Genomic DNA, 57,671 nt, shown 5'->3' with positions numbered 1-57,671 from the left:
TGGCCCCAAGGATTGCCCTTGTTCTCCAGGTTCTTGAACAAACCGGCCAGCTCGGAGGGGAACTCCGACTCGATCAACACCTGGTAGCGGCGCATATCGATGATGTGATCGACGTGCTCGATATCGACCGGGCACTGCTCGACGCACGCACCGCAGGTGGTGCAGCTCCACAGCACCTCGGGGTCGATGATGCCGTTGACATCCTCGCCGCCGACCAGCGGACGCTCCGCCTCGGCCTTGGCCGTCTCGGAGATCTTGGCCAGCTTCGCCTCGTTGGGCTTGCCGTCGCCGTCGACCAGGCCGACCTCGTCGCCGCCCATATCCTTGCGGCCACCGGCCAGCAGGTACGGGGCCTTGGCGACACCGTGGTCGCGCAGCGACATGATCAGCAGCTTGGGCGACAACGGCTTACCGGTATTCCAGGCCGGGCACTGCGACTGGCAGCGACCGCATTCGGTGCAGGTGGTGAAGTCCAGCCAGCCCTTCCAGGAGAAGTCCTCGACCCGGCCCGCGCCGAAGGTGTCGACATCCGGGTCGGCGGTCTCCATATCGATCGGCTTGCCCTTGGACATCATCGGCTTCGCGGCACCCAGTGCGACGCCGCCGTCGTCTTCACGCTTGAAGTAGATATTGAAGAAGGCCGCGAACCGGTGCCAGGCCACACCCCAGTTGATATTGCGACCGACCAGCAGCAGGAAGGTGCTGCCCGAAACCATCTTGATGAACGCGAAGACGGCGACCATCGCCACGCTGGACGGCAGCAGCTTGGCCACCTGCATGGTGAAGAAGTCGGTCCACGCCTCGGAGTGGCCGTAGGTGGCGATCTTGCCCGCCTTCACCATGACCATGCCGATGCCCTCGATGAACACGATCGCCTCGATGACGTACGCCGGGGCGAACCGGGAACCACTGAATCGCGACAGCCGCGCGGGCACCCGCGGGTGGTTGAGCTGGCGAATGGCGATCAGCACCAGGATGCCGATGACGGTGCCGATGCCGAGCAGTTCGTCCCACAGGTGGTAGATGCCCCAGCTGCCGATGATCGGCCAGTGGAATTCGGGATCGAAGGTCTGTCCGTACGCCTCGAAGTACAGGATGAAACCGCCGAGGAAGCCGATCATCACCAGCCAGTGCGCCCAGCCGACCGTGCGGAATTTGTTCATCCGGGTGTGGGCGAGGAATTCGACGATCATCGTCTTCAAGCGCGGGAAGAATGGTCGCCAACGATCCGGCGCGGGCTGGCCGATCATGATCGCGCGGGTCATTTTGCCGACGCCACCGACGAATGATGCCCAACCCAACAGGCTGAACGCCACACCAATCGTGCCCAGCGTCAATGTCAGGGCATTCATGTCGCGACCTTTCTTTAGAGGCAACACGAGCGTGGGCGGCGATCTCGCCACCCGGTTGGCTCGTATCCTAACTGCAGGTAAGTTACCCACCGGTAACTTACCTGTCTATCGTACGATCGGCGGTTGGCTCTTGCCCCCTCTTCCTGGGGCTTGACCGAATTTTCGCCTGTGATGGATTTCACGAAGATTGCGCGATCCGGGTGTGGTTCGGGGCGACAACCACCGTAAACAATGCGCGGCGCCCGCTCGGCGGTAAGGACAGCCTTATGTCACGCCGAGATCACAGTGGGAATAGTCGATCTCGCATCTTCATGTCGGTTCGATTACGCTCACCACGTTCTGTTTGATGTGCCTGTCTTTCACACTGCTCGGGGAGAATCCGGGGTCCGACCACCTCGGGTTGATGAGCGCTCTCGCGTGTACGGAAGCGGCGCGCGGACAACCCTGATGATGGATTGGAAACTGAATGAATCTCCGCAGCACCACCGCGGCTGCCACGATGGTCATCGGCGCGATGACCATCGGATTCGGAGTTGCTCACGCCGAGCCCGCCCCCGCGGCGGCTCAACCGATCAGCTACTCCGTCAAGCTCGTGGACAAGACGGTCGTCGCCACGCTCAAGGGGGGGACCTTCGAGCTGACGAAGTCCGACGAGGAATTGAAGGACCCGGACCTCTACACGGTCAAGGACGAGCTCGGTAACACCGTCCTGTCGGTGCCGCTCGACGTCAATGTCGACCAGACCCCGGTCGACGTCAAGCCGGTTGTGAAGGACGACGGCAAGGTCCTCGAATTGACCCCGGACCAGAGCGTCAAGGTCGAGCAAAAGGCGAATACGGTCAACGCCATCGCCAAGCCGATCGCCTCCCCGGATGAAGACCAGCGGGCGATGAACGAGTTCTCCACTCAGTTCGGCATCGCCACGGCGGTCGGCGGCTTCGTCGGCACCGCCATCGGTGTCGTCGCGGGTGGTGTCATCGGCTGCATCCTCGGCCTGCCACTGCTCGGTGTCGGCTGCATTCCGGCCGCGATCGCGGGCGCGGGTATCGGTGGCATCCTCGGCACCCTCGCCGTCGGTGGTCCGATCCTGACCCTCGCGGGCATCGACCTGGTCAACACCCTGCAGGCGGCGCCCGGCACCACCAAGTTCGCCGAGAAGTCGGTGCCGGCCCAGCAACCTGCGTCGGCCCAGCAGCCTGCGCCGGCTCAGCAGCCGAACTGATCTCGATCGAACCAACTCGACCGGCCCGCTCCCACCAGGAGCGGGCCGTTTGCGTTTCAGGCCTGACGCTCGCGCAATTCCAAACTGCCGCTGAAGGTTTCCTCGCCCTTGTGCCGTCCGAAGCGTCCGAAGGAACGCTCGGCCATCTCGAACGAACCGTCCTCGCGCACCAGCAGGACCGTGCTCGCCCTGGTCCCGTGCAGTGCGTTGGCGATGAATCCGGCCGAGAGCGTGCGCTCGCGCCGCAGCGGAACTCCGGTGTGCGGCAATAGATCATCGGGTGCCTCGGTGCGATCGGCCAGCACCTCGAAGTAGCGCGCGATATTGCCGGGATCCGATTCGACCACCGTGCGCAGGTTGGTGAGACCGCTGCGGACTTTGGGCCAAATAGGTTGGGGCGCTTCGAATGCCGCGGCCGGGCCCGGCGCGGCCGAGGTGATGAACATGCCGTTGGATACGCCGTGGAAGCCCGGTGTCAGCTCCTGGGGCGGTAGTGCGCTGCGGTTGGAGTGCCACCACAGCGATTCGAGATCCGAGACCAGCATGTTGTAGCCGTTGTAGTCGTCGGGGGCGGCGGCTACGTCGAGCACATACTTCTCCGGGGCCAGCAGTTCACGCTGGTCGCCGGTGCCGCGCAGGAAATCCATCAGCAGCGCGCCGCGCGAACGGGCATCGCCGCGTTCGTCTTTCGGATTGCGCACATTGGTGACGGTGGCGAATCGATTGCGGCCCTTGTCTTCCCGCGTCAACCCGAGCCAGGTACCCGGCGGATCGCCGGCAACCTTGCGCAGCGCACCGAGATCGCGCCCGGCCAGCAGTCCGGGCACCTCGGACCACCATCGCATCGACTCGGTCGGGCGGGAGTAGAACTCGTCGCGGTTGGCCGCGACGATCAACCGATACTCCGGGTGGGCCCGCCAACCGATCAACACCAAACACATGCATTCCAGGATGCCGGAATGTCGCCGGGCCCCACAGGGCATTGCTGACCTTTTCGAGCGACCTGCAAGCGGTCGCCAGCGGTGTACTGGGCAACGCAAGTCGGTGGATCCGGCCCAAGGACGGCAAAAAGGCCGACAGCGTCGCCGCTGTCGGCCTTTCGCGGGTTCTGCTAGTTGTTGACCCTCAGGCCCGGGTTGTCCGAAAGAACCACGCTGACCGGCTGAGCGAACAGCTGCGGGGCATTGCCGGTGAGTGCACCGATCAGATTCGGGATTTCGCAGATCGGGAAGTCCGCCACCGACGACGCGCTGGAGATGCCAAGTGCCATCCGGCCGGAAACGATCGCGCCGCCACTGTCACCGGGCAGGGCGCAGATGTTGGCGGAGAAGGCCTGGGTGAGCTCGCGGTCGCCGACCTCCACGGTCTGGTCGACGGCGTTCACGATGCCGCAGCTGAAGCCGGTGCGCGCACCGGACTTGCAGACCGGAGCACCGACCACCGGCACGGCAACGCCCTCGACCGTGACCGGCTGACCGGGCTGGCGCACGAAGTTGTTGCTGAACCGGTCCTTGGCCTGATCGTTGATCCGGATGATCGAGTAGTCCTGGGAGCCGAGCACCGACTTCTGGAACGTACCCACCTGCGCACCCGGCCGATCGCCCGCCAGCTCGTAGACGCCGGCCGCATTCCCCGAGCCCGCCGACGAAATGTCCGGATTGCAGTGGCCCGCGGTGATGTTTACGACGTTGCCTGCCCGGTCCGTGCCGTTGAAGCCGAGCGAGCAGCGCAGCGACGTCTTCCCGGCGATCGAGGCGAAGCCGTCGCCACCGGCCAGCGGACCGGTCTGCATCGCACCCGCGACCGGGGTGGTCTGCAGCTGCTCACCGGCGACCGGCGGGGCCGTCACGATGACCCGCGACGGGTCGACGAAGTTCGGCATCGGCAGGCCGGCCTGCTCGACCCGCACCGCGATGCTGTTGTTGACGGGATCGACCACCACACCGCGCACCAGCGCGGAGACCGCCTCGGGCTGCCCCTCCAGCCAGCGCTCGAACGCGCTCTTCTCGCCGCGCAGCGCCGCCTCGCTCTTGGCGACATTGCGGACCTCGAATCCGGCCGACGTGGCCGCCTGGCGGGCCTCATCGGCACCCGGGCCCTGTGCCAGCGCCACTACCGCCTTACCACCGTCAGCGAGCCACGAACCCGCGAAGACCTGCGGGAACTGGCGCTGCGCTGTGGTGGCGAAGGCCGCGAGCTGCTGGGCCAGATCGGCCCGGTGCAGGTACTCCTCGGGGGAGATCTTCAAGTCGCGCGCGACCGCGGCGATCAGGTCGGCGGGCAGGGCCGGCTCGTCGGGTTGTGCGTTCGCCACTGCTGCCGTTGGACCGAACAGCAGAATCGCCGCCGAGGCGGCGATAACTGTTTTTCGGACCCGGGTCTGTCGCGCAGCTGATCGGAACTGACCTATACGTGGCAGGAGCATGCCCATACCTTAAGGTGTCCGGCCGGTTATGCCTACTTATGTCGGGATGTTCTTCCGCCCACTAATCGACCTGTGGTCGGTTTGTTGGAAATGCGGTGTCCGACAAGCACTCTCACCCGGCGTTCGGACGGGTCCGCAGCGCGATGCCGGTGCCGACGCCGCCGCCGGCGGACGCGTCGATATCGGCCAGGATCGAGCGGATCGGGATACCGAGCGTCGCGGTGCCGCCGTACTGCGCGAGTGCGATATTGGCCTCGTTGCAGTCGGGCGCGTCAGCGGCATTGGAACCGCTGGTGATGCCCAGGGCGAGCGTGCCGGAGACGATCGCGCCGCCGCTGTCACCGCCGAGCGTGCAGGCCGAGCTGGCGAAGCCGCGCACGGTCTTGCTCACGCCCTCGGCGGTGTACAGCTGGGTTTCGACCCGATCGGCCACCACGAACCCACAGGTGAAGGTGGAGGACTGGCCCGACTTGCAGATCGGGGCGCCGGTGACCGGCTCGGCGGTGCCGGTGATGGTCAGCGTGGTGCCATTGGAGCCGCGCACCGAAGGCTGGTCCATGCCCGCATTGACCGAGCGCTCGTTGAGCTTGATGACGGAGTAGTCGAGCGCGGTCGGGCCGCCGAGGCGGGCTTTGACGAAGTTGCCGAGTTCGATGCTGTTCGGGATGTCCCTGACATTGGGCAGGTAGACCGCGGCGTGCTGGTCGTCCTTTTCCAGGTTCGGGTCGCAGTGGCCCGCACTGATATTCAGCGCGTTACCCGCCGTGTCCACACTGTTGAAGCCGAACGAGCAGACATCGACGCCGCGCAGCGAGGTGTCCTTCAGCGAGGTCGGCGCGGTGATGTAGGTGTCGCCGCCCATCGGACGGCGTTCGATCGGGCCGCCGCTATTGGGCGAGAGGATGACCTTGACGTTGGCGATCAGGGTCGGCAGGTTCAGCGCGTGGCCGACCGGCGTATTGGCGACCGACAGCACCAGCTGGCTGTTGAGGAAGTCGACCGCGACGGAGTTGATCGACTGGGAGATCTCCTTGGGCAGCGTGTTGATCCACTGATTCAGCTGCATCAGCGAGTTCTCCAGGCCGTTCGCCGAGATCGGGGCCAGATGGGTCTGGTAGCCGTCGGCCGCGGCGATCTTGGCGGCGTCGACCGAGGTGACCGCGACGACCGGCTTACCGTCGGTACCGAGCCAGGCGCCCGCGAAGGTGTCGGGGCGCTCGCTGCGGAACGATTCCGCGTATTCGCTGAGCTCCTGGGCCTTGGCGGAGCGTTCCAGGTACTCCGCGGGCGTCATCTTCAGATCGCGGGAAATGGCCTCGATGAGTTCGGGCGGCAGGTTCTCCGCGGAAAGCTGCCCGGGTGCTGTCGGTTCGGCCGAAGCGGCGGTGGTGACGAGCAGGGGTGCGATGAAAACGGTCGCGGCGAATCCGATCGAGGCTGCCTTGACCGCGGCGCTGCGCGCCACCAACTTGCGCATGAAGTCCCTTCGTCGGCACGAGATGTGCCAGCTACTACACCGGTCAGCGGATCACTTTAAGGCACAAACCCGGGTAGGTCGCTACGAAATCAACCAGGAGGTGCCAACTCGAACGGAATCGGCTGCTGCCACGGCAGCTGCGTCCACGTCGGAGGCGTCCACATCGGGAAGCCGGGACGGGTGGTGGTGGCCCGGCTCGGCCGGGTGGTGGTCGGGGGTGTCGTCGTGGTCGGTGCGGGCGTGGTGGTCGGTGTCGTGGTCGGCGGCTCGGTGGTCTCCGGTTCGCTGCTGGTGATGACGACGGGCGGTTCGGTGGTCGGCGGCGGCGTGGTTTCCGGCACGGTCGGTAGGTCCACCGGCGGCTGCGGGGTCGGGCTCGTCGAGACCTGATCGGATTTGGCGTCGCGCACCGGCGGCACCGGGGTCGAGCCAGGATCACGGAACAGCACGGCGACACCGATGCCGCCGAGTATCAGGCCGATGCCGACCGCGACCGCGATCAGCAGTGGTGTGCCGCGGTCTTTCTTGGGGGTCGCGGCCGGGGGCGGCTCCGGGGTGGTCGCCTCGACCGCGGTGGCCGCGGCCAGCGGTGCGGCCACCGGCATCGCCGCCGAATAGGCCTGCGGCTGCACCTCGGGCGCCGGCACCGCCGGGATGACATCGGTGACCACGGTCGAGTTCTCGGCATTGCTCGGATCCGGCGGGGTCGCGCCCGCCGGGGTCGCCAGCACCGCGGCCAGCGCGGCGCGCGCGGCGTCGTAGGCGTAGGCCATTTCCGGTGCGACGGCGTCGCTGCCGGGGAGGTCGCCCTCGCTGACCAGCAGTACCGACTTCAGGCCCAGGTAGTCCAGTGCGTCGCGAAGCGAGAGCACGTACTCCGACGGCCAGCCCGCCGGATAGGTCGCATAGAACTCTGCGGCACCGTTGAGATGTTCGGCGGTCTGATTGATCAGGCAGAACAGTGCGGTCGCGACCAGATCCTCGGCCCGGTAGGCCTCGCCGGCGTCGACGGAGATACCGGCCGGATCGCCGACCGCAGATGCGAAACCGGTGATCGAATGCGTATGACCGGCCGGAGCCGGTCCGCCGAGGACGGTGTCGCCGTCATCCGACATATGCAGGATCGACTCGCGGACGATGAACGTCGGTTCGCCGTTATCGGTGACGATGGCCGCTGTGCAGTTGTCCTCGGCGATGCGCAGGCCCACCCCAGTGGCCATCCTCAATACCTCGCTTCGGCGTCACGGATCGGGCCGCACCCCGATCACACCAGCAGCGAGCCGTGTCCCATGGCGCGGAGCATCGACAATAACTCCGAACGGGAACGGGCACCGATCCGGCGTCGGATCCGGGCGACATGATGCTCCACCGTCTTGGCGGAAATGTACAGGCGAGCGCCGATCTCCCGGTACGTCAAACCGAGTAGGACGAGTTCGGCGACCTCGCGTTCGCGTTCGCTGAGAATCGCCGCGTCGGCGACCGGTTGCGGGGCGGCGGCCTGACCGTCGCCCGAGGTCGCGGCCGTTGCGGTCGGACGAGCCGCGGACTCCTGCGGACGGGCGTCGGCCCGGACGGTTCTGGCCAGTTTCAGCAGGGTGGTCGCGATCGCGGAATCGGCGGCGGCGAGTGCGGCCTCGCTCGCGAGCCGGGCGGCATCCCAGGTCAGCCCGATTTCGCTGAGTCCGGCGACCGCCGCCTGCACCGGAGCCGCGGCGACCTGGCCGCGCAGCACCAGCACCCAGGTGCGGCCCGCGTCGGCGAGGATCGCGGCATGCCGGTCACCGGCCTCGGCCGCGGCCTTGAGCAGCCGGGCGTGCGGGAGCAGTTCTTCCGGACTCTCATGTGCGATCGCGGCCTGCACGCCGTACCAGTGGAAGGCATTGGCCCAGGCGGGCGGCTGGTCGAGGCGACGCAGCAGCGCGAGACTGGCGTCGACCAGCGGTGCGATCCGGCGCTCGTCGCGCAGCCGGATGCCCGCGAGCCACAGTTCGCCGATCGGCAGCAGGGTGAGCAGGTCGGCGTCGACGTCGTCGAAGAGCGGATATGCGGCCTGCCAGGCGCGGGTGAGTGCGGCGTGGTCGCCGCCGCGGCGGGCCAGACCGACTGCGACACCATGAGCGAGCAGGCGGTCGCGGATATCGAGCGAATCCATTTGCAACGCGGCGACGGTGGTCGCGGCGGCCTGTTCGTCGCCGCCGAGCATCGCCGCCCAGGCGGTCAGCACCTGCAACTGGTGGCAGCGCAGGCCGCTGGTGGTGGCCCGGCGCAGCGCCTCACCGGCTCGGCGCGGTTCGCCGGTGCTCAGGCACAGCAGCGTTGCGATGGAGACCGCGGTGCACGGCAGGAACCGATCGGTGCCCGCATCGGCCTGCGCGGCCTGGATGAGCGCGGATACGGCTGTGGCGGTACCGGTTTCGTGTTCGACGATGGTGCGCGCGAGTGCGGTGGCGATCAGGCGTGCGTGCGCGTTTGCCTCGGTCGGCGGCCACTGCGTCGCCGATTCGGACAGTTCCGCCGCGGCGGTCACCTCACCGGCGAGATACTGCACGGTCGCGCCGACCGCCCAATCCGCGCCGACCCGATGTGCGCCGAGCCAGGAATACAGCTGGGCGGCGCGCCCGACCAGACCGCGGCGGGTCAGTACCGCCGCGCAGATCCGCACGGCCGCGGCCAGTTCCGCGCCGGTGACACCGGGACGGGCCAGTACCGGTTCGGCAAGTCGCATGGCGGTATCGCCGTCGCCGGTACATGCGGCGGCTTCCGCCCAGCGCAACGCGATGACGTCCGGATCCGCGCCGGTCGCCGCCGCGGCGGCGTAGTAGCGCACGGCCTCGCGGCCCGCCTTTTCGGCTGCGGCGCAGAGGAATTCGGCGAGACGCTGGTCGCGGACACCGGATTCGGCGAGCAGCAGCGCGGTGTGATCGCGCAGCAGGCCCGCATCCAATCGCGCGTTGAGCAAACGACGCTGCACGGCAACGAAGCGGCGGTCGCCGAGCAGGGTGCGCAGCGGTGTGACGGCGGGTTCGAGCAGCAGATCGGCATCGGTGACCAGCGCGCTGGCCCTGGCCCGGTCGATCAGTTCTTGGGCCGTGGCGGTGTCCACGCCGAGGACCTCGGTGAGTTCGGAGGAGTCCAGGCCGGTGCCGGTGGTGGAGACGACCAGGGTTTCCAGCAGATCCGGCTCGAGGTTGTCCAGAAGGGCGCGGGCCCACGCGGCGACGGCGTCGTCGACGGCGCGGATTCCGGCATCGAGGCGGGCCGAGCAGGCAGCGGTCAGCGCGGCCACCACGCCACCGCGGCTGCCCGCGGTCTGACGATGGATGTGCTGGGCGACCGGGCGCGGCACCGCCATACCCAATTCGCGGGCGAACGGTGCGATATCGGAGACGCCGAGTGCGCGCAGATCGGCCACCCGACCGCGACGGGCCACGGTGTCCGCGAGTGTGCGCAGCTGCGGATCGTGCGGGCGCGGTTGGGTCGCGACAATGACCGTGTAGCGGCCGGATTCGATGGTCGCGCAGAGGGATTCGAGATCCGAGCCGCTCAGGGTGTGGGCGTTGTCGATGATCAGGGCCGGGCGCGGTGTGCGTGCGTGCGCGCCGTCGATGCGGTGGATCGGATGCGCTCCGCTATCGGTGCGCTGAATGATGTCGGGTTTCTCGGCGGTTCGCGTTGCGTGGCCGTCGCCGGTGGCGTGGGTCGCGCCGATGGTGTGCGAGTCGTCGTGGTCGGGGTGCCGCCCGTCGGCGCGGTGGCCGGCTGCCGCCGCATGCGCTCCGTTGACCGAGCCGGCGCGCGCTGCAAGGTGTTCGGGCATTACGGGATCGTCTCGGAACGGGATGCCGTGGGCGCGCAGGCGGGCCCGGATCACCGAGAGGAGGGTGGATTTGCCGGAGCCGGAGCGGCCCCTGATCAGATAGACGACCGGTTCCCGGTCCGCGGAGTCCAATTCGCGGAAGATCTCGCGTGCGCAGGGCAGCGTGTCGAAGGCGATATCACCCATCATCTGCCTCCGGGGATCTTGGGCAGTGCGGATACGACGCCGCCGACCGCGTCGCCCAGGGTGTTCGTCGGCAGGGACGGCACGGTCGGGACCTGCACCTGCGTCGGCGTCTGCGGGGCTGGTTGCGGTTGTGGCGCGGGCTGGGTCTGCGTCGCCGGAGCTTCCGCCGCCGGCTGCGTGGCCGGTGCCGGTTGGCTCTGGGTTGTCTGGCCGTCGGCGGACTCGCCCGCGACGGGTTGGCTGCCGGCCACCGCGACCGTACTCGTCGCGGCGGAACCCGGTTGTCCCGCAGCTGGTTTCGGTTTCGGACTGCCGACGGGCGAATCCTTCGCCGATGTCGTCGCCGAGCCGGTGGGATTGCCGTCACTGGTCGCCGCGACGACGGAAGCACCCGGCGACGTCGTCGGGTCCGAGCTCGCCGGTGAGGTCGGACCGGGCTGCGCGCCGGTGCCGATGGCGACAGTGCCGGTCGCGAGCGCGCCGAGCACCAGTGCCGCACCCGCGATGATGGCGGCGCGCTGGCGGCCGCTGAGCCTGCGGCGGGGCCGGTCGCTCGTGCCCGGCAAGGGCTTTTTGGGCACGGTGTCATCGTGGGAAAGGCCGCCGCTTGCCACCGCGCTGCTGGTCACGCGGGCGCTGTTCGCGGACTTTTCGACCGGCCGCGGCACCGTGGGCAGTTCCTCGGTTTTCGCGTTGCTGCCCATGGCCGCGACCGGGGTGCGATCCACGGTGACGGCCATCAAGTCCGCGGCCAGTTCGGCGGCGCCGAGCGTGCTGGTGAGCCGTGGTTGCGGCGCCGCAACCACGGGGAGTGCGAATTCGGTGGAGATCAACTCGGCTACCAGCGGGATCGCGCCGCCGCCGCCGGTGAGCAGCACCCGGCCGATATTGCCGATATCGAGTCCGGCGCGATGGACCGCATCACGGATGAGATCGAGCGAGGTCAGTAAGGGGCCGCGCAGTAGGTCCTCTAGTTCGTCGCGGACCAGCCGGATGTTTTCGGCGTGGTGATCGTCCGGGTTCAAACGGACCGGGACAACCGTCGCGGTATTTGTGGAAAGCTCTTCTTTCGCATATCGGCAGCGATCGCGCAATGCCGACAATTCCCGTTCCACCACCGGATCGAACGGATCGAAATCATTTCCACGCAATGCATTAGCCAGGACATAGCGCATGGTCAACAGATCGAATTCGGCGCCGGCGACATCGGTGGTGCGCAATGGCGCGCCGAGCACGGCCGCCTGCGCGCCGGTGCGGACCACCGAGACGGTGAGGCCGGAAGCGCCGAGGTCGTATACGACAACCGTGCCGTCGCCGATCGGGCCGTGCGCGGCCTCCAGCCAGCGCACCGACGCGGTCGGCTCCGGAACCAAGGTCACCTCGCGCAGGCCCGCGCGATCCAGCGCGGCCCGCTGCACGTCGACGGTATGTCGCGACCACCACGCCGGATGGCAGGCGACCATGGAGTGCGCGGCGGCTGCCCCGATCTCCTCGATCAGACAGCCGACGGCGGTGGCCACGAGATCCGCTGCGGAGTGGGCGGTTCCGTCCTCGGCGAGGATATCCACCGGATCACCGACCCGGGCCAGGAAGCCCTCGAGTACAACGTCACTGGAGTGCCTGCCGGTGGGGCGAGCGTCACTCCCGAACGCGGGCGCCGCCTGCGGGGCGAGGCGCAACACACTCGGATGGGTGATGACAGTGTCGCCGGAGTGACCCCTGTCATAGTCGCTGCCGTCCCCCGGGGTCGCCACGGCGACCGAATTCGACGCTCCGACAGTGATGCCGAGCGCCAGACGCTCTGTCATTCGAGAACCCCGTTCGAAAACTGTGTGGCCCGGTAGTCGCTGTTGTATAGACGGGAAGGCGGAGTGGACCTGCCAGCCGCAACACTTCTGTCGGTTGCTGGGCATCAGCCGTTACTCAGTCGGGGAAGGAGCGGGGAAATTCCCCTAATGGTTTGGGGGTCCCTAACGGGAACGTGCGGTTCGTAGTAGGGGTGCGCCCCGTTTCGGAGTAACGCCGGGCGTCCCTAGCGTGAAATGCATTCCAACGACTGCGGATCGCGAGGGTCCGCTCATCCAGGAGATGATATCGATGACACCCAACGCGATTCTGGAGTTCATTCTCAACCTGCTCCGTGACCACGAGGCCGCGGTGGGTTATTGCGCCAACCCCGGCCAGGCGCTGGCAGCTGCCGGTTTGCCCGCCGTGACGCCGGAGGATATCGCCGCCGTCGCCCCCATGGTCGCCGAATCGGCCCTTATCGCGGGCGGCTCACAGCTGTCGGCGATCGTTGCGGCCGGTGGCGCCGGGGCCACCGATGCCGGTGCCAATACCGCCGCCGCGGTTGGACTCGGTGCGGCCGCCGACGCGGGCGTGGACCTCGGCACCGATATCGATCTCGGCGCGGACCTCGGCCTCGGTGTCGGCACCGGGCTCGACCTGGGTGCCGGGCTCAACGGCGCGATCGGCGCGGGCCTGCAGGCCGGAGCCGACCTCGGCGCCGGTCTCGGCAGCATTGTCGGCGCGGGCGCGGATCTGACCGCGGGCCTGGGCGGCGCCATCGGCGCCGGTGTGCAAGCCGTGGCGGGTCTCGGCGGTGCGCTGGGTGGCGCGCTCGGTGCGGGAGCGCAGGCCGGCGCCGATCTCACCACTGGTCTGGAGGGCGCACTCGGGGCTGGAGCACAGGTCGGAGCGGGTCTGGAGGGGGCTCTCGGCGCGGGCCTGAACGGCGGCGCGCAGGTGATTTCGGGCTTGGAGACGGGTCTCGGCGGCGCAGTCGGCGCAGGTGCAGATCTCGGAGCCGGGCTGAGCGGCGCCATCGGAGCGGGCACCCAGTTGGGTGCCGACCTCGGCGGCGCCCTTGGCGCCGGTGCCCAAGCGGGCGCTGACCTGGGCACGAGCCTTTCGACCGGCCTCAACGGCGTGGTGAATGCGGGCACGCAGGCCGGCGCGGGTCTGGAGGCGGGCCTCGGTGGTGCTGTGGGTGCGGGTGGTCAGATTGGCGCGGATTTGGGTGCTGGTCTGGGTGGTGTGGTCGATGCGGGTGCCCAAGCCGCGACGGGTCTCGGTGGCGCTGTGGGTGCGGGTGGTCAGCTCGGTACGGATCTCGGTGCTGGTCTCGGCGGCACGATTGGTGCAGGGGCACACGCGATTTCGGGCTTGGAGACCGGGCTCGGCGGCGCCGTCGACGCGGGCGCCGATCTCGGTGGCAGCCTGGGGGGCGCACTGGACGCCGGCGCCCAGGCATCAACCGGATTCTCCAGCGCAATCGGCACCGCGGCCGACGCGAACGCTGATCTGTCCACAGGCCTGACAGGCGCGGTAAACGGCGGTGCGCAGGCGGGGGCCGATCTGGGTGGCAGCTTGTCCACCGGTCTGGGTGGTGCTGTCGATACCGGTGCCCAGGCGGCCGGTGGTTTGGAAACCGGCCTGTCCACCGGAATCGGTGGCGCGCTCGGCGGCGGTGCACAGCTGGGATCGGATCTGGGTGGGAGTCTGTCGACCGGTCTGGAGGGTGCGGCAGGCGCTGGAGCCCAGGCTGGTACAGATCTGTCCACAGGTCTGAGTGGCGCGGTCGGTGGTGGCGCGGAACTGGGGACCAATCTCGGTACCGGTCTGTCCACTGGTCTCGGCGGTGCTGTTGATGCCGGTGCGCAGGCGGGGGCCGATCTGGGCGGCAGCTTGTCCACTGGTCTGGGTGGTGCTGTTGATGCCGGTGCGCAGGCTGGTGGCGGTCTGGAGACCGGCTTGTCCACAGGTCTGAGTGGCGCGCTCGATGGCGGTGCGCAGCTGGGTTCCGAGCTCGGTGGCAGTGTGTCGACCGGTCTGGAGGGCGCAGCAGGGGCCGGTGCCGGCCTCGGTGGCGGTTTGTCCACAGGTCTGGGCGGCGCTGTCGGCGCTGGTGCGCAGGCCGGTGCTGATCTGGGTGGCAGTCTGTCGACCGGTCTGGGGAGCGCGGCGGGCGTCGGAGCCCAGGCCGGTGCTGATCTCGGTGGCGGTTTGTCCACAGGTCTCGGTGGTGCTGTTGACGCTGGTGCTCAGGCGGCCGGTGGTCTGGAGACCGGCTTGTCCACCGGAATTGGTGGCGCGCTCGATGGTGGTGCGCAGCTGGGTTCCGAGCTCGGTGGCAGTGTGTCGACCGGTCTGGAGGGCGCGGCGGGTGCCGGTGCTCAGGCCGGTGCCGGTCTGGGTGGTGGATTGTCTACTGGTCTGGGTGGTGCTGTCGATGCAGGTGCTCAGGCGACGAGCGGTCTGGAGGCTGGGTTGTCCACCGGGATCGGTGGGGCTGCGCAGGCCGGTGCGGGTGTTGGGGCTGGGTTGTCCACAGGGGCGAATGGGGTTGTTGATGCTGGGGCGCAAGCCACTTCGGGAATCGAGGGAGCTTTCGATGCGGGGGCGCATGCGGGCAGTGGGCTCGGGGGTGGGCTGGAGGCTGGGCTCGGCGGTGTGGTGGATACCGGGGCTGGTCTCGGTGGCGGGGTGTCGAGTGGGGCTTCGTCCGCGATCGGTACCGGTGCTCAGGTGACGACGGGGCTGGAGTCGAGTTTGGCTACCGGTGCGGCGCTCGGTGCGGGCGCTGAGCTCGGTGGCGGGTTGTCGAGCAGTCTCGGTGGTGCTCTCGGCGGCGGTGCGCAGGTCGGATCGGATCTGGGTGACGCGGGTGCGCACGCTACGTCCGGATTCTCCAGTGCCATCGGTGGCGCGGCTGATCTGGGCGGCGGTTTGTCCACGGGGCTGGGCGGTGCGGTCGGCGCCGGGACGCAGGCCGGTGCCGGGTTGTCCACGGGTGTCGGCGCCGGTGCGCAGGCTGGTGCCGATCTCGGTGGCAGTCTGGCGTCCGGACTGAGCGGTGCGGTCGGCGCCGGTGCGCAGGCGGGCGCCGATCTCGGTGCGGGTCTGAATGGCGCGGTCGGCGCCGGCGCGCACGCGGGTTCGGAACTCGGTGCGGGTGTGAGTGGCGCGGTCGGTGCCGGTGCCCACGCGGGTTCGGAGCTGGGTGCGGGGCTGTCCACAGGTTTGGGCGGTGCTGTTGATGCCGGGGGCCATGCGGCTACCGGTCTGGAGACAGGGTTGTCCACCGGAGTCGGTGCGGCCACCGGGCTCGGCGGCAGTGTGTCCACCGGAGCGCAGGGCGCCGTCGACGCCGGAACACATCTGGGGACGGGCCTGGAGACCGGTCTTTCCAGCGGAATCGGCGGTGGCGTCCAGGCCGGCAGTGGCCTGGAAACCAGCCTCGGCGGTGCCATCGATGGTGGTGCGCATGCCGGAACCGGTTTGGCAACAGGGCTTTCCACCGGTGTCGGTGGCTCGGCGGATGCGGGCCTCGGCGGCGGACTCTCGTCGAGCGCCGACTCCACGGTGCACTCCGGCGCCGCGGCACAGGGCACCGCCAACGGCACCGCGGATCTGGGTGGTCACGCCGGTTCGACTCTGACCGGCGGCGCCGCCTCGACCGCGGGGTCCACCGCGAATACCTGGTCGTCGCTGGACGTTTCGAATGCCTTCGGCTCCGGACTCGACAGTTCGGCCGGATCGCATCTGGACACGTCGGTCACCGGACACAGCGATTCCAGCCTCTTCACCGATACTCATGCAGGTACTGATCTGGCCGGACATGCCGGCGGCGATCTGGGCGGCGACGCCTTCCTGCACTAAGAGGCAGCGGATATTCGTACGAAAGAGGTTCGATGGGGACACCCGCAGTCAATGCCCAACCGCCCGCGGTACCGCTGCTGACGGTATTGGGTGAAACCATCGCCGCGGCGCGCGCCGCGGGTCGCAATGATCTGGTCGGTCGCCTGGAGATAGCGGCCGACCGGGTCCGCGATCCGCGGCGCCGCATCGTGATCGTCGGACAACTCGGTCAGGGCAAGAGTTGTTTCGTCAATGCCCTGTTGAATCTGGAGATCTGTCCGGTCGGCGATGACGCGACCACCGCTGTCCCTACCTTGCTCGCCCACGGTCCCGAACCGTATGCCGAACTGGTGCTGGCCGGTCCGAGCGGAACCGAGGAGGCGCGAGTCCCATTGCCGGTCGACGAGATCGGCATGATCAACGTCCGCACACCGCAGGCACACGGCCGACGAGTGCTGCGCATCGAGATCCAGCTCCCGAATCCGCTGCTGGCCGACGGCATCGTCCTGGTGGACACACCGGGCGTCGGCGGCCACGGAAGTGGTTATGCGGCAGGCGTACTCGGACTGGTCGCGACCGCCGACGCGGTCCTGGTGCTCTCGGATGCCTCCACCGAACTCACCGAGCCGGAACTCGCCTTCCTCCGGCAGGTCCGCGAACTGTGCCCGACCACCGCGCTGCTGCTCACCAAGCTCGATCTATATCCGCATTGGCGCCAGGTGCATCAGGCCGACGAAGGCCATCTGAGCCGAGCGCGAGTCGAGGTGCCGATCATCCCGGTTTCCGCGGTACTGCGCAGGCACGCGATGCTGCTGCAGGACCAGCAGCTCGGCGCCGAATCCGGGTTCGGTGTGCTGTATCAGTTCCTCCGCGAACAGGTCGTGGCCCGTGACCAGGCCGCGACCCTGCTCGCGGTGGCGCACGATATCCAGTCCGCCGCAGAGCATTTGGCGCTCGCGCTCGGCAGTGAACTGGTCGCACTGCGCGATCCCCGCCAGGGCGCGATGGCGGTCCGTGAGCTGCAAATTGCGAAGACCACCGCCGAGGATCTGCACCGCCGCACCTCGGCCTGGCAGCTGACCCTCTCCGACGGCATCACCGATCTGGCAGGCGATGTCGATCACGATCTGCGCGAACGCCTGCGCGAGATCGCCCGAACCGGTGAGGAATGGATCGATAAACACGATCCGGGCCGCCATTGGGACCGGATCGCCGAATGGCTCACCGGCGATATCGACACCGCCCTCGGCGACAACCTGCTGTGGACGCATACCCGCGCCGTGGAACTCGCCGAGCGGGTCGCCGAGCACTTCACCGAGATCGGCATGGTCGAACTGCCCGATGTCAGTTCCGGCCTGCACACCGAGGACAGCCGCGCCGGCGGGGGCACCCTCGCCGATCTGGAGCCCGATATCGGGTTCGGCAGCAAAATTCTGGTCGGCATGCGGGGCTCCTACGGCGGCGTGCTGATGGTCGGGCTCGCGACCACCTTCGCCGGGCTGGCGATGCTCAATCCGATCTCCATCGGCGCCGGTGTCCTGGTGGGCGGCAAGGCATTCCGCGACGACAAGCAGGCCAGGCTGGCCCGGCGCCGCAATGAGGCCAAGGTCGCCATCCGGCGCTTCATCGATGACGTCGCCTTCCAGGCGGGCAAGGAATCCAAGGACCGCCTGCACCGCATCCATCGGGCATTGCGCGATCACTACACCGGCGTCGCCGAACGCAGCCTGCGCTCCATCGACGATTCGCTGCGGGCCGCACAGGAGGCGGCGAATATGGAAACGGCCCGCCGGACCGAGCGCTGCGCGGTGCTCGACCGGCAGCTGCACATGGTCGCCGAGCTGCGACGCTATGCGGATGCTATGCAACCTGCCATCGCCGCGCCGCGGAAAGGGGCCGCCGGTACGGTAACCCCGTGAGAAGAGACGTGACCCGGCATGATGCTCGGCGGGCGCCCGGCATCGTCGCCGAGGCGCATCAGCTGGTCGCCGCGGCCAGGCAGGCATTTCCCCGCGAGCCGCGACCGCGTGCGCTGCTGGCCGACTGTGCCCGCCGCCTGGATCAACCGCTGCGGGTGGCGCTGGCGGGTTCGTTGAAGGCGGGCAAGTCGACTCTGCTCAACTCCCTGGTCGGCCAGGACATCGCCCCGACCGATGCGACCGAATGCACGCGCGTGGTCACCTGGTACCGCAACGGATCGACCCCGAGCGTGACGGCCTACGCACCGGACGGCTCGACGGCGAATGTGGTGGTGCGCCGCGGCAGCGGCACGCACGGGCTCACCTTCGATCTGGAACGACTGAACTGGAATGCGCCGGGCCCGCGCGAGGTGGACCACCTCGAGGTCGAATGGCCCGCCGCCGCACTGGCGAATACCACCATCATCGACACCCCGGGCACATCCTCGCTGTCGCGGGAGGTGTCGTTGCGGACCGCGCGACTGCTCACACCCGGTGACGCCGATGGCGACCGCGGTATGGCGGCCGTATCTATTCCGGGTGCGGACGCCGTGGTCTATCTGCTGCGCCGGCTCGACGACGCCGACGTCCGGTTCCTCGAACAGGTTGGTGCCGGAACCGCTGGTGCGCAGGGTATTTCGGGTCCGCTAGGTGTTATCGGAGTGGTCTCGCGTGCCGACGAGATCGGGGCGGGCCGAATCGACGCACTGCATTCCGCTCGTGAGGTCGCGGCACGTTTCGCGGGCGAGTTGGAGCGAACGGGACTGTGCCAGGCCGTAATTCCGGTCGCCGGTCTGCTCGCATTCGCCGCGGCGACCCTGCGTCAGCAGGAATTCACCGCCTTCGAGGCGCTGGCCCGCGTGCCGGTCGATGAGCTGAGCGCCGCACTGCTCTCGGCAGATCGCTTCGCCCGCCCCGATATTCCGCTTCCGGTCCCACCCGAACTCCGCGCCCAGCTAGCCGCCCGTTTCGGCTTGTTCGGAATTCGCATGGCGGTCACACTGATCCGCCTCGGTGTGCGCGACTCCGCCACGCTGGCAGCGGAATTGACCAACCGCAGCGGTGTGGACGAACTCCGCTCGGTACTCGACGTCCAGTTCGGCCAGCGCGCCGACCAACTCAAGGCGCACTCGGCCCTCACCGCCCTGGCCCGCGTTCTCACCGCATACCCCGGCACCCCCGCCGACCAGCTGCTACCCCGAGTCCGCACCCTGCTCGCCGACGTGCACGGTTTCGCCGAACTCCGCCTCCTCGGTCGCCTGCGCACCGATGAATTGGCCCTGCCCACACCGGATCTCGCCGAACTACACCGACTGATCGGCGGCTCCGGCGTCGCCCCGCACCTACGACTCGGCCTGCCCTTCGGCACCGAACCCGCCATACAGCGCGCCGAGGCCATGGCCGCCGTGCGCAAATGGCGTGCCCGCGCCCGCCACCCCCTGGCCGACCAGTTCACGACCACCGCTTGCCTCACCGCAGCTCGCAGCGCAGAAGGCACCCTCAGCCTGCTGCCGGAGTGATCCTCCCGACCGACGCCTGCGGGAAGTTGTAGTGCTCCAGCCTGGTCTCGTCGGTGACCACCCAGCTCGAGGTTCGACGGCGACCTCCGCGAGGCATTAATGGTCAACCGGCGATGCCGCCCGAGGCAATAGCGGTCAACCGGTGATCCGGCGCAAGGCCTCGGCCAGCTCCTTGCCGGAGGGCGCATGGTCCGGATCGATCAGCACCTGGGCGGCCAACCCCGTCAGCAGCGCCTGGTAGAAGGACCCGATGGCGCGCCCGCTCGCGGTATCGGATTCGTCGATGCCCTCGAAGAGCCGGGCCAGGCCACGGCGGGCCTCGTCGAGACCGGCCGCCAGCTGTTCGCGGGTCGCCTCGTCCTGCCCGGCTTGGGCGAGGATGTCGAAGGTGGCCGACCAAAGTCCGCGATGGTCGGCGATCGAGTCGAGCACCGCGGTCCAGTTCGCCTCGAAACGTTGCAGCGCAGTCGAATTCGGCTCCGCCGCCGCGCTCAGGGTGCGTTCGAGTTCGTCGCCCCACTCCCGATTCGCCTCGGCCAGTGCCGCATTGAGCAGCGCCTCCTTGGAGCCGAAGTGGTAGCCGATGGCGGCCATGCTGACCCCGCCCGCGGCATTCGAAATGTCCCGCACGGTGGTGCGCGTATAGCCCTTCTCGAACAGGCAGCGGCGCGCGCCCGCCAGCAGATCCTCGCGATTTCCCATGGCCAGCATGCTAGCGCAATCGCCTTAGGCGTTCGTCTTGCGCAATCGCCTAAGACAAATGTACAGTTCTCGGCATGAACGAGAACCGCACCGTCCTCATCTCCGGAGCGAGCATTGCCGGACCGGCACTGGCCTTCTGGCTGCATCGCTACGGATTCACCCCGACGATCGTCGAGCGCGCATCGCGACTGCGCGAGGGCGGTCAGGCCATCGACGTGCTCGGCACCGCAACGGAGGTCGTGCGCCGGATGGGCCTGCTCGAGCGGGTGCACGAGCTGAGCACCGGCAAGCGCGGCACCTCCTACGTCGACGCCGCGGGCAAGGTGAAGGCCGATATCAGCAGCGAGGTCTTCAATGGTGTAGGAGCCAACGGCGACGCCGAGATTCAGCGCGGTGACCTGTCCCGTGTGCTCTACGAGGCCACCGAGGACAACGTCGAGTACATCTTCGGCGACTCGATAACCGAACTCGCCCAGGATGATTCGGGCGTTCACATCGGTTTCGCCAATGCCGAACCCCGCACCTTCGACCTGGTGATCGGCGCCGACGGCGTGCACTCCAACACCCGCAAACTGGTCTTCGGCCAGGAATCGGACTTCCTCCGCCATATGGGCTACTACATCGCCATTTACACCACCCCCAACCTGCTCGAACTCGATCGCTGGGAGCTGGACTACAACACCCCCGGCACCATCGCGGGCAGCTACAGCGCACGTCAGAACAGCGAAGCGAAAGCGGTATTCGCATTCGAATCCGAGCAACTCGACTACGACTACCGGGATATCGAACAGCAGAAAAAGATCCTCGCCGACCGGTTCGCGGGTCAGGGCTGGGAGGTGCCGAAACTGCTCGCACATCTCGACGCCGCCGACGATTTCTATTTCGACGCCATGGCACAGATCCACATGGACGAATGGTCGAAGGGGCGCGTCGCGCTGGTCGGCGATGCGGGCTACTGCGCCTCACCGCTCTCCGGTCAGGGCGCGGATCTGTCGCTGGTCGGCGCCTATATCCTGGCCGGTGAGCTCGCCGCCGCAGGTGGTGATCACACCGTCGCCTTCGCCCGCTATCGCGCGGAAATGCTGCCGATGGTGCGGGCCTGTCAGACCTTCGCCGAGGGCGTCGGCAAATGGTATGCGCCGCCGAGCAATTCGATGATCCGCATGCGCAATCTCAATGTCCGTCTGTTGCCGTACCTGCCGTGGCGGGGTCTGATCGGCGGTGCGCCGCAGAAGGTCGCCCGCACGGTCGCCGCGAAAGATTACGCAGCGTAGTCCCGGGTGTGGACCCGCGACCCCTGGGTACGTCCCGGATATCGAACCCAGGAGCATGCGATGACTCAAAAAGATGTGGTGAACGCTTTGCTGGACCGGGCCGGTACCGGCTATGCGGCCGAGGCCGGTATCACCCTGGCCGATAAACCCGCTCCGCTGTTCCAACTGCTCATGCTCGCCGAATTGCTCAGCACCCGGATCTCCGCCGATATCGCCGTCGCCGCTGCCAAGGAACTGGTGCGCACCGGATATCGCACCCCGAACCGGGTCGCGGACGCGGACTGGCAGGAACTCGTCGACGCACTCGGGCGCGCCCATTACAAGCGCTACGACGAAAGTACGGCCTCACGCTTGGGCGCCAACGCGTCTCGCGTGCTCGACCGCTATGGCGGTGATCTGCGCAAACTCGCCGACGAAGCCGAGCACGAGCCGACCCGCGCCGCCGAACTGCTGCAACAGTTCCAGGGCATCGGCCCGACCGGCAGCGATATCTTCCTGCGTGAAGTCCAGGACATCTGGACCTGGGCCCGACCGCATTTCGACGAACGCGCGCTGCGCGGCGCCGAACGCGTCCGACTTCCGAAGGATCCGGACCGCCTGGCCGATCTGGCCCCCGAAAACCACACCGCCGACCTGGCCGCCGCATTGGTGCGTGTCGCACTGGACCGCGAGATCGCCGATCAGGTGCTCGCCGCCACCTGAGGATCAGGTGATCAGCACCTGTACCCGCAGACCGGCCGCGGCGATCATATTGACCAGCGCGTCCAGGCTGAACAGCTGCGTTCGGCCGCCCAGCAGATCGGAGATCCGCGCGGCGGTCACGCCTAGGTGCTCAGCGGCGGCGTCCGGACTCCAGCCCTCGGCCGCGATCCGGTCGGTCAGTTCGAATATCAACTGCGACCGCAGCCGCATGTTCTCGACGTCGCCTCGGATGTCGTCGATCGCATCCCACACGATGTCGAAGATCTTCTCGGCCATGCTTAGCCCACCTTCTCGAGCTGTTCGAGGACGTATGTGCGCTGCTGGTGTACAAGTGGAGAGACCGTGCCCATCGTCGCAGCAGGTGCGGTCAAACGGCGGCAACTCCGCCGAACCCGCGTATTTCCGGACCCGGCGAGGGAAGGTCGTGAGGTGATGTCGGACCGTGACGCGCAACCATTCGCCCAGGTGAGACTGGCTGTGGGAGCTTTGTTCGTGCGCGGCGAGGACGTGCTGCTTGTCCATTCGGTCGATCGGTGTGATTGGGACATTCCGGGCGGCATTGTCGGGCCCGGCGAATCGCCCGCAGCGGCCTGTCGCCGTGCGATCGGCGAAGAACTCGGCCTCGACCGCCCGCCGCAGCGACTGCTCGTGCACGACTGGACGCGCAAACCCGCCGGCGACGAGATCCGCTACATCTTCGACTGCGGGGAACTCGGCGACGAATCGGCCATCCAACTGCGGGAAAGTGAACTGGACAGCTCGCAGTTGGTCCGCGTCGATACCGTGGACACCCTCGTCGGACCCGAGTCGGCCCGCCGCATCTGGCAGGGTTTCCGTGCCCGCATGGAGGGCCATGCCGTCTACCTCGAACACGGCGAACCCGCGCTCCGGTACCCGGACACCGCGCCCTCGTGGCTCGATCGGCAACCCGACCGCGACCGGCACCTCGGCTGAGCGTCAGGGTGTCGTCGCAGTACTGACCGGGTCGATCAGGATCTTCGCGTGCTGTTCCGGATCGGCCAACGCGGAGAACGCATTATCGATACCGTCCAGCCCGACGGTGCCGGTGATCAAGCGAGCCGGGTCGACCTTGCCGTCGGCGATCATGTGCAGTGTGTCGCGGAATTCTCCCGGGTCGTAGCCGAAGGCGAAGCGAAGTTCGATTTCCTTATTGATGGCCATCGCCGGTTGGAAGCGGTCGGTCTCCATGCAGACGCCGACCACGACCACGCGCGACAGCGGCGGCGCGGCCGCGATGATCTGATCGATAATGCCCGGCACACCAACGCATTCGAAAATGACCGGACCCGCCGGACCCGCATTGAGCGAGTGCGCCAGCCGGAAGACATACCACCACGGCAGATTCGGGACCCGGCGCAGGCGTTCCATGGTGTCGAAACCGAGGCTGAGAATGTCGGTGACACCATTGATCCGCCCGCGCTTCGGCGTTGCCTCCCACGGTGATTCGGTCGCGGGATCGACGACGATATCGGCACCGCAGCCGACCGCGAGTTCGCGGCGGCGCGGTGAGAAATCGCTGGCGACAATTGTGCGCACGCCCGCCGCCTTCAACATGCTGATAACGGCCAAACCGATAGGGCCGCAGCCGATTACGAATGCCGTCTGGCCCTTGCCGACCCGCCCCTTGCGTACCGCGTGCCAGGCGACGGCCATCGGTTCGGTCAGTGCGGCATGTTCGGCCGAAAGCCCGTTCGGGATCGGCATTGTCATGGATTCCTGCACAACCACCTGCTCGGCATAGGCACCGGGCGCGGCCGTGGATAGGCCGGTCAGCTGGGGTGCGCCGTCGTGGCGCACGATCGGTAGGGCAACCACCGGCGTACCCGCCCGCCAGCGTTTGCGGCAGCCCGGTCCGTAATCGACTATCTCACCGCTGAATTCGTGTCCGAGTACCACGCTCTGATCCGACCGCATGAATTGGTCGTATCCGGTGCGTGTGGCCAGCTCGGCCATCTCGTCGGCATGGGTGCGGGCGTGCAGATCGGACCCGCAGATGCCGCATCGCGACACGTTGATCAGCACCTGCCCGCGTCCGGGTGTCGGTGTCGGCAACTCCTCCACCGAGAACTTGGTATTGGTGACGACGGTGGCCCTCATAGACGACTCCTCGGATCGGCGGCGGCGAAAGCCTCCCCTCTGCCGCCACCCTACTGCCGCGCTAGTCGGGCACAGCGGAAATCGTGCGACTGGATCAGACAGTCGCGGCTGAGTGGGCTTCGGCTTCGTGGGCTCGACGATCGTAAGAATTACGGGCCGTGGCGATTTCGTTCTGATGACTTTCGGTCCACGCCACCAGCGCCTTGATGGTGGTGTGCAGACTCGCGCCGAGTGGGGTCAGGGCGTAATCCACGCGAGGCGGAACGGTCGGATAGACCGTCCGCTCGACCAGTCCGTCGCGCTCCAGATGTCGCAGCGTGCGGGTGAGCATGCGCTGGCTCACGCCGTCGATCTTGCGCTTGAGTTCGGTGAACCGCAGGCTGCGCTGGTCGAGCAGCGCGATGACCAGCAGTGACCATTTATCGGCTATGCGGTCCAGGATCTGGCGGACCTCGCAGTCGACTCGGGTGTCCCACTGGAGAACGTCGTAGTCCTCCTCGGTATCCCCGCAGTGACCGAGTGACTTCGAAGTGCCGTCTTCCATGGTCATCGATTCTGCCGAAGACTCGACGTCGGTATCAATAGGGAACCGACCTCACCATCGGTAACCATGTCTAGTGGGAGTCATGCGATGTCGAAATCGAGACCCGCGGTGGTCTTCACCGAGATGTCCGGCCGGGCCTGGGCGGTGCTCGCGGTGCTGTGCGGCGCGATCTTCCTGGAGGGCATCGACGTCGCGATGCTGAATGTCGCGTTGCCGTCGATCCGGGCCGATCTCGGCCTGTCCACCGGCATGCTGAGCGGGGTCGTCTCCGCGTATGTACTGGGCTACGGCGGGTTCATGCTGCTCGGTGGCCGGGCCGCCGATCTGTTGGGGCGGCGGCGGATGTTTCTGCTCTGGCTGACGGTATTCCTGCTGTTCAGCGGATTGGGCGGGTTGGCGACCGCGGGCTGGATGCTGTTGACGGCCCGCTTCGTCACCGGTGTCGCCGCGGCCTTCATGGCCCCGGCCGGCTTGTCGTTGATCACGACCAACTTCGCCGAGGGACCGGCGCGCAACAAGGCGCTGCTGGTCTACGCGGGCATCGCGGCGGGCGGGTTCTCCCTCGGCATGGTGGTCGGCGGGTTGCTCACCGCACTCGGTTGGCGGTGGGTGTTCTTCGCGCCGGTCCTGTTTTCCGGGCTGATCCTGGTGGCGGCGTTCGTGCTGGTGCGGGATGCCACTGTGCCCGAGGGGGTTTCCGGCGGATTCGATCTGCCGGGTGCGTTCAGCGTGACGGGTTCGATGCTGCTGCTCGTCTATGGCGTTGTGCGGCTGGAACATCCGAGCGACGGTGTGGTGCTGACAGTTGCGGTTTTCGGTGCGGGTCTACTGTTGCTCGCGTACTTCGTGTGGAACGAACGTCGCTCGGCCAGCCCGCTGGTCCGGCTCGATATCCTGCGGTCGGGAACGCTGGTGCGTACCAACGTGATCGCGCTGCTGTTCGTCGGATCGTTCGCGGGCTTCCAGTTCTCGGCGACCCTGTACTTCCAGGAACTGCGCGGTTGGTCGACTGTGCAGACCGGCCTGGCCATGGCGGTGATCGGGGTCGACGCGGTGCTCGCACCGATGCTTACTCCGCGCCTGGTGGACCGATTCGGCAATGCCCGGGTGGTTTTCGGCGGCGTACTGCTCGCGGTACTTGCCTACGCTATGTTCCTGCCGACCGACCTGGACCGAACCTACGCCGCGATGTTCCCGGCGATGCTGCTACTCGGCGTGGCCTTCGCACTCGTCTACGGACCGCTGACCATCGCGGGCACCGAGGGAATCGCTGAACAGGATCAGGGCCTGGCCGGCGGTCTGCTGTACACCGCCTTCCAGTTCGGCTTCGCGCTCGGCATCTCGGCCGTCACCGCGGTGAACGTTGCGGCGATCGCGGCCGGTGATTCCGAAATCGACGCCCTGCGAACCGCATTGATCGTTCCGGTCCTCACTGCCGCGCTCGCGGGCGCAGTCGCCGCATTCGGCCTCCGCCGCATCGCGCCATCCGATCGGGGTCTCGCCTCCGATGAGCTCGAGAACGTGAAGGTGGTCTCGAAATGACGACCACAACCACATCATTCGACGACATCGGCCGTCGATGAGAATGGCGGTTCCCGCATCGAGCCGGGAACCGCCATCTCGATCCTACTAACGCTGCAGCGTCGGAATGACCACGTCGTTCAGGTACTCCTCGATACCGCGTCCGCCGCGCTCGGCCTCGTGCACACTGACGTGCTGCTCGGCCGCCTTCTGCTTCAGTGCGGCACGCGAATCGGGTTCCACCCCACCGCCGATGATCAGATCGGTGATCTCGCCGGTATCGAGTACGCGCAACGCATCGGCGTCGGCGATGGTGCCCACGGCTGCAAAACCATTGGCGCGCAACAACTTGGTCGCGGTGTCCACAATCTCCGGGCCACGGCCGATAGCAAGTACTTTCATCTCACACTCCTGTCGGTACCAGTTCCAAAGGATCATCGATTTCATGGTGCTCGAGTCGTGCGTTCTTGGGCAGCACCAGAAAACCGAGGCACATGACGGCCAGCAGGCCGATCCCGTACCACAGCGTGTAGCGGAAGGTATTGGCGAAATTCACCGCGTTGGCGTGTTCACCCGCATCGGTGAGCACCTGTGCCACAGCGTAATTGCCCGTATCCGAGCGCTGGCAACTGGCCGGGACGGCGGTCGGGTCGACCTGTGCCGACCGATCGCGGACGCAGGCAAGGAAATTCGTGAGAATCTCCTCCTGCGCCGGCTCCGGAAGACCGATCGTGCTCAGTTCGGTGCGTACCTGCGGCGAGACCGCCTCGACTCCGCGCGTCGAATCATGGTCCAGCTGACCGAAGAACACCACGCCGACCAATGCGACACCGAGTGCGGTGCCGAGCTGCTGTCCGGTATTGAGCAGTCCGGAAGCCGCCCCCGCCTCGCGTGCGGGCACCTGACCGAGCAGCAGGTCGATGGTCGGCGCGACCACCATGCCGAATCCGACACCGGTGACGATCAGCGGAATCACCATCTGCCATGACGCGATCGACGCACCGTAATGTGCGGCCAGCCACCCGTACAGCGCGAATCCACCGGCATTCACCAGACCGCCGGCGACCAGCACGATACGCCCGAACCGCGGCGCGAGCGCACTCACCGAAACCCCCGCCCCGATGCCCGCGCCGACCGCGAAGAAGACTGCCGTGAGTCCGGCCCGCATCGCCGACCAGCCCAGTCCGGCCTGCATGAACAGCGTCCAGATCAGGAAGAACCCGCCGAGCCCGATCCAGAACAGCAGCCAACTCGCGAGGCCGACGGTGAACGGGCGGGACCGGAACAGCTCCAGATCGATCAGCGGGGATCCGACGGTCCGCGCTCGTCGCCGCTCGAAGACGACGAATGCGCCGAAGACCACCGCGGCGCTCGCCATCATGACGAAAGTCCATGCGGGCCAACCCAATCGGCGGCCCTCGGTGAGCGGATAGGTCAGCAGCAGCACCGCGGAGATCGCCAGCACCATGCCGATGGGATCCAGTCGCGGCGTGGCTGCCGAGCGCGAATCCCGCATGACGATGGTCGCGGCGATCAGCGCCGCGATCCCGACCGGCAGATTGACCAGGAAGATCGGCCGCCATTCCAGATCGAACAGATTCCATTGCACCAGCAGTCCGCCGAGTGACAGGCCGACCGCGGAGGCCGAGCCGCCGACGCCGCTGTAGATCGCGATCGCCTTGGCGCGCTCTTCCTGCGGGAAGGTGGCCCGGATGATGGCGAGGATCTGCGGCACCATCAGTGCGGCCATCGCGCCCTGGACGAACCGGGAGGTGATCAGCATGGTCGGATCCGAGCTGAAGCCGCACGCGGCGGACGCCAGCGTGAATCCGGTCATGCCGATCAGGAAGATCCGCTTGCGGCCGTAGATATCGCCGAGCCGGCCGCCGGTGATGAGCACCGCGGCGAAGGCGAGCACATAAGCCGCGATGATCCATTCGATCTGCGAATACTGGGCGCCCAGATCGGTCTGAATGCTCGGCACCGCGACATTGACGATGGTGACGTCGAGTAGATCCATGAATCCCGCGGCCAGCACGACCGCGAAGGCGATCCAGCGGCGCGGGTCGAGTGGCGCGTCTGCGCCCGGAGAGATGTCGGTATCCACGAGAAGGCTCTTTTCGAATCGGTGGAGTAGGGCGACACCTCAAACTATGCACCTGAAGTGATTATCAATCAAGTGTGCAATCACTAAGAGTGCATTGATCGGGGTATGCTTGGTGCGTGACCGATCCGACCTTCGTGCCGCTGTCCGAGCACCCTGCCTTTCTGCTCGGTCAGCTCGGGTTCCATGTCGCGCAGCGCTTCACCGACCTGCTCGCGCCACTCGGCATCGGCCCGCGCCACTACGGCACGCTGCGAATATTGAGCGCCAATGACGGTCAGTCCCAGCAGCAGCTGTGCGAGGCGCAGCGGATCCATCGCAATGTGATGGTCGGGCTGGTGGACGAACTGGAGAAGCGCGGACTCGTCGAGCGACGCAAACATCCGACCGACCGGCGCGCACACGCGGTGTATCTACTCCCCGCGGCGCACGAGCTGCTCACCCGGGCCGAGGCGATCGTGACCGGATTGGACGCGGACGTTACGGCGGCGCTCGAACCCGACGAGCGCGCCACCCTGGTCGACCTCCTGCAGCGCACCGCGGCGGCGAACGGACTGATCCCGGGCATTCACCCGGGCCTGGCCCGCCCAGCGGACAAGTGCTGAGCTCAGATCAGCACGCCGGGATTGAGGATTCCGGCCGGATCCAGCGCGGATTTGGCCGCCCGTAACGCATTCGCGAACGGGTCGGGGCGCTGGCGGTCGTACCAGGGGCGATGGTCTCGGCCCACCGCGTGATGGTGGGTGATGGTCCCGCCCGCGGCCGAGAGTGCCTCGGAGACAGCGGCTTTGATGTCATCCCACTGCGCGAGCGTACTACCCCAGCGACCGGCGGCGTAGATTCCGAAGTACGGTGCCGGGCCGTCCGGATACACATGGGTGAAGCGGCAGGTCACCACGCCGGCGGCGCCGACCGACCGGATGGCGGCGTTCGCGGCCTCGGTCACCGCATCCTTCAGATTGTCGAATTTGTCCCAGGTGCAGGCGGTTTCGAAGGTTTCGGTGATCATCGACCGGGCCGCGAGGGCGTCGCGTTGATAGGGCATCCGCAGGAAGGACGAACGCCAGGTATCAGCCGCGCCCGAACCTCCTCGGTGCTCGGTCGATTCGGTGTAGCGCGCGGGTTCGGGAAGAGTGCCGCCGTGGTCGGCGGTCAGCTCGAGCGCGCGTTCCATCCAGGTGCGCGTGGGGTGATCGGCGGATTCGAATCCCAGCACCAGCACACCGCCGCTCGTCGCGGCACCGGCATTGAGAAATGCCTCGGCCGGATCGAGCAGCCGGCAATTGGTCGGGTAGAGGCCGGACTGTGCGATGGCCCTGGTCGCCGCCACGGCTTGGGCGTAGTCGTCGAAGTGCGCGGAAGCCGTTGCGCGCCAACGCGGCCGGTCCTGCAAGCGCATCCAGGCCTCGGTGATTATCCCGAGTGCCCCCTCGGATCCGAGGAACATCCGGTCCGGTGACGGCCCCGCCCCCGATCCGGGCAGCCGACTCGATTCGCTTGTGCCCGTCGGGGTTACCACTCGCATCGACTCGACCAGGTCATCGATATGGGTGTACAGCGTCGCGAAATGTCCACCGGCCCTGGTGGCCAGCCAGCCGCCGAGCGTCGAGAATTCGAACGACTGCGGAAAATGCCGCAGCGTCAGGTTCGCGCCGCGCAGTTGATCCTCCAGCGCCGGACCGAAGACTCCGGCCTGAATTCGGGCCGCCCGGCTGGTGCGATCGATCTCGAGCACCCGATCGAGCCGACCGAGGTCCAGACTGATCGCCCCCGCGAATTCGGTCGATCGAGCGGGCAACCTCGGCTCGACCCCGCCGACCACGGAAGTTCCACCCCCGAACGGGATTACCGCGATATTCGCCCCGGCGGCCCAGTCGAGCACGTCGACGATCTCGCCCTCCGTCCTCGGCCGGACGATCAGATCCGGCACATTGCGCACCTCGCCGCGCAGATTGCGCACCACATCGCGAAATGCCTGACCGTGCGCGTGCGCCGCCCGATCGGCCGGATCCGTCGAAACCAGTTCGGCGAGCGAATCCGGCGCGCTCACCCGCGGTTCGGGCAGCCGGAGCGATTCGACCGACGGCGGTTCGTGTGGTGTGAGATCCGCACCGGGCAGAATCGCCGCGACCCGCGCCGTCAGTGCTTCCCCCTCCGCGCCGACGACCGCGTCCTCGACATTGCCCCAGCCCCACCAGGACCGCGTCTTCGTCGGCACATCCACTCCTTTCGGCGGATCGACGGCGATCGACACCGGCCGTCGCCGCTATCCTCGTGGACCGCCGGATCCCCAGGCAACCCCGCTTCAGAGGTATCCGTCCGCCCCGGGGCGGGACGGAATCGGGCCGGTTCGCCGTGGTCGCCGGTGGATCACAAGTGGTCAACGATTCTGGCTCGGGCCCTCGGGCCTGACAAGAATGGCGGGCGAGGACCCCTTCTTCCTGCATCGGGGAATAGAACCGCGTGGGCCGCCGGTTGAGCTGATCGACAGTGTTGAGTGTGTTCGGCTCAAGTTTCAGTTGACGCCCGGTGTCGAATGGGTGCAGGATTGAGCCGACCACGCTCAGCGTTGCTGGGACCGTGCTCCGTGAGGTGCTTGGGGCGAGGTCTCGCGGCACCCGACCCGGTTGACCCGGGCGGATGTCGCAGAGCGGGTAGATCGCCCGAAAACCGCGATTACCCAGCACCGACACAAGAAGTTACGTCAACTAGGAGGAACCACCATGGCTCGTGCGGTCGGAATCGACCTCGGGACCACGAACTCGGTCGTCGCCGTTCTCGAAGGCGGCGAGCCGGTCGTCGTCGCGAACTCTGAAGGATCGCGCACTACCCCATCGATCGTCGCGTTCGCCAAGAACGGAGAGGTTCTGACGGGTCAGCCCGCCAAGAACCAGGCGGTCACCAACGTCGACCGCACCATCCGCTCGGTCAAGCGCCACATCGGCACCGATTGGTCGGTGGCCATCGACGACAAGAAGTACACCGCGCAGGAGATCAGCGCGCGCGTGCTGATGAAGCTGAAGCGTGACGCCGAGTCCTACCTGGGCGAGGAGATCACCGACGCGGTCATCACCGTGCCCGCCTACTTCGAGGACTCGCAGCGCCAGGCCACCAAGGAGGCCGGTCAGATCGCCGGTCTGAACGTGCTGCGCATCGTCAACGAGCCCACCGCGGCCGCACTCGCGTACGGCCTGGACAAGGGCGACAAGGAACAGACCATCCTGGTCTTCGACCTCGGTGGCGGCACCTTCGACGTCTCGCTGCTGGAAATCGGCGAGGGCGTCGTCGAGGTCCGTGCCACCTCCGGCGACAACCACCTCGGTGGTGACGACTGGGACGAGCGCGTCGTCAGCTGGCTGGTCGACAAGTTCAAGGCCAGTGCGGGCATCGACCTGACCAAGGACAAGATGGCCATGCAGCGCCTGCGTGAGGCGGCTGAGAAGGCCAAGATCGAGCTGAGCTCCTCGCAGAGCACCTCGATCAATCTGCCCTACATCACCGTCGACGCCGACAAGAACCCGCTGTTCCTCGACGAGCAGCTGACCCGCGCCGAATTCCAGAAGATCACCTCGGACCTGCTCGACCGCACCCGCGCGCCGTTCCAGTCCGTGATCAAGGACGCAGGCATCAATGTCGCCGATATCGACCACGTCGTGCTCGTCGGTGGCTCGACCCGTATGCCCGCCGTCTCGGACCTGGTCCGCGAGCTGACCGGCGGCAAGGAGCCCAACAAGGGCGTGAACCCGGACGAGGTCGTCGCCGTCGGCGCCGCACTGCAGGCCGGTGTGCTCAAGGGCGAGGTCAAGGACGTCCTGCTGCTCGATGTCACCCCGCTGTCGCTGGGTATCGAGACCAAGGGCGGTGTGATGACCAAGCTCATCGAGCGCAACACCACCATCCCGACCAAGCGCTCGGAGACCTTCACCACGGCCGATGACAACCAGCCGTCGGTGCAGATCCAGGTGTTCCAGGGTGAGCGCGAGATCGCCTCGCACAACAAGCTGCTCGGTTCCTTCGAGCTGACCGGCATCCCGCCGGCCCCGCGCGGTGTGCCGCAGATCGAGGTCACCTTCGACATCGACGCCAACGGCATCGTGCACGTGACCGCGAAGGACAAGGGCACCGGCAAGGAGAACACGATCAAGATCCAGGACGGCTCCGGCCTGTCCAAGGAGGAGATCGACCGGATGGTCAAGGACGCCGAGGCGCACGCCGCCGAGGACAAGGCCCGCCGCGAGGAGGCCGAGACCCGCAACCAGGCCGAGTCGCTGGTGCACCAGACCGAGAAGTTCATCAAGGAGAACGAGGACAAGGTCCCCGCGGACGTCAAGACCAAGGTCGAGGCGGCCATCGCCGAGGCCAACGAGGCGCTCAAGGGCACCGATATCGCGGCCGTGAAGTCCGCGGTGGAGAAGCTCGCGACCGAGTCGCAGGCGCTGGGTCAGGCGATCTACGAGGCATCGGCCGCCGACCAGGCCGCGTCCGGCAACGGCGCGTCGAGCTCCGCAAGCGATGACCAGGTCGTGGATGCCGAGGTCGTTGACGAGCCGGTCGACACGGAGAAGAAGTGAGCGAGGGAAACTCCGAACAGGAGCCGATCACCTTCGTCGACAATCGCAAGATCGATCCGGAGACAGGTGAAATCCGGGAGCCGGCGGCGGAACACCCCGCCGCCGGGCCCGGTCCCGAAGCCGGGAACGGCACCGAACCCGTCATCGGTTCGGATGAAGGCGCCGAGATCCTGGCCGAGGCCATCACCAAGGAACTGGCCGAGCGCACCGCCGACTTGCAGCGGCTGACCGCCGAATATGCCAACTACCGGCGTCGGGTCGAGCGGGACCGCCAGGCCACCATCGATGCGGCCAAGGCGGCCGTGGTCTCCGAATTGCTCGGTGTACTCGACGATCTCGATCGTGCGCGGGCGCACGGCGATCTCGATGCCGGACCGCTCAAGTCGGTCGCGGATAAGCTCGCCGACGCGCTGCACAAGCAGGGTCTGCAGGAATTCGGTACGGAGGGTGAGCCGTTCGACCCGACCCTGCACGAAGCCGTGCAGCACGAGGGCTCCGGACACGATCCGGTGATCGGCCTTGTCATGCGCAAGGGCTATCGGTTCGGCGATCGAGTGCTTCGGCACGCGCTCGTCGGGGTAACCGATGGCGTGGCCGATCTGGTCGAAGAAGAGGCATCGGATGCTGATGCCAATGCGAACAACCAATAGGAACCCGAGAGGAGGAGATGCCCGGTGAGCCAACGGGAGTGGATCGAAAAGGATTTCTACAAGGAGCTGGGTGTCTCCTCCAGTGCCTCGCAGGACGAGATCAAGAAGGCGTACCGCAAGCTCGCCCGTGACCTGCATCCGGATGCCAATCCCGGCGATACCAAGGCCGAGGAGCGGTTCAAATCCGTCAGCGAGGCGCATGCCGTGCTGTCGGATTCGGCCAAGCGCAAGGAATACGACGAGACCCGAAAGCTGTTCGCCGGTGGCGGATACGGGCGCGGTGGCTTCACTCCCGGTGCGGGCGGCGGCTTCTCGCAGGACTTCAATATCGGGGACATCTTCGGCCAGGCGAATGCCGGCGACGGTGGCCTCGGTGACCTGCTCGGCGGCCTGTTCAACCGGGGCGGCACGCGCACCGCGAGCCGTCCGCGCCGCGGCGCCGATGTGGAGACCGAGACGACTCTCGGCTTCCGCGAGGCCGCACAGGGTGTCACGGTTCCGCTGCGGATGACGAGTCCGTCGCCGTGTACGACCTGTCACGGCAGTGGCGCCAAGCCCGGGACCAGTCCGCGAGTCTGCCCCGTCTGCAATGGCAACGGCGTGATCAGCCGCAACCAGGGCGCGTTCGGCTTCAGCGAGCCGTGCGACGAATGCCGTGGCAGCGGTTCGATCATCGACGATCCGTGCGTCGACTGCCGCGGCAGCGGCATCCAGAATCGGACCCGCACCATCACGGTGCGGATTCCCCCTGGTGTCAGCGATGGGCAGAAGATCCGGCTGGCCGGCCAGGGCGAAGCCGGACTGCGCGGTGCGCCCTCGGGTGATCTCTATGTGACCGTGCACGTCAGCCAGGACAAGGTCTTCGGCCGCAACGGCGACGACCTGACCCTGGTGCTGCCGGTCAGCTACAGTGAATTGGTGCTGGGCACAACGGTTTCCGTGCCCACGCTGGAAGGGCGCGTCGGTGTCAAGGTGCCTCCGGGTACCGCGGACGGTCGCATCCTGCGGGTGCGCGGTCGTGGCGTGCCCAAGCGCGGCCCCGGCGGCGGGGCGGGCGATCTGCTCGTCACCGTCAAGGTGGCCGTGCCGCAGAAGCTGGACGACAATGCCGCCGAGGCGCTCAAGCGCTACGCGGAGGCGGAGAAGACCAGCGGGTTCGATCCACGTGCGGGATGGGCAGGTGCGTGATGTCCGATAATCCGAAGCAGGCATCCAGCGGGGCGTCGCGGGCGGAGTTCTTCATGATCTCCGTGGCAGCCCAGTTGGCGGGTATGCACGCGCAGACACTGCGCACGTATGACCGCCTCGGACTGGTTACGCCGCAACGGACTTCGGGTGGCGGTCGACGTTATTCGGCACGGGACGTCGAACTGCTCCGCGAGGTGCAGCGGCTATCCCAGGACGAGGGCGTCAACCTGGCGGGCATCAAGCGCATCATCGAACTCACCAATCAGGTCGAGGAACTGCAACAGCGCGTCGCCGAGATGTCGGCCGAGCTGGATCGGCTGCGCGCGGGGTATCGCCCCGATCTCGCGCCGCCGCAACGCAGTACCGCACTGGTGGTGTGGAAACCGCGCCATAGGCGCTGATAAGCGCGGCAGGCTCCGGGATTCGGTTTCGACCGAGCCCGGAGCCTTTTGTCATTTCGTGCCGATAAGTGAATGCGTTATGTCGCAGCGCCGAATCTGGTTGTGCACCCGGATATCCGCTGGCAGTGCTCGAGCAAACTCCGGAACCGGGTTTCATTACCCGACAACCGGTTCAGCCGCTCGTGGGTTTCGGCATGCGGTTCGGAAGGGTTGCCAACGATGTGCCGAGCTGTGAAGTTTGCTGTGGCCCTTGCCGCGGCAAACAATGCGCCGGAGCGTGCCGCGGATCCCGTCGGTCGCCAGATCGGCCGACGCCTGCGGTTTGCTCGAGCCGGATGAGCGGTCCCGGATCGCGGATTGCCGCACGATCGCTCCGAGATCCCGATTGGGATGAATCTTGCAAAGCGGGCCTTCCGAATTCGGTGAATATATGACTGATTTCGCCGTTGTGTTCGTTCTTTCGGTTTGTTTTCAAGGGTTTTCGTGGTGCGGATCCTCGTTTCGAGGGAATTACATTCGTGATGTTTATGCGACTGATTCCGAAGCTGGCAAACCTCGCCTACACTCGTTCGCATCGGCTGCTGTCGAGTGTCCCGCAGCACTTCACTCGCCGGCACGGGTTTGTGTTCGAGTGCAAAAGGGGTTGTGACACAAATGGACTCGCGGACCGTCGCTTTGATAAGAACAACGTTCAAGGCGGTTGCTGCGGAGGAGGGGGGTCCGGCCAAGCTAGCCAGTTCGTTCTACGCAATTCTGTTCACGGACTATCCCGCCGTACGGGATTTCTTCCCCGCAGCGATGGATTCCCAGCGTGACAGATTGGTCAAGGCCATCTCCTATGCGCTGGATCGGCTCGAGGAGCCGAATAAGTTATTGCCATTCCTCGCCCAACTCGGGCGCGATCACCGCAAGTACGGGGTACAGGCCGCGCATTACACCGCCGTGGCGACCTCGTTGAAGTCCGCGATGCGGATCTTCGCGGGCACCGAGATGTGGACCGACGAGGTCGACCGGGCCTGGGACGAGGGCTTGAAGATCATCGGCGACACCATGATCGGCGCGGCCGAACAGGAATCGGCGCCGCCGGTCTGGAGCGGGACCGTCGTCGAGCGCCGCGAGGTACTGCGCAATCTCGCCGTGGTGCGGCTGCAATTGAATCAGCCGATGCAGTACGCCGCGGGCCAGTACATCAGCGTGCAGATCCCGGCCCGGCCGCGTATGTGGCGCTATCTGTCCCCCGCGGTGCCCGCGAATGCGGACGGGGAGATCGAATTCCACATCCGCGGGGTGCTCGGCGGCTGGGTCAGTCCGGCCATTGTCGGCCACACCAACATCGGTGACCAGTGGCTGCTCGGTTCACCGCTCGGCGGACTCGGCGTGCCGCGCAATGTGAAACGCAAAATGCTGATGGTCGGCTGCGGTACCGGCATCGCACCCCTGCGCGCCCAGCTCATGGCGATGGCACAGCGGCGCGTCAATCCACGGGTGCACCTGTTCGTCGGCGGCCACCACCCGTGTGACCTCTACGATCTGGAGATCCTGAGCCAACTGGCCACCGCCAATAAATGGCTCACCGTCACGCCGGTCTCCGAGAGCGATGAAAACCCTTGGTGGTACCTGGACTCCGGCGAATCGGAGCACACCTGGCCGGGGCTGGAAGCCCGGATGACCGGCCAGATCGGCAAGGTCGTCGCCAGCTACGGCTCCTGGTCCGACCGGGATGTGCAGATCGTCGGATCACCCTCGATGGTGCAGACCACCAAGTTCCGTCTCATGGCAGCAGGTACGCAGACCAAGAACATCCGCCACGATCCGCTTTTCTGAGTTGTTGGCCGCGGCTCCGCCGCGGCGTGTTCGCGGCCCCCTGTGTCTCGCGTCCGAGTCGTCGAGACTCGCGACTTCGTGGCCATCGCGAAGACCAAAACGACGCCCTAACGGCCGCGCACCGGGCGGGTGTAAGACTCGCTTCGTTGGGGTCGCTGATGGCGGATCGTTCGGCGCCTGATGGGTACGTGCCAGGCGGGCGGGGCCCCGTGCCTGCGTCGTCGCATGCGCTTCGACGGCTCGGACGCGAGACGGGCCGCGAACGGTCGCTCGTAAGACTCGCTCTGTGGTGGTCGCTGGTGGTGGATCGTTCGGCCGCCGATGTGCACGTGCCGGATGGTCGAGTCGTGCGTGTGCGGCGCGTGCGCTTCGATGGCGCGGATGCGAGAGGGGGTGTGAACGGGTCGCTTGTAAGACTCGCTCTGTGGTGGTCGCTGGTGGTGGATCGTTCGGCCGCCGATGTGCACGCGCCGGATGGTCGAGTCGTGCGTGTGCGGCGCATGCGCTTCGATGGCGCGGACGCGAGAGGGGGCGTGAACGGGTCGCTTGTAAGACTCGCTCTGTGGTGGTCGCTGGTGGTGGATCGTTCGGCCGCCGATGTGCACGCGCCGGACGGTCGAGTCCCGCGCCTGCGGCGCGTGCGCTTCGACGACTCGGACGCGAGACGGGCCGTGAACGGTCGCTCGTGAGACTCACTCCGCGTGGGGTCGAGTTCGCTGGTTACAGTCCTTCGAATTGTATTGCGGCAGCGGGAGTTCCGGTTTCGACGAGCCGGTCCAATGTCACTCGGACCATATTGGGCGAACCGCAGACCAGCACCTGATGGTGGTCGAATGCGCCGTGTGAACCGACGACATCGGCGAGCGTGCCGAAGAGCATATCGTCGAGCGGGAAGCCGATATCCACGCGCGACTGCTCGTACCATTCGTCGACCCAGCCGGGATCCTCCGGGCCCTCGATCACGGGAATCACCGTGAGCCAAGGCAATTCGTTCGCCAGCAGGAACAGCATGTCATCGGCGTAGAGGTCGCGCGGGGAGCGCCCGCCGACGAACAGGTAGGTGGGCGGCGGATCCTCGTGGCGGGCGAGGTCGAGAATCTGGGAGCGCATCGGGGCCAGCCCGGTGCCGCCCGCGATCATCACCACCTCGTCGCCGTACGGATCCACGGCGAGAGTGCCGAGGGGAGCGCTGATCTGCCATTCGTCGCCCAGTTGGGTGTCGGCCACGATACTGCCGCTGCACCAGCCGCCCGGCACCGTGCGCACGTGGAATTCCAGCTTGCCGTCCAGCGACGGCGGCAGCGCGGGGGAGAGCCGACGGCGCATCCCCGGATGCTGCGGCACCCGGACCTCGACCGACTGTCCGGCGAGAAACGGGACGTACTCACCGATCAGACGGATAACCGCGATGTCGTGGCGCAGCCGGTGGTGACCGACGACGGTCGACTTCCATTCGGGCGCCGCACCGTTGCCGTGCGGGCTCGGATCAATTGTCATCACTTCTCTCAAACGGGATCTGAGCTGATTACCGACTCGGGGGTGCCCACCGCCATCAGGGCGCGGCGGGTGTCGGCGATCATGCGGGCCGAACCGGCGATCTGGATCTGCCGGTCGGCCCATGAGCCGAAGCTGGCGACGACCGCGCCCAGATTTCCGATCAGGCGGCGGTGCATGCCGTACGGCTCGTCCTGCGGTGGATGCGGGTACCACCACGGGTTGGTCTTCTGTTCGCAGACCGGGACCACGGTGAGCCACGGATTGCTCTGCGAGAGCTGCCACATATTCTCCACGTCGTACAGATCGCAGGGGTAGCGGCCGCCGATGAAGAAGTGCACGCGCGGATTGATGCCGCGCTGACCCATCTCGATCAGCTGCGCGCGCAGCGGGGCGATGCCGGTGCCGGCACCGATCAGCAGCACGTCACGGCCACTGTCGCGATCGATGTGCAGACCACCGAGCGGACCCGCGATCATCCACCGATCGCCGACCCTGGTCTCGTTGACGATCGCCGGGCTCACCCAACCACCGCGGATCTTGCGCACGTGGAATTCGATCTCGCCGTAGGGATTCGCGGGAATCGCGGGCGAGAGGTAGCGCCACATCTTGGGGCGCTGGGGGAGCGAGATCGGTACGTACTGTCCGGCCTGATACGGAATCGGGCTGTCGGTCTGCAGCCGCACGATGGCCAAGTCTTCGAGCACCCGGCGATGGCCGACCACGGTCGCATCCCAGTACGGCTGCGATTTATCGGAATTGGCGCCGATGGCCATGGAGGCGGAGATGAGGATGGTGATATCGCGCCAGCCCTCCTCGAGCGCGCGATTCCACATCGGACCGTTGAAGACCCGGAAGGCGGCCAGCAGCGCCCGCCCCGCGATGTCGTAGTGCGCGGCGATGACACCGTACTTGCGGTGATCGCGCGCCAATTGTTCCAGGAACTTCTGGGCCCGCCCCCAGTCCTCGAGATTGTCGAGCACGTAATGGATGGCGGTCACCACCCGCTTCGCCTGCATCTCCATCGCGGGCGGGAACAATTCCCGCAGCTGCGGCTTCTCCGCAAACAGGTGACCATAAAACGCGCTGATCAACCGCTCGGGTCCGTTCGGTGAGTCGATCACCGATCGGAAGTTGGCGCGGACCAGCGCTGCCGAACGCGCATCCACGACGTGGAGCTTCCTTTCCCTCAAAATCTGCCCAGGGACATGTCCGTAACCGGCGGTCCTCCGCCGACAAGTATCCCTGAAAATCACATGGTCGTGTGGGTATGCCCGATCACGTCCGCGCTCACGGTAATCCGTGGGCAAATCGGGGCTGCTCTGGGCCGGACATGCAGGATATCGCGACCTTGCTCGCTCCGGGTTACCGGCGGGTCAACGCGTGACGTTCGCGCGCACCGCGGGCGCGACCAATTCGGCATAGCGATGTACCTGGTCGACGGGGTCGCCCTCGGTCGGCCAGAAGATGAAGCCGTCGATGCGCTGGTCACGATGCAGTGCGGACAGATCGTCCACCCAGCGCTCGGGTGGGCCCTCCAGGAAGCCGTAGTCCGTGCCGTCGGCGGTGATGGTGCCGGACAGGTTGTAGACCCGGCGGATGGCGCGCGGGTCGCGGTGCGCCGCCGCGGCGGCGTCGTCGATGCGCTTACCCGCCTCGGTCAGGAATTCGGGCGGGGCCCAGGCCGCCGAGGGCAGCCAGCCGTCGGCGCGCTGTCCGGTCAGAGCGAGCATGCGCGGCCCCTTCGCGCCGAGCCAGATGCCGGGATCGTGTTGCGGCTGCGGGCCGGGATGGGCTCCGGCGAGCAGGTGGTAGGTGCCGGGCACCCGGACCGAACGCTCGTCGCTCCACATGGCCCGGATGACCGCGATGCCCTCGGCCAGCGCCTGGACCGATTCACCCGCGCTCAGGTGGTAACCGCCCATGGCGGCGATGGCGGCCCAGAACGCGCCGGCGCCGAGACCGAGATGGATCCGGCCGCCGGTCATGATGTCGAGGGAGGCAACGGATTTGGCGAGTACGGCCGGATTGCGTAGGGGCAGGTTGGCGACATCGGGGAAGAAGGTGAGTCGCTCGGTCCGCATGGCCAGGCCGGTGATCAGGGTCCAGGTGTCGAGGAAACGTCGCTGGTAGGGATGGTCCTGGACGCCGATCAGGTCGAGTCCGGCTCCTTCGGCATATGTCGTCAGCTCGGTGAGCTGCTGGTAGTTATCGGCCTCTGGAATCAGGAAGAGGCCGAATTCGGGTGGGCGTGAGCCCTTTTTGCGCGCGCTCACGACTGGGCTCAGATGGCCAGCACGGTTTTGCCCCGCGCGCCCGGCGCGCCGATGACCGAAGGGCCCTGGTCCAGCGGGACGGTCGCGTCGATCGGCACGACCACATCGCCTGCGGCGACCCGATCGAGCAGGCGGGTCAGTTCCGGTCCGCGTCCGGAGGATTCGATATTGCCGCCTTTGATGCCGCGATCGCGCAGTGCGTCCGGATCGGCGGACCAGATGGTGGAGTAGACGGTGCCACCGTCGCGGACCAGCGCGGTCAGTTCGGCCAGCACCTCGGGTGGACTCACCAGATCGAACAGCGCGTCGACGCCGTCGGGATGCGCGGCCGCGACCTGTTCGGCGACCGGGCTCCGGGTGTAATCGATGGTCTCGGCCGCGCCGAGCCTGGTCATCTGATCGGCGACCGCTCCGCGCGCCGTCGCGATGACGTGCGCTCCGGCGATATTGGCCAGTTGCACCAGGAAGGAGCCGACGCCGCCGGTGGCGCCGATGATCAATACCTTCTGGTCCGGTTCGATCTTGGTGGCGTCCACCATGTCCTGCGCCGTGACGCCCGCGGTCGGCAGGGCGGCCGCCGCGACGGTCGGCACCCGGTCCGGGATCGGGACCAGGATGGCGTCCTCGGGCAGTACCGAGTACTCCGCGAAGCTGCCGTGGCCCGCGGGCGGGACCAGGAATTTGCCGACGACGCGGTCACCGACGCCGAATTTGGTGACGCCGGGGCCGACCGAGGCCACCGTGCCCGCACCGTCGACACCGAGGATCATCGGGAAATCGTGCGGCAGCTTGCCATCCAGAATGCCGCCGGCCATCTTCTGGTCGAAGGGGTTGACACCGGCCGCCTCGACCTGGATTCTCACCGCACCCGGGCCGGGTTCGGGGGTCGGCATTTCGGCCAGTTCGGGTGTTGCTCCGAAGCTTCGTACCACGATCGCGCGCATCCATCGCTCCTCGAGTCGGGCTGGATTTGATGCATCAACCAACGGCCAAGGCCATCGTAGGCATCGCGGTGCCGTAGACCCGGCGATTGATGCCATTCGGCAGTGTCGCGGCGTAGCGTTCGAACCGAGTCTTTTCGGGTGTCGAGCGGTCCGCTCGAGAAATAGAAGTTGAGTGGAACAGACTCAACCTTTCGGACGTTGGATAGTGCGAATCGACTAGTAGGAAGGTGACTTGTGGACTCGTTCAATCCCACCACCAAGACCCAGGCGGCCCTGACCGCCGCCCTGCAGGCCGCCTCGGCCGCGGGCAATCCGGAGATTCGTCCGGCGCACTTGCTGGTGGCGTTGCTGGATCAAACCGATGGCATCGCCGCCCCCTTGCTCAAGGCCGTCGCGGTGGATCCGGCGACCATTCGACGCGAGGCACAGGACATCGTGGACAAACTGCCGCGAGCGACCGGTGCGACCACCACGCCCCAACTCGGCCGCGAGGCGCTGGCCGCGATCACCGCCGCCCAGCGCCTGGCCACCGAACTCGGCGACGAATACGTCTCCACCGAACACGTCATGGTCGGCTTGGCCGAGGGCGATTCGGATGTGACCATGCTGCTGAAGAAGTACGGCGCGGCCCCCGAGGCGCTGCGCGAGGCATTCACCACCGTACGCGGCAGCGCGCGCGTCACCAGTGCCGATCCGGAGGGCAGTTACCAAGCGCTGGAGAAGTATTCGACCGATCTCACCGCGGCGGCCCGCGCGGGCAAGCTCGATCCGGTCATCGGGCGTGATACCGAAATCCGCCGTGTAGTACAGGTTTTGAGCCGTCGCACCAAGAACAACCCGGTGCTGATCGGTGAGCCGGGTGTCGGCAAGACCGCGATCGTCGAGGGCCTTGCCCAGCGCATCGTGGCCGGTGACGTGCCGGAATCGTTGCGCGGCAAGTCCGTCGTCTCGCTCGATCTGGGCGCGATGGTGGCCGGCGCGAAGTACCGCGGTGAATTCGAGGAGCGGCTCAAGGCCGTACTCGAAGAGATCAAAAGCAGTGCGGGACAGATCATCACGTTCATCGATGAGCTGCACACCATCGTCGGCGCGGGCGCGACCGGTGAATCGGCGATGGATGCGGGAAATATGATCAAGCCGATGCTCGCCCGCGGTGAGCTGCGCCTGGTCGGCGCCACCACGCTGGAGGAATACCGCAAGTTCATCGAGAAGGACGCCGCCCTGGAACGCCGCTTCCAGCAGGTGCTGGTCGGCGAGCCGTCGGTAGAGGACACCATCGGCATCCTGCGCGGCATCAAGGAGCGCTACGAGGTGCATCACGGTGTGCGCATCACCGACTCCGCGCTGGTCGCCGCCGCCACGCTCAGCGACCGCTACATCACCTCCCGGTTCCTACCGGATAAGGCGATCGACCTGGTCGACGAGTCGGCGTCGCGGCTGCGCATGGAGATCGACTCGCGCCCAGTGGAAATCGACGAGGTCGAGCGCGCGGTGCGCAGGCTGGAGATCGAAGAGGTCGCGCTGGAGAAGGAGACCGACGCGGCATCCAAGCAGCGCCTGGACAAGTTGCGCCAGGAACTCGCCGACGACCGCGAAAAGCTCAACCAGCTGATGACCCGCTGGCAGAACGAGAAGAGCGCCATCGACCAGGTCCGCGTCCTCAAGGAGGAATTGGAATCCCTGCGCGGTGAATCCGAACGCGCCGAGCGCGACGGTGATCTGGGCAAGGCCGCGGAACTGCGCTACGGGCGCATACCGGCGCTGGAGAAGCAGCTCGCCGAGGCCGAAAAGGCTTCCGCGACAGCCGCTGACGGCGAAGTGATGCTCAAAGAGGAGGTCGGCCCCGACGATATCGCCGAGGTGGTCTCGTCCTGGACCGGTATCCCGGTCGGCCGGATGATGGAGGGCGAAACCCAGAAGCTGCTGCGGATGGAGCAGGAGCTGGGCAAGCGTGTGGTCGGCCAGACCGAGGCGGTGCAGGCGGTTTCCGATGCGGTGCGGCGGGCGCGCGCCGGCGTCGCGGATCCGAACCGGCCGACGGGTTCGTTCATGTTCGTCGGCCCGACCGGCGTCGGTAAGACCGAGCTGGCAAAGGCGTTGGCGGACTTCCTGTTCGACGACGAACGCGCCATGGTCCGCATCGATATGAGCGAGTACAGCGAAAAGCACTCGGTCGCTCGGCTCGTCGGCGCCCCGCCCGGCTATGTCGGTTACGACCAGGGCGGTCAGCTGACCGAGGCGGTCCGGCGGCGGCCGTACACCGTGGTGCTCTTCGACGAGATCGAGAAGGCGCATCCGGATGTCTTCGACATCTTGCTCGCCGTACTCGACGAGGGTCGCCTGACCGACGGTCAGGGCCGCACGGTCGACTTCCGCAACACCATCCTCATCCTGACCTCGAATCTGGGTGCGGGTGGCGATCCGGAGTTCGTCATGAACGCGGTGCGCTCGGCCTTCAAACCGGAGTTCCTGAACCGACTCGACGATGTGGTGATGTTCCACGGCCTCGACGAGGAGCAGCTGGAATCCATCGTCGATATCCAGCTCGACCAGCTGCAGAAGCGGCTGTCGCAGCGCAGGCTGAAGCTGGACGTCAGCGATTCGGCGCGGTTCTGGCTCGCCGTGCGCGGCTACGACCCGGCCTACGGCGCCCGCCCGCTGCGCAGGCTGATCCAGCAGGCCATCGGCGACACGCTCGCCAAGGAGCTGCTCGCCGGTGAGGTCACCGACGGCGACACCGTCGCGGTCAATGTGACCCCGAATGGCGAGGGTCTCATCGTCGGCCGCCGTTGACCCCACGTGGCCCACGCATCGGCCCTTGCGGCCCGGCTTCGCGATAGAACCGCGGCCGGGTCGCCTCCGTGAGACTGCACCGCCCCGCCGGTCTCGCCCGGCGTAAGTCAAGCGCCGCACGATCCGCCCAATTGCCGACTACCGCGGAGCGAGTTTTGCGAGCGGCCCGTTCGCGGCCCGTCTCGCGTGCGGGTCGTCGAAGCGCATGCGACGCAGTGGTGAGTCTCGACGATCCGTCGCGTGTGCATCAGGCGCCGAACGACCCGCCATCGGCGACCCCAACGGAGCGAGTTTTGCGAGCGACCGTTCGCGGCCCGTCTCGCGTCCGAGTCGTCGAAGCGCATGCGACGAAGTCGCGAGTCTCGACGACTCGGACGCGAGACACAGGGGGCCGCGAACACGCCGCGCCGAAGGCGCGGCAAAACCAACAGAGCCTACCCTGGAGGCCATGAGTAGTCCCAACGATCCCTGGGCACAGCGACCGGAGGATGCGCCGACGGAACATATCGGTCCGTCGGGTGAGTCGGGATTTCAGCCTTCGTCGCATACGACGGAATACACCGGGGCGTACGGCCACGGCGATGCGACCTCGGTCTATCCGTCGACCGAACAATACGAGCCGTGGGGGCCGCCGCCGGTCAATGCCACCAAGGAGTTCCCGCCGTACGACAGCCAGGTCCAATGGGGCGGGCAGGAAAGCGGCGCGTGGCAGGAGCCGACCCAGGTCGGTGCATACGGCCAGCCGGGCGCGCAGTATCCACCCGGGCCGCCGGGTGGATACTTACCCCCGGATCAGCAACCGCCGCGTAAGCGGAATACCGGCCTGTGGATCGCCCTCGGACTCGGGTTGATCCTGCTGATCGGCGCGGTCGGCGTGCTCGGGGGTGTGCTGATGGGCGGCGAGGACAGCTCGTCGAGTTCCGCCGCGAGTACCTCGGCCTTCCCGACCGCGGGCCGATCCACCGGCACCGCGCCCTCGGGTGGTCCGTCGTCCACCCAGGTCCTGCCGAGCATTCCGGGACTCGGCGGCATCGATAACGTCGGCGCGACCATGGGCACCATCTCCGCGAATGCCGGTGGCCAATTGACCCTCGACACCCTCGGCGGATCCGCCGTGACGGTGCGCACTACCGATAAGACCCAGGTGATCTCCTTGACCGGGTCCAAAGCATCCGATCTTCCGGTCGGCGACATGGTTGTGGTGCAGGGCGATAAGGCCGCGGACGGTTCGATCGACGCGAAGATCATCATCAGTACCGCATTGCCCGGAGGCACGCGGTGAAATATCAGCGGGCAGTGATGCGCAATAGCCCTGTCGGCTCTATAGGGTAGGCGACGATGACGGCAATGTGGTTCGGGTTGGCGGCGATCGCGCTCGTTGGTGCGATCGTGCTGCTGTATTTCGATCGGGTCCAGCGACAGCGGACCGGTCATGCGCGCCAGGTATGGGCGAAGGCCCAGGGTTATACGTATGTGTCGGTGGAACCGGCGCTTGCGTCCACCTGGCGCCGCGGTGCGTTGGCCAAGCTCGGCTACCTGTCCGCGGTGGATGTGGTGTCGGGCATCCGCAAGGGCGAGAAATTCGTCCTCTTCGATCTGGAAGACGCGGCGACGCTGGTCGCGGTGCGCAGGCAGATCGGCTCCGATATCGATGTGGATATGCGGCTCAAGACCGCGTCCCCGCCGAAGGATGCCGATCTGGAACTACTCGGTGCGATCGGCGATCGGGTGGTTTTCGCGACCAATCCGGAGATCGCCAGGCACGCCGTCGATCAGCGCATGGTCGCCTTCATCGAATCGCTGCCCGATAGCGTGCAGATGCTGTGGAGTGAGGGCAACTGGACCCTCGGCATGCTGAATGTCGGGACGGTGGCCAAGGATTGGGAGGCTGCCATCGATGCGGTGCTTCGCCTGTCCGGTCTGCTGCATGTGCTGCCGCCGGTGAGTGATGTGCGCGGGGTGGATTCCGGTGGTCACGATCCGGGACGGCCGCATCCGCGCAAGCGTGCGGATGAGCGGGAAGAGGCGGACAGTCCGGTGGCCGCGCGGGTCGCGTCGGCGGATTTGCGCAAGGGCGAGGATTTCGACGACGACTACGAGGCCTCCGGCTACGACGAATCGTCTTATGACGAAGACGATTTCGACCGGCCGAAGTACCGCGAGTACTCCGACGACGACTATTACGACGACCAACCGGCCGCCGAACCGGTGACCCCGGAGCCGCCGCGCCGACCCAGTCTCGCCGTCGTCCCGGACTCCCGCTCGCGGGCCCGCGACGAGCGCTGGGCGGCGGAACCGGAGGACGACTGGTCGCCGGAGGACCGTGCCGCCCAGCGCAAACCCGCGAAGCCCGAGCCCGTCCGGTCCGAGCCGGATGCGGACGATTGGCCGTCGGCCGAGCGCGCACCGGAACAGCCCGGCGGTCCGTTCCACCCGGGATTCCGCCCGTATCAGGGACCCGTACCGCAGTGAGCGGGCATGACGCCCTGCCGACACCGATTGTGCAAACGATGCAGGATCGCGGAGCGATTCCATGAGGGGTGGTGGCCGGGAGACGGGTGGGCCCGACAGTCCTGTGCGCCTGCCCGGTGCCACCCGCCCCGTCGCGCTGATCACCGGACCGACGTCCGGTATCGGGCACGGATTCGCCGTGCGCTTGGCCACACTCGGCTATGACCTGGTGCTCGTCGCCCGCGACACGGACCGGCTGAACGCACTCGCCGCGGAATTCGAGCGGAAATTCGCGACCCGTTCGGAGGTGCTCGTCGCGGATCTGGCCCAGGCCGACGATCGGGATCGGGTGCTGGCCCGCGCCGCCGACGGCATCGAATTCCTGGTCAACAATGCCGGATTCGGTCAGTCGGGGGAGTTCTGGACGCAGTCGCCCGCCGATGTCCAAGCCCAACTCGATGTCAATGTCACCGCGGTGGTGCAGCTCACCAGGGCCGCGCTGCCGTCGATGATCGCGGCCGCGAAGGGTTCCATCGTCAATGTGGCCAGCGTCGCGGGTCTGATCCCAGGACGCGGCTCGACCTATTCGGCTTCCAAGGCCTACGTCGTATCCTTCACGGAAGGGCTGGCGGGTGGACTGGCTGGAACGGGAGTCCGGGTCCAGGCCCTGTGCCCCGGATTCGTGCACACCGAATTCCACGAGCGGGCCGGTATCGAGATGTCCTCGCTGCCGAAAATGCTGTGGCTGAGCGTCGACCAGGTGGTCGCCGGTTCGCTACGTGATCTGGAGAAGGACCGGGTGCTCAGCGTGCCCGGTGTGCAGTACAAAGTGCTCACCACCGCCGCCGGGATGATCCCGCGAGCCCTGGCGGCCCGACTGAATCGCGGCATGTTCAACGCACGCGGAAGGACTTGACAGACATGATCGACCAGGCGAACAAGGCCACCGTTTCGACCGACGACCGAGATAGATTGGCCGCACTCGTGCGCGATCTCGCCGTCGTGCACGGCCGCGTCACGCTGTCCTCGGGCAAGGAGGCCGACTATTACGTCGACCTGCGCCGCGCCACCCTGCACCACGGTGCCGGACCGCTGATCGGCAAGCTGCTGCGCGAACTCGTGGCGGACTGGGATTTCGAGGCCGTCGGCGGGCTCACCATGGGGGCGGATCCGGTCGCGCTGGCCGTCATGCACGCACCCGGCCGTCCGATCGACGCCTTCGTGGTGCGTAAAGCCGCCAAGACTCACGGCATGCAGCGCCAGATCGAGGGCCCGGACATCGTCGGCAAGCGGGTGCTCGTCGTCGAGGACACCACGACCACCGGAAATTCGCCGCTGACCGCCGTGCGCGCACTGCGCGAGGCCGGTGCGACCGTCGTCGGCGTCGCGACAGTGGTCGACCGGGAGACCGGTGCCGATCAGGTGATCGCCGCCGAGGGCCTGGAATACCGGTCTATCCTTGGATTGAAGGATCTGGCCCTCGGTTAAGCTGCGAATGCGGTCCTGGGTCGCAATCGCTGGTGGTCGGCGCTTCGCCTTGCGCTGAAACGCCGACAGCGGTGCGACCCGATACAAGGACGTATACGTCGAGCGCATCGCGGCGTTCGAGACAGTGAAGGGTCGTGGAGTTACCTGTGGTGAGCATTGCAGTCAATAAGAGCCGTGCGAACGTCGCGATGCTCGGCATCGGTGCTTACCGTCCGAAACGCCTGGTCAGCAATGAAGAGGTGTGCGAGGTCCTCGACTCGACCCCGGAGTGGATCTATGAGCGCACCGGTGTGCGCAACCGTCGGTGGATCAGCGGTGACGAAACGCTGCAGTCGATTTCGGCGGCCGCCGGTGAGCGGGCGATCATCAACAGTGGCATCGACCGGTCCAAGATCGGCGCGCTGATCCTGGCCACCTCGAGCTGGTTGACGCTGACCCCGCACGGCGCCCCCAAGGTCGCCAATGACCTGGGAATGAACGGGATCGCGGCCTTCGATCTGACCTCCGGCTGCGGCGGTTTCGGCTACGGCCTCGGCGTCGCCGCCGACCTGATTCGTTCCGGATCGGCCGAATATGTGCTGCTCATCGGTGCCGAGACGATGACGGTCGGACTCGATCCGACCGATCGCGGCACCGCCATGATCTTCGGCGACGGTGCGGGCGCGGTGGTGGTCGGCCCGAGCGAGGAGAACGGCATCTCCCCGACGGTGTGGGGCAGCGACGGCGAGAATGCCTCGGCGATCGAGCAGGACGTCAACTTCCTCGAATACATGGAGAAGGCACAGCGGCTGCAGGGCACCGATCCGGCCGTCGAGCCCATCGGCCGGATGTCGCTGCGGATGGAGGGGCCGCGGGTATTCCGTTGGGCGGCGGTCACTTTGCCGCGCGCACTGGCCTCGGCGCTCGAGGTCTCCGGTGTCTCCAAGGACGATATCGAGGTCTTCATTCCGCATCAGGCCAATGCCCGCATCAACGAGTTGATGAAGAAGAACCTCGGGCTGGCCGATGACATCCCGGTGGCCAATGACATCGAGAACACCGGCAATACCTCCGCCGCCTCCATCCCGTTGGCGATGGAGGAAATGTTGGTTACCGGTAAGGCCAAGGGCGGCCAGGTGGCGCTGCTGCTCGGTTTCGGTGCGGGTCTGAGTTATGCGGGCCAGGTTGCCACGCTGCCGCCTGCTCCGAAAGAGCCGAGCTTTTGACGGTGTCCGATTTGCGTCGCTCCGGGCGCCCTGCGTGGTTACACCCCGCTGCCGCCTCCGGGCCTGTCGCTCGCGCCGCAGTGTGGTTACGCAAGCTGATCGTTTCGAGCGACCTGCAGGCAGTCGCTACGGCTACGCCTCCGGGACCGTCGCTCACGCCGCGGCGTCCGTTCCGAGCCGCATTTCTGGCGGCAGCGGCGGCGACCGTGTACGGCGCGGTGACCGGCCGTGCGAAGGTGCAGTGGGTGGCGAAGCCACTGCTGATGCCGCTGTTGGCGGCGGATGTGGCGACCGATCAGGCGGTGTTGGAGCCGGTTGATCGGACGGTTCTGCTGGGTTCCCTCGGTGCCGCGACCATCGGTGATGTGCTGCTGATCGAGCCGGACAATGATCGGCGGCTGATCGCGGGAGCGTCCTCGTTCGCGGTGATGCAGACCGGATATTCGGTGCTGTGGTGGCGGCGCGGTGGGCGACCGCGTCCGGAGATCGCCGTGCCGCGGGTGCTGGCCTGGCTCGGTGCCGCGCTGCTGATGCGGGTCAAGGCGCCGACCGTCGCGGCTGCGCTGACGGCCTACGGTGCGACGCTGGGCAGTGCCGCGGTGCTCGCCTCCGATCCCGGATTGGCTCCCGGCGCGAAAAATATTGCCGGACTGAATATTCCGAGCATCGATCCGCGCACTCGGCTCGGCCTGGGTGCATTGCTGTTCACTGTTTCCGATGGGTTGATCGTGCTGCGGCGGCTGTTCGCGCGCAGTGAGCGCTCCCGGCGGGTCACCGAGGGTGTCGTCCTGGCTACCTACGCGGCCGCGCAATATCTGCTCGCGGACCCCCGAGCGCACGCACGGGACTGACCTCGCGCCCGTCGATTCGGCGAAATGCGGGATCAGCCCGTGTCGGCCGGTGATCGAAAGCTATTGCCCCAGAACGAGAATGATCCGATCGCGGTTTTGCGGATCGACCCGGATGGAGATGGTCTCGCCGACCGCGAGCCGCGGCTTATCCGCCGGGGTGACATCGAAAACGATGGTGCCACGGTAGCTTTCGGATCCCGGCACCACGAGCTCCAGATCGAATTCGGTCAGTTCGGTGTGATGATCGGTGCGCTGTAGCGTATGCGCGCCCTCGATGGTCGCCCACCCCTCCAGCCCGTGCCGCCACAGCTGCCGATCCGCGCGCGATGGCCGAGCCGCCAATAGCATTCCGACACCCACGCATGATCCGAACAGCCCGACCAGCGCGACGATCTGAAATGGCTCGGTCCCCGGCGGCGTATGTGGTAGTAGCCAGCCCAGCCAGAATCCGAGCACGATCAAATACCCGGTGGTCACCCCGAGCACTGTGCGGAGAACGCGTGCGTGATCCATGCCAGCCTCCACCCGACTGCCCTGCACCTCCAGAATAGGACCGCCCACCGCACTGTGAACCCGCCTTGACCACAACCGTGACCTGCCCGTCCGCACCGCGTCAGAACAGCCCATCCCGCACGATGGGCAACCGAATGGTTCCGCGAGCCCGGAATGCTTCTCGGTTGGTTCGGTCTCCACTCGCAGTCTTGTGCGCGGCGGTGCTGTCGAACCATACGGTTGTGCCGAACACCCGGTACTGCCGCTGATCAATTGTCTGGCAATGCTTTTGATCATCTGATCAATACGGCAGGGCCACGCTGACGCCTACAGCCCGGCGGCGCTGACCTGGTAGGCCGCTTCCATCAGCAGCCAGCCCGACAGTTGCACCGACATATCGCGTTCAGGTACGCGCGACGAGGTCACCGAACCGCCCGCGGTGAAGTATCCGGCACCGGACCGGCCGCCGGGTAACTGGGCGGGTTTGCTCCAGTCGTGCCCGAACAGCGGCTCGCCCTCGACATCGAGCCGGTTCGCCCAGGCGGCCGCGGCACTGGCACACACAATGGCAGCCGCGGTCCGGCGATCGGCCACGTGTTCGCGCTCGTCGCCGGGCAGCATCAGCGCGACCACCGCGAGATAGCGGGCCAGGATTCCGTTGAACAGGCCGCCGTCGCCGCCACCGCCGCCATTGATCACCCCATTGGTGGTCATCTGCTCTTCGACCGCGGTGAGCAGCCGGTGCACCCGTTCGCTGTGGCGCGGCTCGCCGGTGTGCACCGCGAGTTCGGCTTCCAGGCCGAGCACCACGCCCTGGCAGTAGGTGAAGGTCGGGCTCTCGATCTCGCCGGAGGGCAGGTGGATGCCGTCCAGGATCAGGCCGGATTCCTTGTCGCACAACGTCGCATCGATCCAGTCGGCCATTTCCTGCGCGCGGACGTGGCGGCCGAGGCGCAGCAGCGCGATCGCGGCCGGTCCGTTGGCAGGGGCATTGAAATAGTCCGCGCCGACCCGCCACGGCACACCGCCGCCGCGCGCCGGATCCCAGGCGCCGTACAGCTCCTTCTCGAGTGCGATCAGACCGCCGCGCGCCTCGGTGATGCCCTGGGTTCGCTCGGCACGCTCCAAAGCGATTGCCAGCCAGGCCATATCGTCGTAGTAGTTATTGGTCCAGCCGGTGATATTGCGCAGCCGATGTGCTCGCGCGATCGCGGCGATGCGCTTGCGTCGCGTCGGCGTCGGCACCCGGTTGGCGGCATCGACCGCGCAGTCGATCAGATGCGCCTGCCACCAGTAGTGCCAGGATGCGAAGGCCCGCTCACGACGGGTCGCCGGCCAACCGACGACACCCAATTCGGTTCCCGGCACGGCCCATAGCGCGCGTAGGTGCCGAGAGACGATCGCGGATTCGGCCATATCTGCGCGCTCGGACCACAGCGCGGGCGTGGGGGCAGCATCGCGCCCGGTTTCCGGGCTCCGCGAGGTCATGGGTCAATGGTGCCAGCTTCGAGCCGATTAATACCGATCTTTTCGTTACCAAGCTGACGTCAAATCGGCATGTTGCCGGATCCATGCGTGCATTGCGATGCCGGCCGCGACTCCGGCATTGATACTGCGGGTCGAACCGAACTGCGCGATCGAAACCGTCAGTGCGGCCGCACCCTTGGCATGTTCGGTGACACCTGGCCCTTCCTGCCCGAACAGCAGCAGGCAGCGGCGCGGCAACTCGACGGTTTCCAGCGGAACCGAGCCGGGCACATTGTCCACGGCGACCACGGTCAGGTTTTCCCGCTCGGCGAAGGCGAGTAGCTCGCCGATATCGGTGTGATGTTCGATGTGCTGGTAGCGGTCGGTGACCATGGCGCCGCGGCGATTCCAGCGTCGCCTGCCGACGATGTGCACGGCGGCCGCGGCGAAGGCGTTGGCGGTGCGCACCACGGTGCCGATATTCGCATCGTGGCCGAAGTTCTCGATGGCGACGTGGAACGGATGCCTGCGGCGGTCGATATCGGCGATGATCGCCTCGCGCTTCCAGTAGCGGTAGGCATCGACGACATTGCGGCGGTCACCGCCGGCAAGCAGTTCCGGATCGTAGTGGGGATCCTCCGGCGGGGCTTCCCCGTGCTCCTGCGCCCATGGCCCGACGCCGTGCGGGTGCTCGCCCCATTCGGTGGGGCCTGGCTGCTCGGCCGTATCCGGCGTGGGGTGGTTCACCCCGACGATGCTAATTCCGGCCGCCCCGCCACCTATGGGTGGCCGGATTCAGTACGTCGAGGACGAGGAGCCAAGGACGCCGACAGCGGCGAGAACCACCATGAGGATGATGAACAGAATGGTCAGGATCAGCAGTATCGAGGCGATCATGCCGCAGATATATCCGGCCTGGACGCTGCCGCGACCACCGATGGCGCCACCGGACGCGTCGATCTCGTTGAGCGCCTTCTTCCCCATCACCCACGCGACCGGGCCGAGGAACTGGCACAGCAGCAGGCCGAGAATGCCGAGGATCATGATCGTGATTGCCTGTGGATGATCCTGCGGCGGGCCATAGGCCGGGTAGCCATACGGCGAACCGTACTGCGGTGGCGGCGGATAGTTCATGCGCAGGATGGTAGTTGGTGGTGTGGCTGGCCACACCTCGGATTCGGCGGTCAGCTCGATCGAATGCCGCCGTGCCCGCGACAACCATGGAGCCCATGACCGAGACACAAACCCTCGTGCTCGACGCGCCCACCGGCAAGACCGGTCCGGACGCGCGAGAGGTGCTGCGCGCGGTGCTGCGCGCGCCGATCCAGGCCCGGACCTGGAAGCAACTCGTCTACGTATTCACGGTTTTCGCGATCGGCTTGCTTGCTGTCTGCTATCTGTTCTTCGGTTTCGGCGGCGGTTTGTACGCCTCGATCTTCCTCATCGGTATCCCGATCCTGGCGCTGGTGATTCTGGGCGCGCGGCTCTGGGCGAAGGTGTATCGCGCGCTGGCCAGGGATCTGCTGGATACGCCGGTGGACGCGCCGCCGCCACATGTTTCGCAGCCGGGCTTTTTCGGATTTCTGAAGAGCGCGTTCACCGATCGCGCGAGTTGGCGGGCCATTCTGTTCCTGTTCGCGCAGGCCGTACTCGGTGTGGTCGGCGGTTATCTCGTGCTGATCGTGGTGGCCGTAACGGTATTCACCGCGCTCTCGCCCATCCCGTGGGTGCTGTTCAACCCGATGAATATCGACGACAACGGCGTCGAGCACCATTCGCTGGCCCAGTTCGGATCCTTCTATATCGACACTTGGCCAAGGGTCTTGCTGATGTCAGCGGTCGGCATCATCTGCTGCTTCGCACTGCCGTGGCTGCTGCGCGCGGTGTGCTGGGTGCACGGACTGCTCACCATCGCCTTGCTGTCGGCGACCGCACGGGACCGGCAATTGGTCGAGTTGCGTGCCAGTCGGCGTGCGGCGGTCGAGGATTCGGCGGCGACGCTGCGTCGGGTGGAGCGCGATCTGCACGATGGCACGCAAGCGCGCTTGGTCACCATCGCGATGGCCTTGGGCCGGGCCGAGGAGCGGATATCCCTCGGCGGTGACGCTCGCGACCTGATCGCCGACGCACACGCCAATGCCAAGGAGGCGCTGACCGAACTGCGCGAACTGGTACGCGGAATCCACCCGCCCGCACTCGAGTTGGGGCTCGAGCCGGCACTGGAAACACTGGCTTCGCGGTGTGCCGTTCCGGTGGAGCTGCGAGTCCATCTGCCGCAGCGGCCGAATCCCGCGATCGAGGCGATCGCGTACTTCTCGGTCGCCGAACTGCTCACCAATGTGGTCAAACATGCCGGCGCATCGAGTGCGTGGGTGTCGGTTGTGCCAACCGATGCGCACACCATCGCGGTCTCCGTGCGCGACAACGGAATCGGTGGTGTACTGCAGCCGATGGACGGAGAACACGTGGCGGGCAGCGGACTTTCCGGACTGGCAGCGCGGGCGCGTGCGGTGGACGGCACGCTGACGGTGCAGAGTCCGGCCGGCGGGCCGACCGTGGTGACCATCCTGCTGCCGACGGCCGGGCCACGATGAGCACGCCGTTGCGGGTGGTCATCGCCGAGGACAATGCGATCCTGCGCGACGGGCTGGCCGGGCTGCTGACCGAGCGTGGCCACGAGGTGGTCGCCATCGTCGGCGATGCCACCACCTTGAGCGATGTGGTCGGCACCTACAACCCCGACGTGGCCGTGGTGGATGTGCGGATGCCGCCGACATTCACCGACGAGGGGCTGCTCGCGGCAATCGAGTTACGCCGCAAATATCCGCTCACCGGCGTGCTGGTGTTCTCGCAGTGGATCGAAACCCGCTATGCGACCGAACTTCTCGCCGGCGGCGCGAACGGCGTCGGCTATCTGCTCAAGGATCGGGTGGCCGACGTCCGCGACTTCGTCGACGCCCTGGACCGCGTCGCCACCGGCGGCACCGCACTCGACCCGGAGGTGGTGAGTCAGTTGATGGGTGCCGCACGCCAACAGGATTCACTCGCCCGGCTCACACCCCGTGAGCGTGAGGTCCTCGAACTGATGGCACAGGGACTGTCGAACAATGCGATCGCAACCGCACTCACAGTGACCGAGCGCGCGGTCGAAAAGCACATCGGCAACATCTTCACCAAATTGGATCTGCCACCCTCCGACACCCACCACCGCCGAGTCCTCGCAGTCCTGCGCCTGAAGGGCTGATCCGGCTCATCCAGCACTGGTACGTGGACAGTTGCGCCGGTCAGCGGGTCATAGCGAGGCTGTTTTCGTGTCGTCGCCGGCGGTTTCGAAATCGAAATCCTCGGCGGGTTTGGCGATTTCCTGGCGGTAGTGGCGGATGCCGACGGCGGTTCCGATGATCAGCCCGATTACCAGGGTGCCGATGACACCTGGCATCAGCCACGGCACCCGGTCCAGGAAACTGCCCGCGTAGTAGCCGATGAGCAGCAGCACCGGCGCCCAGATAATGGCGCCGACCGTACTGGCGACGGTGTATTTGCGGTGGTCCATCCGCGCCGCGCCCGCGACCATCGGGCACAGCGTGCGCACCCACGGGATCCAGCGCGAAATGAGTACCGCGAGGAAACCGTGCCGCTGCAGCAGTTCGGTGACCCGCTGCAGGTTGCGGGTGTTGATGTAGCGGCCGTTCTTCCTGGCCACCAGATGATGGCCGGTGCGATGCCCGATGACGTAGCCGACCTGGTTGCCCGCGATGGCCGCGATCATCGCGCCGATGGACAACGCCCAGACATGGGCTTCGCCCGCGGCGTTGGAAGCCATCACGATGCCCGCGGTGATGAGCATCGAGTCCCCTGGCAGGAACAACCCGATGATCAACGCGCACTCGAGGAAGACGAAGGTCAGCACCACCGTCCAGACGAGCGCGGGCCCCGCCGAGGTCAGCGGATCGAAACTGCCCACTGCTAGGGGCAACTGCGCCGTGGACACCGGCTCAGTGGGTCGGCTCGTTCGTCGAGGCGGTCAGCGCGGCGTCGTGCTGAGCGGCCTCGTCCGCACCGCGGTTGAGCACCTTCTTGGCCACCGCGATGATGCCGGGCAGGATCGAGATAAGGACGATGAGCAGGAAGATCGGCTCGATGTTCTTGCGAATGAATTCGATATTGCCGAGGAAGTAGCCGAGCACCGTGACACCGCCGCCCCACAGGATGGCGCCGAAGATGTCGAAGGTGACGAACTTGCGGTAGTCCATCTTGGACACACCGGCCAGCACCGGCATGAACGTGCGCACGATCGGCACGAATCGGGCCAGGATGATCGTCTTCGGCCCGTGCTTTTCGAAGAAGGCATGCGTCTGGGTGACGTAATGCTTCTTGAACAACCGGGTGTCTTCCTTGTGGAACAGTGCGGGCCCGATGGCCCGGCCGATCCAATAGGCGCATTGATCACCGGCGAAGGCGGTCACCATGACGGCGGGCAACAGCAGCCAGATCGATACCGGCGGATTGTCCGTAGCGGACAGCAGGCCGCCGGTGAACAGCAGCGAATCGCCCGGGAGGATCGGGAAGAGCAGACCGGTCTCGATGAAGACGATCACCAGGATCGCCGGGAGTACCGCGTTCTTGAGCCACGTCTCCGTAAGCAGGTGCATCGGGTCCAGCAACTGGGTCAATGCGACGTTGCTCGTCACCGATTCTGTCGCTGCCAGCAGAATCACGCGGCCTCCTGTCCCGGGTACGGCTGGCTTACATTGCTTGCCACCGCATCGGAAGCTGCCAGCGCAATTACGCGGCCAACAGTACCTGTGTTTGATTTGCCGCGCCTGCGGCACGGCGTGTTCGCGGCTCTGTCTTCGGCAGCGCCTCCGGCGCTGCGTGTTCGCGGCCCCCTGGTGTCTCGCGTCCGAGCCGTCGAGACTCGCGACTTCGTCGCATGCGCTTCGACGACTCGGACGCGAGACGGGCCGCGAACTCCTCGCTCGTAAGACTCGCGCCGTCGTGGGCCGCCTGAGCA

Annotated in this window: 48 protein-coding genes (1 of these 48 running past the window's edge); 24 read left to right on the top strand and 24 right to left on the bottom strand. The window is 66.8% G+C overall.

Features of this window, described 5'->3' with window-relative positions; all coding sequences use genetic code 11:
• Window positions 1–1,352, bottom strand: partial view of a (Fe-S)-binding protein gene (locus ACIBW7_RS00240; protein ID WP_397042631.1) — the beginning only. It extends 1,741 nt beyond the left edge of the window; only the first 1,352 of its 3,093 coding nucleotides appear in the window; it begins with the start codon at window positions 1,350–1,352; the stop codon falls past the left edge of the window.
• Between the two features lie 466 nt (window positions 1,353–1,818).
• Here ACIBW7_RS00240 and ACIBW7_RS00235 point away from each other — a divergent pair, with 466 nt between their 5' ends.
• Complete coding sequence (locus ACIBW7_RS00235) at window positions 1,819–2,574, top strand: hypothetical protein (protein WP_397042629.1); 756 nt, start codon at window positions 1,819–1,821, stop codon at window positions 2,572–2,574.
• A 56-nt stretch (window positions 2,575–2,630) separates the two neighbouring features.
• Here the strand turns inward: ACIBW7_RS00235 and ACIBW7_RS00230 are convergent, their stop codons facing one another.
• From ACIBW7_RS00230 to ACIBW7_RS00205, 6 genes are all read right to left on the bottom strand, one after another.
• On the bottom strand, window positions 2,631–3,515 hold the full coding sequence (locus ACIBW7_RS00230; protein ID WP_397042627.1) for an NRDE family protein: 885 nt from the start codon (window positions 3,513–3,515) through the stop codon (window positions 2,631–2,633).
• Between the two features lie 170 nt (window positions 3,516–3,685).
• On the bottom strand, window positions 3,686–4,999 hold the full coding sequence (locus tag ACIBW7_RS00225) for a S1 family peptidase (RefSeq protein WP_397042625.1): 1,314 nt from the start codon (window positions 4,997–4,999) through the stop codon (window positions 3,686–3,688).
• 112 nt (window positions 5,000–5,111) lie between these two features.
• Complete coding sequence (locus ACIBW7_RS00220; protein ID WP_397042623.1) at window positions 5,112–6,476, bottom strand: S1 family peptidase; 1,365 nt, start codon at window positions 6,474–6,476, stop codon at window positions 5,112–5,114.
• An 89-nt stretch (window positions 6,477–6,565) separates the two neighbouring features.
• Window positions 6,566–7,696 carry a hypothetical protein gene (locus tag ACIBW7_RS00215; protein WP_397042621.1) on the bottom strand — a complete coding sequence of 377 codons (1,131 nt, stop codon included), beginning with the start codon at window positions 7,694–7,696 and terminating at the stop codon, window positions 6,566–6,568.
• A 44-nt stretch (window positions 7,697–7,740) separates the two neighbouring features.
• The gene (locus ACIBW7_RS00210; protein WP_397044082.1) at window positions 7,741–10,479 is read right to left on the bottom strand and encodes a LuxR C-terminal-related transcriptional regulator; all 2,739 of its coding nucleotides are present in this window, start codon (window positions 10,477–10,479) and stop codon (window positions 7,741–7,743) included.
• A complete protein-coding gene (locus ACIBW7_RS00205; protein WP_397042619.1) occupies window positions 10,479–12,287 on the bottom strand; it encodes an Hsp70 family protein in 1,809 nt (602 codons plus the stop codon). Before ACIBW7_RS00205 ends, ACIBW7_RS00210 begins: the two co-directional genes overlap by 1 nt.
• 289 nt (window positions 12,288–12,576) lie before the next feature.
• On the opposite strand from ACIBW7_RS00205, the gene ACIBW7_RS00200 reads away from it, so the two are divergent.
• Genes ACIBW7_RS00200 through ACIBW7_RS00190 form a run of 3 tightly spaced genes read left to right on the top strand, consistent with a single transcriptional unit; the run spans window position 12,577 to window position 19,597 of the window.
• Window positions 12,577–16,140, top strand: a complete 3,564-nt coding sequence (locus ACIBW7_RS00200) for a beta strand repeat-containing protein (RefSeq protein ID WP_397042617.1) — start codon at window positions 12,577–12,579, stop codon at window positions 16,138–16,140.
• A gap of 32 nt (window positions 16,141–16,172) precedes the next feature.
• Window positions 16,173–18,038 (top strand): dynamin family protein, encoded by a 1,866-nt coding sequence (locus ACIBW7_RS00195; protein WP_397042615.1) that lies wholly within the window; start codon window positions 16,173–16,175, stop codon window positions 18,036–18,038.
• Window positions 18,035–19,597, top strand: coding sequence for a dynamin family protein (locus tag ACIBW7_RS00190; protein WP_397042613.1), 1,563 nt, complete (start codon window positions 18,035–18,037; stop codon window positions 19,595–19,597). Before ACIBW7_RS00195 ends, ACIBW7_RS00190 begins: the two co-directional genes overlap by 4 nt.
• A 135-nt stretch (window positions 19,598–19,732) precedes the next feature.
• On the opposite strand, the gene ACIBW7_RS00185 is transcribed toward ACIBW7_RS00190, so the two are convergent.
• Complete coding sequence (locus ACIBW7_RS00185) at window positions 19,733–20,299, bottom strand: TetR/AcrR family transcriptional regulator (protein ID WP_397042611.1); 567 nt, start codon at window positions 20,297–20,299, stop codon at window positions 19,733–19,735.
• Window positions 20,300–20,373: 74 nt separating this feature from the next.
• Here ACIBW7_RS00185 and ACIBW7_RS00180 point away from each other — a divergent pair, with 74 nt between their 5' ends.
• Window positions 20,374–21,573, top strand: a complete 1,200-nt coding sequence (locus ACIBW7_RS00180) for an FAD-dependent monooxygenase (protein ID WP_397042609.1) — start codon at window positions 20,374–20,376, stop codon at window positions 21,571–21,573.
• A gap of 60 nt (window positions 21,574–21,633) precedes the next feature.
• Window positions 21,634–22,275, top strand: coding sequence for an endonuclease (locus ACIBW7_RS00175; RefSeq protein ID WP_397042607.1), 642 nt, complete (start codon window positions 21,634–21,636; stop codon window positions 22,273–22,275).
• A gap of 3 nt (window positions 22,276–22,278) precedes the next feature.
• Here the strand turns inward: ACIBW7_RS00175 and ACIBW7_RS00170 are convergent, their stop codons facing one another.
• Window positions 22,279–22,551: a helix-turn-helix domain-containing protein gene (locus ACIBW7_RS00170; protein ID WP_397042605.1), complete on the bottom strand. Its 273-nt coding sequence runs from the start codon at window positions 22,549–22,551 to the stop codon at window positions 22,279–22,281.
• Window positions 22,552–22,740: 189 nt separating this feature from the next.
• Between ACIBW7_RS00170 and ACIBW7_RS00165 the strand changes: the two genes are divergently transcribed.
• Window positions 22,741–23,229, top strand: coding sequence for an NUDIX domain-containing protein (locus ACIBW7_RS00165; protein ID WP_397042604.1), 489 nt, complete (start codon window positions 22,741–22,743; stop codon window positions 23,227–23,229).
• Window positions 23,230–23,232: 3 nt separating this feature from the next.
• Here the strand turns inward: ACIBW7_RS00165 and ACIBW7_RS00160 are convergent, their stop codons facing one another.
• Both ACIBW7_RS00160 and ACIBW7_RS00155 read right to left on the bottom strand, forming a co-directional pair.
• Complete coding sequence (locus ACIBW7_RS00160; RefSeq protein ID WP_397042602.1) at window positions 23,233–24,393, bottom strand: zinc-binding dehydrogenase; 1,161 nt, start codon at window positions 24,391–24,393, stop codon at window positions 23,233–23,235.
• A gap of 94 nt (window positions 24,394–24,487) precedes the next feature.
• Window positions 24,488–24,937, bottom strand: a complete 450-nt coding sequence (locus tag ACIBW7_RS00155) for a winged helix-turn-helix transcriptional regulator (protein WP_397042600.1) — start codon at window positions 24,935–24,937, stop codon at window positions 24,488–24,490.
• Window positions 24,938–25,024: 87 nt separating this feature from the next.
• Between ACIBW7_RS00155 and ACIBW7_RS00150 the strand changes: the two genes are divergently transcribed.
• Entirely contained in the window at window positions 25,025–26,479 is a 1,455-nt protein-coding gene (locus ACIBW7_RS00150) for an MFS transporter (RefSeq protein WP_397042599.1), read from the top strand.
• Between the two features lie 87 nt (window positions 26,480–26,566).
• Here the strand turns inward: ACIBW7_RS00150 and ACIBW7_RS00145 are convergent, their stop codons facing one another.
• The gene (locus tag ACIBW7_RS00145) at window positions 26,567–26,860 is read right to left on the bottom strand and encodes a hypothetical protein (protein WP_397042597.1); all 294 of its coding nucleotides are present in this window, start codon (window positions 26,858–26,860) and stop codon (window positions 26,567–26,569) included.
• Between the two features lies 1 nt (window position 26,861).
• The gene (locus tag ACIBW7_RS00140; protein WP_397042595.1) at window positions 26,862–28,565 is read right to left on the bottom strand and encodes an MFS transporter; all 1,704 of its coding nucleotides are present in this window, start codon (window positions 28,563–28,565) and stop codon (window positions 26,862–26,864) included.
• A gap of 116 nt (window positions 28,566–28,681) precedes the next feature.
• Between ACIBW7_RS00140 and ACIBW7_RS00135 the strand changes: the two genes are divergently transcribed.
• The gene (locus tag ACIBW7_RS00135) at window positions 28,682–29,167 is read left to right on the top strand and encodes a MarR family winged helix-turn-helix transcriptional regulator (protein ID WP_397042593.1); all 486 of its coding nucleotides are present in this window, start codon (window positions 28,682–28,684) and stop codon (window positions 29,165–29,167) included.
• A gap of 2 nt (window positions 29,168–29,169) precedes the next feature.
• Here the strand turns inward: ACIBW7_RS00135 and ACIBW7_RS00130 are convergent, their stop codons facing one another.
• Window positions 29,170–30,780, bottom strand: coding sequence for an FAD-binding oxidoreductase (locus tag ACIBW7_RS00130; protein WP_397042590.1), 1,611 nt, complete (start codon window positions 30,778–30,780; stop codon window positions 29,170–29,172).
• 505 nt (window positions 30,781–31,285) lie between these two features.
• On the opposite strand from ACIBW7_RS00130, the gene dnaK reads away from it, so the two are divergent.
• The 6 genes from dnaK (at window position 31,286) to ACIBW7_RS00100 (ending at window position 37,885) form a co-directional block, all read left to right on the top strand.
• A complete protein-coding gene (gene dnaK / locus ACIBW7_RS00125) occupies window positions 31,286–33,133 on the top strand; it encodes a molecular chaperone DnaK (RefSeq protein WP_397042589.1) in 1,848 nt (615 codons plus the stop codon).
• A complete protein-coding gene (gene grpE / locus ACIBW7_RS00120; protein ID WP_397042587.1) occupies window positions 33,130–33,783 on the top strand; it encodes a nucleotide exchange factor GrpE in 654 nt (217 codons plus the stop codon). The genes dnaK and grpE overlap by 4 nt, the downstream gene beginning before the upstream one ends.
• 24 nt (window positions 33,784–33,807) lie before the next feature.
• Window positions 33,808–34,971 carry a molecular chaperone DnaJ gene (dnaJ, locus tag ACIBW7_RS00115; RefSeq protein WP_397042586.1) on the top strand — a complete coding sequence of 388 codons (1,164 nt, stop codon included), beginning with the start codon at window positions 33,808–33,810 and terminating at the stop codon, window positions 34,969–34,971.
• Window positions 34,971–35,372, top strand: coding sequence for a heat shock protein transcriptional repressor HspR (locus ACIBW7_RS00110; RefSeq protein ID WP_397042584.1), 402 nt, complete (start codon window positions 34,971–34,973; stop codon window positions 35,370–35,372). Before dnaJ ends, ACIBW7_RS00110 begins: the two co-directional genes overlap by 1 nt.
• Before the next feature lie 654 nt (window positions 35,373–36,026).
• Window positions 36,027–37,196: an FAD-binding oxidoreductase gene (locus tag ACIBW7_RS00105; protein WP_397042583.1), complete on the top strand. Its 1,170-nt coding sequence runs from the start codon at window positions 36,027–36,029 to the stop codon at window positions 37,194–37,196.
• A gap of 299 nt (window positions 37,197–37,495) precedes the next feature.
• Window positions 37,496–37,885 carry a hypothetical protein gene (locus tag ACIBW7_RS00100; protein WP_397042581.1) on the top strand — a complete coding sequence of 130 codons (390 nt, stop codon included), beginning with the start codon at window positions 37,496–37,498 and terminating at the stop codon, window positions 37,883–37,885.
• 31 nt (window positions 37,886–37,916) lie between these two features.
• Here the strand turns inward: ACIBW7_RS00100 and ACIBW7_RS00095 are convergent, their stop codons facing one another.
• The 4 genes from ACIBW7_RS00095 to ACIBW7_RS00080 all read right to left on the bottom strand — a co-directional run bounded on the left by ACIBW7_RS00095 (window position 37,917) and on the right by ACIBW7_RS00080 (window position 41,910).
• A complete protein-coding gene (locus ACIBW7_RS00095) occupies window positions 37,917–38,693 on the bottom strand; it encodes an FAD-binding oxidoreductase (RefSeq protein ID WP_357467330.1) in 777 nt (258 codons plus the stop codon).
• 8 nt (window positions 38,694–38,701) lie between these two features.
• Window positions 38,702–39,859, bottom strand: a complete 1,158-nt coding sequence (locus ACIBW7_RS00090) for an FAD-binding oxidoreductase (RefSeq protein ID WP_397042578.1) — start codon at window positions 39,857–39,859, stop codon at window positions 38,702–38,704.
• A 207-nt stretch (window positions 39,860–40,066) separates the two neighbouring features.
• Entirely contained in the window at window positions 40,067–40,966 is a 900-nt protein-coding gene (locus tag ACIBW7_RS00085; protein WP_397042577.1) for an LLM class flavin-dependent oxidoreductase, read from the bottom strand.
• Between the two features lie 8 nt (window positions 40,967–40,974).
• A complete protein-coding gene (locus ACIBW7_RS00080; protein ID WP_397042575.1) occupies window positions 40,975–41,910 on the bottom strand; it encodes an NADP-dependent oxidoreductase in 936 nt (311 codons plus the stop codon).
• Window positions 41,911–42,144: 234 nt separating this feature from the next.
• On the opposite strand from ACIBW7_RS00080, the gene clpB reads away from it, so the two are divergent.
• The 7 genes from clpB (at window position 42,145) to ACIBW7_RS00045 (ending at window position 50,698) form a co-directional block, all read left to right on the top strand.
• Window positions 42,145–44,703 carry an ATP-dependent chaperone ClpB gene (clpB, locus tag ACIBW7_RS00075; protein ID WP_397042573.1) on the top strand — a complete coding sequence of 853 codons (2,559 nt, stop codon included), beginning with the start codon at window positions 42,145–42,147 and terminating at the stop codon, window positions 44,701–44,703.
• A gap of 448 nt (window positions 44,704–45,151) precedes the next feature.
• Window positions 45,152–45,985 carry a DUF5666 domain-containing protein gene (locus tag ACIBW7_RS00070; protein WP_397042572.1) on the top strand — a complete coding sequence of 278 codons (834 nt, stop codon included), beginning with the start codon at window positions 45,152–45,154 and terminating at the stop codon, window positions 45,983–45,985.
• A gap of 56 nt (window positions 45,986–46,041) precedes the next feature.
• Window positions 46,042–47,175 carry a hypothetical protein gene (locus ACIBW7_RS00065; RefSeq protein ID WP_397042570.1) on the top strand — a complete coding sequence of 378 codons (1,134 nt, stop codon included), beginning with the start codon at window positions 46,042–46,044 and terminating at the stop codon, window positions 47,173–47,175.
• Window positions 47,176–47,236: 61 nt separating this feature from the next.
• Window positions 47,237–48,070 carry an SDR family NAD(P)-dependent oxidoreductase gene (locus ACIBW7_RS00060; RefSeq protein ID WP_397042568.1) on the top strand — a complete coding sequence of 278 codons (834 nt, stop codon included), beginning with the start codon at window positions 47,237–47,239 and terminating at the stop codon, window positions 48,068–48,070.
• Window positions 48,071–48,075: 5 nt separating this feature from the next.
• Complete coding sequence (gene pyrE, locus ACIBW7_RS00055; protein WP_397042566.1) at window positions 48,076–48,642, top strand: orotate phosphoribosyltransferase; 567 nt, start codon at window positions 48,076–48,078, stop codon at window positions 48,640–48,642.
• Between the two features lie 146 nt (window positions 48,643–48,788).
• Window positions 48,789–49,847 (top strand): beta-ketoacyl-ACP synthase 3, encoded by a 1,059-nt coding sequence (locus tag ACIBW7_RS00050; RefSeq protein ID WP_397042565.1) that lies wholly within the window; start codon window positions 48,789–48,791, stop codon window positions 49,845–49,847.
• A gap of 185 nt (window positions 49,848–50,032) precedes the next feature.
• The gene (locus ACIBW7_RS00045; protein WP_397044080.1) at window positions 50,033–50,698 is read left to right on the top strand and encodes a lysoplasmalogenase; all 666 of its coding nucleotides are present in this window, start codon (window positions 50,033–50,035) and stop codon (window positions 50,696–50,698) included.
• 60 nt (window positions 50,699–50,758) lie between these two features.
• On the opposite strand, the gene ACIBW7_RS00040 is transcribed toward ACIBW7_RS00045, so the two are convergent.
• The 4 genes from ACIBW7_RS00040 to ACIBW7_RS00025 form a co-directional block, all read right to left on the bottom strand.
• Window positions 50,759–51,211, bottom strand: coding sequence for a DUF3592 domain-containing protein (locus tag ACIBW7_RS00040; protein WP_040696927.1), 453 nt, complete (start codon window positions 51,209–51,211; stop codon window positions 50,759–50,761).
• A gap of 306 nt (window positions 51,212–51,517) precedes the next feature.
• Entirely contained in the window at window positions 51,518–52,606 is a 1,089-nt protein-coding gene (locus tag ACIBW7_RS00035) for a glycoside hydrolase family 76 protein (protein ID WP_397044078.1), read from the bottom strand.
• A gap of 117 nt (window positions 52,607–52,723) precedes the next feature.
• The gene (locus tag ACIBW7_RS00030) at window positions 52,724–53,404 is read right to left on the bottom strand and encodes a TrmH family RNA methyltransferase (RefSeq protein WP_397042563.1); all 681 of its coding nucleotides are present in this window, start codon (window positions 53,402–53,404) and stop codon (window positions 52,724–52,726) included.
• 48 nt (window positions 53,405–53,452) lie between these two features.
• Window positions 53,453–53,791 (bottom strand): hypothetical protein, encoded by a 339-nt coding sequence (locus ACIBW7_RS00025; protein WP_040696923.1) that lies wholly within the window; start codon window positions 53,789–53,791, stop codon window positions 53,453–53,455.
• Window positions 53,792–53,886: 95 nt separating this feature from the next.
• On the opposite strand from ACIBW7_RS00025, the gene ACIBW7_RS00020 reads away from it, so the two are divergent.
• Both ACIBW7_RS00020 and ACIBW7_RS00015 read left to right on the top strand, forming a co-directional pair.
• Window positions 53,887–55,251, top strand: coding sequence for a sensor histidine kinase (locus ACIBW7_RS00020; protein ID WP_397042560.1), 1,365 nt, complete (start codon window positions 53,887–53,889; stop codon window positions 55,249–55,251).
• Window positions 55,248–55,901, top strand: a complete 654-nt coding sequence (locus ACIBW7_RS00015; RefSeq protein ID WP_397042558.1) for a LuxR C-terminal-related transcriptional regulator — start codon at window positions 55,248–55,250, stop codon at window positions 55,899–55,901. The genes ACIBW7_RS00020 and ACIBW7_RS00015 overlap by 4 nt, the downstream gene beginning before the upstream one ends.
• A gap of 48 nt (window positions 55,902–55,949) precedes the next feature.
• Here ACIBW7_RS00015 and ACIBW7_RS00010 read toward each other — a convergent pair whose 3' ends face one another.
• Both ACIBW7_RS00010 and ACIBW7_RS00005 read right to left on the bottom strand, forming a co-directional pair.
• Window positions 55,950–56,633, bottom strand: a complete 684-nt coding sequence (locus ACIBW7_RS00010; RefSeq protein WP_397044076.1) for a DedA family protein — start codon at window positions 56,631–56,633, stop codon at window positions 55,950–55,952.
• Window positions 56,634–56,652: 19 nt separating this feature from the next.
• On the bottom strand, window positions 56,653–57,309 hold the full coding sequence (locus ACIBW7_RS00005; protein WP_397044074.1) for a DedA family protein: 657 nt from the start codon (window positions 57,307–57,309) through the stop codon (window positions 56,653–56,655).
• Window positions 57,310–57,671 lie beyond the last annotated feature (362 nt).

It is taken from the genome of Nocardia sp. NPDC049526, assembly GCF_044465765.1.
In the GTDB taxonomy this organism is placed as follows: domain Bacteria; phylum Actinomycetota; class Actinomycetes; order Mycobacteriales; family Mycobacteriaceae; genus Nocardia.
This window is presented reverse-complemented; position numbering and strand designations above follow the sequence as displayed.

Coding starts and splice junctions, on each gene's coding strand:
- dnaK (WP_397042589.1), top strand. CDS start 31,286: ATGGCTCGTGCGGTCGGAATCGACCTCGGGACCACGAACTCGGTCGTC.
- ACIBW7_RS00065 (WP_397042570.1), top strand. CDS start 46,042: ATGACGGCAATGTGGTTCGGGTTGGCGGCGATCGCGCTCGTTGGTGCG.
- ACIBW7_RS00205 (WP_397042619.1), bottom strand. CDS start 12,287: ATGACAGAGCGTCTGGCGCTCGGCATCACTGTCGGAGCGTCGAATTCG.
- ACIBW7_RS00220 (WP_397042623.1), bottom strand. CDS start 6,476: ATGCGCAAGTTGGTGGCGCGCAGCGCCGCGGTCAAGGCAGCCTCGATC.
- ACIBW7_RS00015 (WP_397042558.1), top strand. CDS start 55,248: ATGAGCACGCCGTTGCGGGTGGTCATCGCCGAGGACAATGCGATCCTG.
- ACIBW7_RS00095 (WP_357467330.1), bottom strand. CDS start 38,693: ATGACAATTGATCCGAGCCCGCACGGCAACGGTGCGGCGCCCGAATGG.
- ACIBW7_RS00225 (WP_397042625.1), bottom strand. CDS start 4,999: ATGCTCCTGCCACGTATAGGTCAGTTCCGATCAGCTGCGCGACAGACC.
- ACIBW7_RS00145 (WP_397042597.1), bottom strand. CDS start 26,860: ATGAAAGTACTTGCTATCGGCCGTGGCCCGGAGATTGTGGACACCGCG.
- ACIBW7_RS00175 (WP_397042607.1), top strand. CDS start 21,634: ATGACTCAAAAAGATGTGGTGAACGCTTTGCTGGACCGGGCCGGTACC.
- ACIBW7_RS00235 (WP_397042629.1), top strand. CDS start 1,819: ATGAATCTCCGCAGCACCACCGCGGCTGCCACGATGGTCATCGGCGCG.
- ACIBW7_RS00005 (WP_397044074.1), bottom strand. CDS start 57,309: ATGCACCTGCTTACGGAGACGTGGCTCAAGAACGCGGTACTCCCGGCG.
- ACIBW7_RS00110 (WP_397042584.1), top strand. CDS start 34,971: ATGTCCGATAATCCGAAGCAGGCATCCAGCGGGGCGTCGCGGGCGGAG.
- ACIBW7_RS00070 (WP_397042572.1), top strand. CDS start 45,152: ATGAGTAGTCCCAACGATCCCTGGGCACAGCGACCGGAGGATGCGCCG.
- ACIBW7_RS00060 (WP_397042568.1), top strand. CDS start 47,237: ATGAGGGGTGGTGGCCGGGAGACGGGTGGGCCCGACAGTCCTGTGCGC.
- ACIBW7_RS00170 (WP_397042605.1), bottom strand. CDS start 22,551: ATGGCCGAGAAGATCTTCGACATCGTGTGGGATGCGATCGACGACATC.
- ACIBW7_RS00080 (WP_397042575.1), bottom strand. CDS start 41,910: ATGCGCGCGATCGTGGTACGAAGCTTCGGAGCAACACCCGAACTGGCC.
- ACIBW7_RS00025 (WP_040696923.1), bottom strand. CDS start 53,791: ATGAACTATCCGCCGCCACCGCAGTACGGTTCGCCGTATGGCTACCCG.
- ACIBW7_RS00185 (WP_397042611.1), bottom strand. CDS start 20,299: ATGGGAAATCGCGAGGATCTGCTGGCGGGCGCGCGCCGCTGCCTGTTC.
- ACIBW7_RS00210 (WP_397044082.1), bottom strand. CDS start 10,479: ATGGGTGATATCGCCTTCGACACGCTGCCCTGCGCACGCGAGATCTTC.
- ACIBW7_RS00215 (WP_397042621.1), bottom strand. CDS start 7,696: ATGGCCACTGGGGTGGGCCTGCGCATCGCCGAGGACAACTGCACAGCG.
- pyrE (WP_397042566.1), top strand. CDS start 48,076: ATGATCGACCAGGCGAACAAGGCCACCGTTTCGACCGACGACCGAGAT.
- ACIBW7_RS00040 (WP_040696927.1), bottom strand. CDS start 51,211: ATGGATCACGCACGCGTTCTCCGCACAGTGCTCGGGGTGACCACCGGG.
- ACIBW7_RS00105 (WP_397042583.1), top strand. CDS start 36,027: ATGGACTCGCGGACCGTCGCTTTGATAAGAACAACGTTCAAGGCGGTT.
- ACIBW7_RS00020 (WP_397042560.1), top strand. CDS start 53,887: ATGACCGAGACACAAACCCTCGTGCTCGACGCGCCCACCGGCAAGACC.
- ACIBW7_RS00155 (WP_397042600.1), bottom strand. CDS start 24,937: ATGGAAGACGGCACTTCGAAGTCACTCGGTCACTGCGGGGATACCGAG.
- ACIBW7_RS00035 (WP_397044078.1), bottom strand. CDS start 52,606: ATGGCCGAATCCGCGATCGTCTCTCGGCACCTACGCGCGCTATGGGCC.
- ACIBW7_RS00195 (WP_397042615.1), top strand. CDS start 16,173: ATGGGGACACCCGCAGTCAATGCCCAACCGCCCGCGGTACCGCTGCTG.
- ACIBW7_RS00200 (WP_397042617.1), top strand. CDS start 12,577: ATGACACCCAACGCGATTCTGGAGTTCATTCTCAACCTGCTCCGTGAC.
- ACIBW7_RS00160 (WP_397042602.1), bottom strand. CDS start 24,393: ATGAGGGCCACCGTCGTCACCAATACCAAGTTCTCGGTGGAGGAGTTG.
- ACIBW7_RS00230 (WP_397042627.1), bottom strand. CDS start 3,515: ATGTGTTTGGTGTTGATCGGTTGGCGGGCCCACCCGGAGTATCGGTTG.
- ACIBW7_RS00180 (WP_397042609.1), top strand. CDS start 20,374: ATGAACGAGAACCGCACCGTCCTCATCTCCGGAGCGAGCATTGCCGGA.
- ACIBW7_RS00150 (WP_397042599.1), top strand. CDS start 25,025: ATGTCGAAATCGAGACCCGCGGTGGTCTTCACCGAGATGTCCGGCCGG.